Origin of the sequence: Hydrogenophaga sp. (assembly GCF_030656115.1) — a bacterium.
Lineage (GTDB): Bacteria > Pseudomonadota > Gammaproteobacteria > Burkholderiales > Burkholderiaceae_C > Hydrogenophaga.
The window spans coordinates 1-42,442 of the sequence record NZ_JAUSOO010000047.1 but is presented as its reverse complement, the minus strand read 5'-3'; the positions used below and the strand labels follow the sequence as shown (position 1 = coordinate 42,442).

General features: G+C 64.0%; 53 protein-coding genes. 22 read left to right on the top strand and 31 right to left on the bottom strand.

The annotated features are described in order from the left end of the window. On the top strand, nt 1–244 hold a 244-nt coding region (locus tag Q7J58_RS06745; protein WP_304825205.1), incomplete at its 5' end, for an SEC-C metal-binding domain-containing protein. Nucleotides 245–278: 34 nt separating this feature from the next. Here Q7J58_RS06745 and Q7J58_RS06740 read toward each other — a convergent pair. Genes Q7J58_RS06740 through Q7J58_RS06730 form a run of 3 tightly spaced genes read right to left on the bottom strand, consistent with a single transcriptional unit; the run spans nt 279 to nt 2,282 of the window. Beyond that, on the bottom strand, nt 279–1,310 hold the full coding sequence (locus tag Q7J58_RS06740) for an isocitrate/isopropylmalate family dehydrogenase (protein WP_304825202.1): 1,032 nt from the start codon (nt 1,308–1,310) through the stop codon (nt 279–281). A 47-nt stretch (nt 1,311–1,357) separates the two neighbouring features. Continuing rightward, complete coding sequence (locus tag Q7J58_RS06735; RefSeq protein ID WP_304825199.1) at nt 1,358–1,471, bottom strand: PhnA domain-containing protein; 114 nt, start codon at nt 1,469–1,471, stop codon at nt 1,358–1,360. Nucleotides 1,472–1,487: 16 nt separating this feature from the next. Further along, complete coding sequence (locus Q7J58_RS06730) at nt 1,488–2,282, bottom strand: fused MFS/spermidine synthase (RefSeq protein ID WP_304825195.1); 795 nt, start codon at nt 2,280–2,282, stop codon at nt 1,488–1,490. A 204-nt stretch (nt 2,283–2,486) separates the two neighbouring features. On the opposite strand from Q7J58_RS06730, the gene Q7J58_RS06725 reads away from it, so the two are divergent. Continuing rightward, nucleotides 2,487–2,837 (top strand): hypothetical protein, encoded by a 351-nt coding sequence (locus tag Q7J58_RS06725; protein WP_304825192.1) that lies wholly within the window; start codon nt 2,487–2,489, stop codon nt 2,835–2,837. 47 nt (nt 2,838–2,884) lie between these two features. After that, on the top strand, nt 2,885–3,091 hold the full coding sequence (locus Q7J58_RS06720) for a CopG family transcriptional regulator (RefSeq protein WP_304825190.1): 207 nt from the start codon (nt 2,885–2,887) through the stop codon (nt 3,089–3,091). A gap of 94 nt (nt 3,092–3,185) precedes the next feature. Here Q7J58_RS06720 and Q7J58_RS06715 read toward each other — a convergent pair whose 3' ends face one another. Together Q7J58_RS06715 and Q7J58_RS06710 are read right to left on the bottom strand one after the other, a co-directional pair. Beyond that, nucleotides 3,186–3,935: an Asp/Glu racemase gene (locus tag Q7J58_RS06715; protein WP_304825187.1), complete on the bottom strand. Its 750-nt coding sequence runs from the start codon at nt 3,933–3,935 to the stop codon at nt 3,186–3,188. 5 nt (nt 3,936–3,940) lie between these two features. Beyond that, nucleotides 3,941–4,870: a tripartite tricarboxylate transporter substrate binding protein gene (locus Q7J58_RS06710; protein WP_304825211.1), complete on the bottom strand. Its 930-nt coding sequence runs from the start codon at nt 4,868–4,870 to the stop codon at nt 3,941–3,943. 147 nt (nt 4,871–5,017) lie between these two features. On the opposite strand from Q7J58_RS06710, the gene Q7J58_RS06705 reads away from it, so the two are divergent. Continuing rightward, complete coding sequence (locus Q7J58_RS06705) at nt 5,018–5,938, top strand: LysR family transcriptional regulator (RefSeq protein ID WP_304825184.1); 921 nt, start codon at nt 5,018–5,020, stop codon at nt 5,936–5,938. An 11-nt stretch (nt 5,939–5,949) separates the two neighbouring features. Here Q7J58_RS06705 and Q7J58_RS06700 read toward each other — a convergent pair whose 3' ends face one another. From Q7J58_RS06700 to Q7J58_RS06685, 4 genes are all read right to left on the bottom strand, one after another. Continuing rightward, nucleotides 5,950–6,645: a dienelactone hydrolase family protein gene (locus Q7J58_RS06700; protein WP_304825182.1), complete on the bottom strand. Its 696-nt coding sequence runs from the start codon at nt 6,643–6,645 to the stop codon at nt 5,950–5,952. A gap of 29 nt (nt 6,646–6,674) precedes the next feature. Beyond that, a complete protein-coding gene (locus Q7J58_RS06695; RefSeq protein ID WP_304825179.1) occupies nt 6,675–7,235 on the bottom strand; it encodes a YbhB/YbcL family Raf kinase inhibitor-like protein in 561 nt (186 codons plus the stop codon). A gap of 123 nt (nt 7,236–7,358) precedes the next feature. Beyond that, entirely contained in the window at nt 7,359–8,069 is a 711-nt protein-coding gene (locus Q7J58_RS06690) for a helix-turn-helix transcriptional regulator (RefSeq protein ID WP_304825176.1), read from the bottom strand. 156 nt (nt 8,070–8,225) lie between these two features. Then, the gene (locus Q7J58_RS06685) at nt 8,226–9,092 is read right to left on the bottom strand and encodes a LysR family transcriptional regulator (protein WP_304825174.1); all 867 of its coding nucleotides are present in this window, start codon (nt 9,090–9,092) and stop codon (nt 8,226–8,228) included. Between the two features lie 97 nt (nt 9,093–9,189). On the opposite strand from Q7J58_RS06685, the gene Q7J58_RS06680 reads away from it, so the two are divergent. The 3 genes from Q7J58_RS06680 to Q7J58_RS06670 all read left to right on the top strand — a co-directional run bounded on the left by Q7J58_RS06680 (nt 9,190) and on the right by Q7J58_RS06670 (nt 12,243). Further along, complete coding sequence (locus tag Q7J58_RS06680; protein WP_304825171.1) at nt 9,190–10,113, top strand: DMT family transporter; 924 nt, start codon at nt 9,190–9,192, stop codon at nt 10,111–10,113. A 95-nt stretch (nt 10,114–10,208) separates the two neighbouring features. Continuing rightward, nucleotides 10,209–10,463 carry an SEC-C metal-binding domain-containing protein gene (locus tag Q7J58_RS06675; protein WP_304825168.1) on the top strand — a complete coding sequence of 85 codons (255 nt, stop codon included), beginning with the start codon at nt 10,209–10,211 and terminating at the stop codon, nt 10,461–10,463. 466 nt (nt 10,464–10,929) lie between these two features. Then, nucleotides 10,930–12,243, top strand: a complete 1,314-nt coding sequence (locus Q7J58_RS06670) for a hypothetical protein (protein WP_304825165.1) — start codon at nt 10,930–10,932, stop codon at nt 12,241–12,243. Between the two features lie 91 nt (nt 12,244–12,334). Here Q7J58_RS06670 and Q7J58_RS06665 read toward each other — a convergent pair whose 3' ends face one another. The 11 genes from Q7J58_RS06665 to Q7J58_RS06615 form a co-directional block, all read right to left on the bottom strand. Beyond that, nucleotides 12,335–13,060 (bottom strand): YkgJ family cysteine cluster protein, encoded by a 726-nt coding sequence (locus tag Q7J58_RS06665; RefSeq protein WP_304825162.1) that lies wholly within the window; start codon nt 13,058–13,060, stop codon nt 12,335–12,337. A gap of 23 nt (nt 13,061–13,083) precedes the next feature. Then, nucleotides 13,084–13,326: a hypothetical protein gene (locus Q7J58_RS06660; protein ID WP_304825159.1), complete on the bottom strand. Its 243-nt coding sequence runs from the start codon at nt 13,324–13,326 to the stop codon at nt 13,084–13,086. Between the two features lie 110 nt (nt 13,327–13,436). Further along, nucleotides 13,437–13,874 carry an Ohr family peroxiredoxin gene (locus Q7J58_RS06655; RefSeq protein ID WP_304825156.1) on the bottom strand — a complete coding sequence of 146 codons (438 nt, stop codon included), beginning with the start codon at nt 13,872–13,874 and terminating at the stop codon, nt 13,437–13,439. Between the two features lie 140 nt (nt 13,875–14,014). Further along, the gene (locus Q7J58_RS06650; protein WP_304825154.1) at nt 14,015–14,263 is read right to left on the bottom strand and encodes a zinc ribbon domain-containing protein; all 249 of its coding nucleotides are present in this window, start codon (nt 14,261–14,263) and stop codon (nt 14,015–14,017) included. Further along, nucleotides 14,250–14,699, bottom strand: a complete 450-nt coding sequence (locus Q7J58_RS06645; protein ID WP_304825151.1) for an ArsC/Spx/MgsR family protein — start codon at nt 14,697–14,699, stop codon at nt 14,250–14,252. Before Q7J58_RS06645 ends, Q7J58_RS06650 begins: the two co-directional genes overlap by 14 nt. Further along, nucleotides 14,696–15,523, bottom strand: coding sequence for an ankyrin repeat domain-containing protein (locus tag Q7J58_RS06640; RefSeq protein ID WP_304825148.1), 828 nt, complete (start codon nt 15,521–15,523; stop codon nt 14,696–14,698). The genes Q7J58_RS06645 and Q7J58_RS06640 overlap by 4 nt, the downstream gene beginning before the upstream one ends. Continuing rightward, nucleotides 15,520–17,178, bottom strand: coding sequence for a nitroreductase (locus Q7J58_RS06635; RefSeq protein WP_304825146.1), 1,659 nt, complete (start codon nt 17,176–17,178; stop codon nt 15,520–15,522). The genes Q7J58_RS06640 and Q7J58_RS06635 overlap by 4 nt, the downstream gene beginning before the upstream one ends. Next, nucleotides 17,171–18,103: an ADP-ribosyl-[dinitrogen reductase] hydrolase gene (gene draG / locus Q7J58_RS06630; RefSeq protein WP_304825144.1), complete on the bottom strand. Its 933-nt coding sequence runs from the start codon at nt 18,101–18,103 to the stop codon at nt 17,171–17,173. The genes Q7J58_RS06635 and draG overlap by 8 nt, the downstream gene beginning before the upstream one ends. Before the next feature lie 143 nt (nt 18,104–18,246). Beyond that, a complete protein-coding gene (locus Q7J58_RS06625; RefSeq protein ID WP_304825141.1) occupies nt 18,247–19,095 on the bottom strand; it encodes an NAD(+)--dinitrogen-reductase ADP-D-ribosyltransferase in 849 nt (282 codons plus the stop codon). A gap of 21 nt (nt 19,096–19,116) precedes the next feature. Then, nucleotides 19,117–19,725, bottom strand: a complete 609-nt coding sequence (locus Q7J58_RS06620) for a hypothetical protein (protein ID WP_304825139.1) — start codon at nt 19,723–19,725, stop codon at nt 19,117–19,119. After that, entirely contained in the window at nt 19,722–20,180 is a 459-nt protein-coding gene (locus Q7J58_RS06615) for a group II truncated hemoglobin (protein WP_304825137.1), read from the bottom strand. Before Q7J58_RS06615 ends, Q7J58_RS06620 begins: the two co-directional genes overlap by 4 nt. A gap of 386 nt (nt 20,181–20,566) precedes the next feature. Here Q7J58_RS06615 and nifH point away from each other — a divergent pair, with 386 nt between their 5' ends. From nifH to Q7J58_RS06540, 15 genes are all read left to right on the top strand, one after another. After that, a complete protein-coding gene (nifH, locus tag Q7J58_RS06610) occupies nt 20,567–21,466 on the top strand; it encodes a nitrogenase iron protein (RefSeq protein WP_304825135.1) in 900 nt (299 codons plus the stop codon). A gap of 99 nt (nt 21,467–21,565) precedes the next feature. Beyond that, nucleotides 21,566–23,023 carry a nitrogenase molybdenum-iron protein alpha chain gene (nifD, locus tag Q7J58_RS06605; protein WP_304825132.1) on the top strand — a complete coding sequence of 486 codons (1,458 nt, stop codon included), beginning with the start codon at nt 21,566–21,568 and terminating at the stop codon, nt 23,021–23,023. 149 nt (nt 23,024–23,172) lie between these two features. Beyond that, on the top strand, nt 23,173–24,732 hold the full coding sequence (nifK, locus tag Q7J58_RS06600; RefSeq protein ID WP_304825130.1) for a nitrogenase molybdenum-iron protein subunit beta: 1,560 nt from the start codon (nt 23,173–23,175) through the stop codon (nt 24,730–24,732). Nucleotides 24,733–24,943: 211 nt separating this feature from the next. After that, nucleotides 24,944–25,291 (top strand): 2Fe-2S iron-sulfur cluster-binding protein, encoded by a 348-nt coding sequence (locus Q7J58_RS06595; RefSeq protein ID WP_304825128.1) that lies wholly within the window; start codon nt 24,944–24,946, stop codon nt 25,289–25,291. A gap of 2 nt (nt 25,292–25,293) precedes the next feature. Further along, nucleotides 25,294–25,668 carry a hypothetical protein gene (locus Q7J58_RS06590; protein ID WP_304825126.1) on the top strand — a complete coding sequence of 125 codons (375 nt, stop codon included), beginning with the start codon at nt 25,294–25,296 and terminating at the stop codon, nt 25,666–25,668. A gap of 174 nt (nt 25,669–25,842) precedes the next feature. After that, nucleotides 25,843–26,328, top strand: coding sequence for a hypothetical protein (locus Q7J58_RS06585; RefSeq protein ID WP_304825123.1), 486 nt, complete (start codon nt 25,843–25,845; stop codon nt 26,326–26,328). Between the two features lie 91 nt (nt 26,329–26,419). Then, entirely contained in the window at nt 26,420–26,776 is a 357-nt protein-coding gene (locus Q7J58_RS06580; protein ID WP_304825121.1) for a hypothetical protein, read from the top strand. Between the two features lie 15 nt (nt 26,777–26,791). Beyond that, on the top strand, nt 26,792–27,271 hold the full coding sequence (locus Q7J58_RS06575; protein ID WP_304825119.1) for a ferritin family protein: 480 nt from the start codon (nt 26,792–26,794) through the stop codon (nt 27,269–27,271). Nucleotides 27,272–27,427: 156 nt separating this feature from the next. After that, nucleotides 27,428–28,930, top strand: a complete 1,503-nt coding sequence (nifE, locus tag Q7J58_RS06570) for a nitrogenase iron-molybdenum cofactor biosynthesis protein NifE (RefSeq protein ID WP_304825117.1) — start codon at nt 27,428–27,430, stop codon at nt 28,928–28,930. Between the two features lie 22 nt (nt 28,931–28,952). Beyond that, entirely contained in the window at nt 28,953–30,353 is a 1,401-nt protein-coding gene (gene nifN / locus Q7J58_RS06565) for a nitrogenase iron-molybdenum cofactor biosynthesis protein NifN (protein ID WP_304825114.1), read from the top strand. Nucleotides 30,354–30,367: 14 nt separating this feature from the next. Next, a complete protein-coding gene (gene nifX, locus Q7J58_RS06560) occupies nt 30,368–30,778 on the top strand; it encodes a nitrogen fixation protein NifX (protein WP_304825112.1) in 411 nt (136 codons plus the stop codon). Next, on the top strand, nt 30,775–31,263 hold the full coding sequence (locus Q7J58_RS06555) for a NifX-associated nitrogen fixation protein (RefSeq protein ID WP_304825110.1): 489 nt from the start codon (nt 30,775–30,777) through the stop codon (nt 31,261–31,263). Before nifX ends, Q7J58_RS06555 begins: the two co-directional genes overlap by 4 nt. Before the next feature lie 2 nt (nt 31,264–31,265). Next, nucleotides 31,266–31,469: a CCE_0567 family metalloprotein gene (locus Q7J58_RS06550; RefSeq protein WP_304825108.1), complete on the top strand. Its 204-nt coding sequence runs from the start codon at nt 31,266–31,268 to the stop codon at nt 31,467–31,469. Between the two features lie 11 nt (nt 31,470–31,480). Next, complete coding sequence (gene fdxB / locus Q7J58_RS06545; protein WP_304825106.1) at nt 31,481–31,795, top strand: ferredoxin III, nif-specific; 315 nt, start codon at nt 31,481–31,483, stop codon at nt 31,793–31,795. A 6-nt stretch (nt 31,796–31,801) separates the two neighbouring features. Further along, the gene (locus Q7J58_RS06540) at nt 31,802–32,230 is read left to right on the top strand and encodes a nitrogen fixation protein NifQ (protein WP_304825103.1); all 429 of its coding nucleotides are present in this window, start codon (nt 31,802–31,804) and stop codon (nt 32,228–32,230) included. A 633-nt stretch (nt 32,231–32,863) separates the two neighbouring features. On the opposite strand, the gene Q7J58_RS06535 is transcribed toward Q7J58_RS06540, so the two are convergent. From Q7J58_RS06535 to Q7J58_RS06485, 11 genes are all read right to left on the bottom strand, one after another. After that, on the bottom strand, nt 32,864–34,750 hold the full coding sequence (locus Q7J58_RS06535; protein ID WP_304825101.1) for a ClpP-like prohead protease/major capsid protein fusion protein: 1,887 nt from the start codon (nt 34,748–34,750) through the stop codon (nt 32,864–32,866). A 6-nt stretch (nt 34,751–34,756) separates the two neighbouring features. Then, nucleotides 34,757–35,266: a hypothetical protein gene (locus tag Q7J58_RS06530; RefSeq protein ID WP_304825100.1), complete on the bottom strand. Its 510-nt coding sequence runs from the start codon at nt 35,264–35,266 to the stop codon at nt 34,757–34,759. An 11-nt stretch (nt 35,267–35,277) separates the two neighbouring features. Beyond that, on the bottom strand, nt 35,278–35,568 hold the full coding sequence (locus Q7J58_RS06525) for a hypothetical protein (RefSeq protein WP_304825096.1): 291 nt from the start codon (nt 35,566–35,568) through the stop codon (nt 35,278–35,280). Between the two features lie 342 nt (nt 35,569–35,910). Next, the gene (locus tag Q7J58_RS06520; protein ID WP_304825094.1) at nt 35,911–37,539 is read right to left on the bottom strand and encodes a YfjI family protein; all 1,629 of its coding nucleotides are present in this window, start codon (nt 37,537–37,539) and stop codon (nt 35,911–35,913) included. Next, complete coding sequence (locus tag Q7J58_RS06515) at nt 37,532–38,359, bottom strand: toprim domain-containing protein (RefSeq protein WP_304825091.1); 828 nt, start codon at nt 38,357–38,359, stop codon at nt 37,532–37,534. The genes Q7J58_RS06520 and Q7J58_RS06515 overlap by 8 nt, the downstream gene beginning before the upstream one ends. After that, nucleotides 38,356–38,544, bottom strand: coding sequence for a hypothetical protein (locus Q7J58_RS06510; RefSeq protein ID WP_304825089.1), 189 nt, complete (start codon nt 38,542–38,544; stop codon nt 38,356–38,358). Before Q7J58_RS06510 ends, Q7J58_RS06515 begins: the two co-directional genes overlap by 4 nt. An 86-nt stretch (nt 38,545–38,630) precedes the next feature. Beyond that, the gene (locus Q7J58_RS06505) at nt 38,631–38,828 is read right to left on the bottom strand and encodes an AlpA family phage regulatory protein (protein ID WP_304825087.1); all 198 of its coding nucleotides are present in this window, start codon (nt 38,826–38,828) and stop codon (nt 38,631–38,633) included. Nucleotides 38,829–38,905: 77 nt separating this feature from the next. Beyond that, nucleotides 38,906–39,625: a hypothetical protein gene (locus Q7J58_RS06500; protein WP_304825085.1), complete on the bottom strand. Its 720-nt coding sequence runs from the start codon at nt 39,623–39,625 to the stop codon at nt 38,906–38,908. Nucleotides 39,626–39,866: 241 nt separating this feature from the next. Then, complete coding sequence (locus Q7J58_RS23190; protein WP_336623476.1) at nt 39,867–40,508, bottom strand: JAB domain-containing protein; 642 nt, start codon at nt 40,506–40,508, stop codon at nt 39,867–39,869. 205 nt (nt 40,509–40,713) lie between these two features. Beyond that, on the bottom strand, nt 40,714–41,019 hold the full coding sequence (locus Q7J58_RS06490; protein ID WP_336623475.1) for a hypothetical protein: 306 nt from the start codon (nt 41,017–41,019) through the stop codon (nt 40,714–40,716). Beyond that, nucleotides 41,016–42,251 carry an integrase arm-type DNA-binding domain-containing protein gene (locus Q7J58_RS06485; RefSeq protein WP_304825082.1) on the bottom strand — a complete coding sequence of 412 codons (1,236 nt, stop codon included), beginning with the start codon at nt 42,249–42,251 and terminating at the stop codon, nt 41,016–41,018. The genes Q7J58_RS06490 and Q7J58_RS06485 overlap by 4 nt, the downstream gene beginning before the upstream one ends. Nucleotides 42,252–42,442: the final 191 nt, after the last annotated feature.

The following is a 42,442-nucleotide window of genomic DNA, read 5'->3' as shown; positions in this document are numbered from 1 at the left end:
CACGCTGCCCGACACCGGCGCGCCCACCCTGCACGCCTACGAAGACCAGCAAGGCCCGCCCCGCGTGAGCGCGGCGCGCTTGAAGGCCGTGGGCGATGCGATCTGGGCCGTCTATAGCCTGCGCGAAACCTGGAAGAGCCTCGGCCCGCGTGTGGAGACGGTGAAACACGCTGCGGCTGCGCCGGGGCGCAACGACCCGTGTGCCTGTGGGAGCGGGAAGAAGTTCAAGAAGTGCTGCGGCTGAGTGCGGGGAAGGTTTTCACACAGCCGCGCCACGTTCAGCCGTTCGCGATGCGGCTGACCAACGCCTGGGTGAATGCCGCGGTGCTCGCCTTGCCGCCCAGATCGCCTGTGCGCACCTTGTCGATGTTCAGCGTCGCATCGAGCGCCTGACGCAGGTGGGTGGCCTTTTCCGTGAGCTTGACGTGGTCCAGCATCATCGCGGCGGCCAGCAGCAGGGCTGTGGGGTTGGCGATGCCTTTTCCAGCGATGTCCGGCGCTGAACCGTGGACCGCTTCAAAGATGGCTGCGTCGGCCCCGATGTTGGCACCCGGCGCCATGCCGAGCCCGCCCACCAGGCCTGCCACCAGATCAGACAGGATGTCGCCGAAAAGGTTGGTGGTGACCAGCATGTCGAACTGCCAAGGGTTGAGCACCAGCTTCATCGCGCAGGCATCGATGATCACGGTGTCCAGTTCGAACTTGCCCTTGTACTGGCGTTCGTACAGGTCCAGGCCGGTCTCCAGAAAGATGCCCGTGAGCGCCTTCATGATGTTGGCCTTGTGCACGATCGTGACCTTCTTGCGGCCGGTGGCAACGGCGTGTTCAAAGGCGTACTCCAGCAACCGGCGGCTGCCTGCGCGGGTGTTGATGCCGGTGGCCATGGCCACGGCATGCGGATCGTCATCGATCTGCACGAAATGTTCGTGTCCGATGTACAGGCCTTCCAGGTTTTCGCGCACCACGACGAGATCGATCTTGTCGAAGCGACCGCCGGGAATGATGGTCAGGGCAGGGCGCAGGTTGGCATACAGCTTGAATTCTTCGCGCAGTCGAACGTTCGATGAGCGATAGCCCCCGCCCGAAGGCGTTTCCAGCGGGCCCTTGAGCGCCAGGCGCGTGCGCCGGATGCTGTCCAGGGTGGCCTGTGGCAGGGGGTCTCCGGCCTGCTTGACGCCTTCGAGACCGGCGATCTGTCGGTCCCATTCAAAAGGGGCCTTGAGCGCATCAAGGGCCGCCAGCGTGGCGTCGACGATCTCCGGGCCAATGCCGTCGCCGGGGATCAGGGTGGCAGGAATCAATGTGGTCATGGAGGAGGTCCTCAAAAGAGTGTTGCTGGAAGAAAGCGGCAGGTGGCTCAGGCCTTGCGCACGAACCCGGACTTGGGTTGCATGGCCCCGATGCCATCGACCTTGAAGTCTATGTCGTGGCCGCCTTCAACGCAGCGGATGTTGCAGGCTTGGGTGCCCACCCTTCGAGGGCGGTGATCAACTGAACGTCCGCAAACTTCTGGCTTCCCGCAACACGTCGTGTACGTCGGTCTCAATGCCGGCCCAGGCCTGCTCTGACATGCCCGCCGGACGCTGCAGGCGGTTGGGCATGCGCGCGTTGATGGCCACATCCTTTCGGGCAAACACCACACTGTTGCCACAATCCCGAGTCGCCACGACCAGTGCATCGCCGTCGAAACTCAGGGCGATGCGTTCCAGGTAGGCACCGAAGTACAGATCGAGTTCGTGCAGGTTGCAGACCATGACACCACCCTTGGTGAGCAGCCGGGCGCACAGACCGTAGAAGTTCTGGGTGCCCAGCGACGGTGCCATGCTCTCGGCATCGAAGCCATCGACCATGATGATGTCGTAGCTCGCATCGTCCATGGCGGCAACGAAGTCCGCACCATCGGCCTGCACCACCCGGAAATCATTCTGATCAGGCGGCACCTCAAACTGGTCTCGCAGCGCAATGACCCGTGGGTCGATTTCCACCACCGTGATATCGGTGCCAGGAAAGTGCCGGTGGCAAAACTTGGGCAACGATCCTCCACCCAGCCCGATCATCAGGATGTTGCGCGGTTGAGGCGCAAACACCATGAACCCCATCATCAGGCGCGTGTAGTTCAACACCAGGCGGTCGGGGTGGCGCGGGTCCATCGCGCTTTGCACATCGGTCAAGCCGAAGCTGAGCGTTTGCTCAAACCGCTTGTGCCGAATGCGCACGTCCCGCAGGTTCAGGCCCGCATCGATGAGCGCGGTTTGCAGTGCCGATCCAAAGTTGAAGCTCATGCCGTTTTGCTTGTTGAGGTTGTGTTCTCGTGCATGGTGATGAACGATCAATGGGCTCTTTACACATCTTTGATGTGACTATAGTACGCTTTGAATTTAAATATCATTATCATATGATGATCATGTTTTCCAACGTGCACCTTGCAACACGCCCCGTGGCGCACGCCTGCACGTTCGCACTGTGTGTGAAAAGAGGTTGATCGCATGTCACTGTCCGCCCTGGAAAGAAGCGTGCGCGCCACGCGCCCCCGCTGTGTCCGCGTCAACCTGCGTCTCTGGTACGCGCTGAAGGCCGCCAACCTCATTGAGCAGCGCGAGGTTGCACCCAGCGCAACGGCGCTCGCCGGTGTGCTTTTCCCTCACTTTGGCGAGGTGCTGCTGGTGCTGGATCCCGACCTCGATGGGCATGCGTTCGAGATTGAGCAACCCGTCAAAGCGCCCGCTTCGGCGCCAGTTCAAAAGCGCATCGCGGCGCCACCGCCGGCCGCTTCGTCCGCGCCGAAAGACGGCGACACCGGGTCAGCATTCGACCGGCGCTGGATGGGGCGTTACTGAAAACAGCCCCCGGATGCATGGACATCCAAGTTACATAGAATGCGCACATGGAGCTCAAAACTGCCCGACTGACGGTCCTCATCGACCCCGCCAAAAAGAAGGCCTTTGAAGGCCTTTGTGCGCGCCAAGACGTGACGCCGTCACAGGTGGTGCGGCGTCTGATCCGCGATTACCTCGCCGCCCATGGCGAAGGCTTCATTCCCAGCGGCTCCGCCCCACAAATCGCCGAAGAAGACAGCGAAACACCTGTGTGATCGACAGGAGCGGTTGAAGACCATGGGCGGCGCAATCTGGGCGGTTTACAAGCAGCGCTGCCCATCGATGCACTGCCCGCTGGAGGTCACGCGGTCAGTATCGGCCGGACAACAGCTCTCCTGCGTTGGGTACGATCGTTTTCAGTCCGAGCGTCTGAAGCATCTGATACGTGGTGCAGACCGCAGCGGAAAGCACGGGCAGACCCATGCGGTCTTGTACTGGCTGGATGGACTCCAAAGAAGGCATTTGCACGCAAGCCGAGAGCACCACGGCGTCGCAATTGGCCGTGTTCAGACGCCTTGAGATTTCGATTGGCGCGCGTGGATCGCGCGCGCCAACGGCCAGGTTGTCGGCAATCTCCAGCGAAATCGCGTCCAGCACCTCAAACCCTTCGTGCTCGATGTAGTCCACCACCATGGCGGTGAGGGGTTTCATGTACGGTGTGAGGATGGCGATCTTCTTTGCGCCCAGGCGTTGCAGACCATGAATCAATGCGCCCGCGCTGGTCACGACCGGTGCGGCACCGCCGTTGGAAACGGTGCATTCATGAAGGCGCCGTTCTGACTGGCAGTGGTAGCCGCGGCCCATGTTCATGATGGCCACCAGGCAGGCGTAGCCAAGCACATCCACACGCGCGTCTGAGAGCTCCAGCGCGCAGCGGTCAGAGTCGGCGTCCATGCGCGCCAGTTCTTCTGGGTTGACCGTCATCATGCGCATCCGCGCAGAGTGGAAGGTAAAACGCTCAGGTTCCAGAGCCTCGCGGGCGCGCAACATGGCCGGAATCTCGGTCTCCATGGTGGTGTTGGAGCTGGGGACGATTTGTCCAATGCGATAGGTTTTCATGGGTTTCAGTCGGCGGTGATGTGGCGGGATTTGATGAGCTTTCCCCAGTATGCTGTGTCCTTCTCGACCAGCGCGCCAAGTTGTTGCGGGTTGAGGTATCGGGCTTCAATGCCTTGTTTGGCGACGTTTTCCTTGACCTCTTGTGTGTCCAGTGCGCGCTTGACGGCCTCGGTCAACTGAGCGATGACCGGCGCGGGTGTGCCGGCGGGCGCGAACAGACCGACCCATGCTTCCAGTTCAAACCCTGCCAGGCCAGCCTCGGCTGTGGTGGGTACGTTGGGCAGTCCGGGGTGACGGGTCTTGCCCGTGACGGCGTAGGCTTTGAGCTTGCCTGTATTGACGTGCTGCATCACCGATGGTGGCGTGGTGATGAACACCTGTACGTTGCCGCTCAACAAGTCGACAACGGCCGGGCCGGAACCCTTGTATGCAACATGGACCATGTCGGTCTCCGTCGCCTGCTCCCACAGCGCGGTGCCCACATGCGACAACGACCCGTTGCCCTGAGAGGCGTAATTCAGTTTGCCCGGGTTGGCCTTGAGGTGGGCGATGAACTCCGTGAGGGATTTGGCCGGCACCGATGGATGGGCGGCCACGACGTTGGTTGCTGTGGTCAGCAGGGCAACGGGCACCAGGTCTTTTTGGGCCCATGGCAGTTTGGAAAACATTGCAGGGTTGCCCACATGGTAGGCAGAGTAGCTGACCAGCAATGTGTTGCCGTCTTTTGGCGCGAGTGTCGCCTGCTGGTACGCAATGTTGCCGCTGGCACCACCCTTGTTCTCGACAACGACAGTCTGCTTGAGCACCTTGGTCAACGATGCGGCGACGATTCGAGCCGTGTTGTCGACCAGTCCACCTGGCGGGTTGGGTACGAGGAGCGTGATCGGCTTCTCGGTCCAAGTTTGGCTCCAGGCGGTCGGTGCCAGGGCCATCATCAGGCCCAAGGTCGATGACATTGCGAAGCGGCGGTTCAGCATGTGAGTCTCCAATGGTTGTTTTGAAGAGTTCATTGTGCGAATGGCACACACCCGTCGGTACGCATGTCGTTGACATATCCTTAGCTTTTAATTGAGGATATAAAAATGACCATCAATCTGACGCGCTTCGACCTGACCACCTTGCGACTGTTCCTGTTGGTGGTCGACGGTGGCAGTTTGACGGCCGGTGCTGCAAGCTTTGGAATCTCGGTGGCAGCGGCCAGCAAACGCGTGGCCGAGCTGGAGTCCCATGTGGGGCAATCGCTGCTGGAGCGCAGCAAGCGGGGCATCACGCCCACGGCTGCAGGTCGCACGCTGCAGCGGCACGCCATTGAACTGGTGGGGAGACTGGAGAAGCTCGCAGTGGCGATGGAGGATCACCAGCGCGGCGCAGGCGGACACTTGCGACTGTGGGCAAACACGTCAGCTTTTGGCGGCTTTCTTCCGAGTCTGCTCGCTGTCTATGTGAAGGCCTATCCCGATGTGGTGATTGACCTTGAAGATGTTCTCAGTGAAGACGCCGCCCGCGCGGTGTCCATCGGTTCTGCGGAGCTTGCCATCATTGGCGAAAACACCTTGACCGATGGTCTACAAAGTATCGTTTGTCACACCGATGACTTGATGTTGTTGGCGCCCGCCACACACGCGTTGGCGCGTCGCAAACGCGTTGCGCTGGCGCAGGCACTGGAACACAACCTTGTGGCGCTGGGCCATGCCACCTCACTGACGCGTCACATTGCCGCTGCGGCCGACGCGGCGGGCTGTCGCATGCGAATCCGCGTGCAAGTACGCAGCTTCGATGCCATGTCCAGGATGGTCGCCTCCGGACTGGGTGTTGCCATACTGCCTCGCGCCGGCGCGGCGCCTCATGCGATGGCCATGGGCCTGCGCCTCCTGCCGTTGGAGGGTCCTTGGGTGCAACGTCGCCTGTTGTTGGCCATGCGCGACCGCCAACAACTGTCCGGGCCCGCGCGGGCCTTTGTGGACCTGGCGGAGCGGCGCGCAGGCGCAGCCTCGCGGTCTTGACCTTGCGACTGTCAGCCCAGATGCGTTCCCAGGAAACGCATGGTCCGGTCCCAGGCCAGTTGCGCCCAGGCCGCGTCGTATTGCGTCACATCGATGCGTGTCGTGCCTTGAGCAGTCTCATTCGCAAAGGCGTGGCTCGCAAGATAGCGATGCGGCTCGTAACGGACACTCGCCTCCTTCATTTTCTGGTCAAGCGCGTCGACGTTGGTGATGTCGAACACCTTGTCTTGCGTGGCCCAGTGCGCCATCAACGGCATCTTGATCTTCGACGCATCCACATAGTCCAGGGGCGGCATCCCGTACCAGACGACCGCAGCATCGGCCTCCGGCACCAGGGTTGCGCTAAGAATGGTGAGAGCGCCACCCATGCAGAATCCGGTAATGCCGACCTTTCCGCTGCCGGTCTTGCGAGCCTTGAGGAACTGCACCGCTCCGTGAATATCTTGCGACGCAGCGTCACCAAAGTTCAGGCCCGTCATCAGGTGGTGCGCCTCTTCGGCTTCTACCGTTGACTTTCCACGGTACAGGTCAGGCACCAGCGCACTGAAGCCTGCGGCGGCAGCGCGATCGGCTACCCCCCGAATCTGATCGTTCAGACCCCACCACTCCTGAATCACGACCAACGAGGCCACCGGCTCAGTGGCCTCAGCCAAATATCCCTGCACGGACTGGCCGTCGCTACGTTTGAACTCGATCAATTGACCCATTGCTATCTCCAGTTGTCTATCGGTTTTCTTCACTTCGCTTTCGGGCGGCCGTACATGGCGGTGAAGGAGGCTTTGCCCAGCGCGTTGGCGTTGATCATGTAGCCGGCCAACGCGGCGGTGGCATCGGCAGGGATTTCCAGCTTGTCGTTCTTCAACGCGTGCACGGTGAAGATGTAGCGGTGCGGTTTGTCGCCTGGGGGAGGGCACATGCCACCCCAAGCGGCCACGCCGTAGTCGATGCGCACGTGGCTGGCGCCCTTGGGAAGGTTGGCGCCGCCCGCTGCACCGGCGTCTGCCTTGAGCGCGCTGACATCGGCGGGCAGGTTGATCACCGACCAGTGCCACCAGCCCGAGCCGGTAGGCGCGTCGGGGTCATACACGGTCACTGCGAAGCTCTTGGTTCCAGCGGGCGCGCCGCTCCATTGCAACGCCGGTGACTTGTTTTCGCCTGAGCACCCAAAGCCGTTGAACTCAAATTTTTGGTCGATCAAACTGCCGGCCTTGATGTCTTGGCTACTGAGCCGAAAATCGGCGGCATGAATGAGGGAGGATGCGCTGAGGAGCGCGTAGATCAGCAAGGTGCGTTTCATGGGAGCTTTCGAAGAAAGTTGAGGAACCCCATGATGTAGCGACCGGTGCAACCCCGTTAGCCCCGGCGTATCAATTGTTGTGCGCAACGGTGCAAGCGGTGCGGCGTTTGTGGGCCTGGCCCTTCAGGGGCGGAGATGCGATGGCGCATAGCCGAAGCGCTGACGAAACGCAGCGGAGAATCTGCTGTGCGAGTCGTACCCACAACGGGCCGCGATCTCCGAGACATGCAGGCTTGAGCCCTGGAGCAACGCCATGGCGGCCTCCAATCGAACTTCGCGCACACATCTGCTGGCCGATGTGCCTTCTTCGCTCAGCCGACGTTGCAGGGTACTGACGCTCAAATGGAAAGCGCGCGCCAAGTCTTCTACCGTCCACACGGCATGAGGCCGCTGGCCCACCAGGCGATGCACGCGGTCGGTCCAATCCAACTCGCGCATGGGTGCAAACACCAGACCACGCTCCGCCAGCAACAACAAGACTTCAAGTGCCCTGTGCTCGCGCACGGCATGAGACGCTTCGGGATCCAGCAGCGCCGCGGTCGCGTGGCCGAAGGTCGTCAAAAAAGCGTCGTCTGCTGCGCTGCTTGCACAACCCTGCACTGCGGGTGTGCCGACAAACTGGCCAAACCGGTCGTGGAACCGTTCCACGGTTTGCGGCGAGAAAGCCATCATTCGTGCCTCGTAGTGACCTCCCGGGACTGGTTCGTTGAGCATGTCCCACTGTGTCGCGCGCGGGATGACGAAGACTTGGCCGGTGTTGAACCGCGCTTCCCCGATGGGCTTGGACAACCGCTTGCGGCCAGACACCACCCAGCCCACCAGGTCGTCACGCACCGTGGCTGTGCGAACAAGATGCGAAACGCGGGTCCGAATGAGTTGGGCAGTGGCGCCGGCGAATGGGTTCATGGGCTAGACGGGTGGCAATCAGAATCGAATCGGCATTTTGGTTCAAGACGCCAACTCATCCAAGGCGGTCAGCGAGCGGGGTCCTCAGCTTCGCCGAAGTTCTTCAACAACATGGTCGTGGAGCGCCTGCGCGGCGGCATCCTGGCGGGCAGACGTTGCGATCACGGCCGCGACCTGCAGCCTGGCCAGCGGCGGCAACCCGTGTCGGGCATCGAGCTGCACCAGCTCGGGTGGGCATGAGCTGCGCTTGACGGCGGCCACCGCCAAGCCGCTTTGCACCACGGCAAGCAGGCCCACGGTGCTGGGGCTTTGGTAGGCGATGCGGTAGCGGCGGCCGGCGCGGCGCAATGCCTGCTCGGGCATCTTGCGCGCCATCGAACCCGGTTCGAACACCGCCAGCGGCAGCGGGTCGCGTTGCCACACCGGGCTGCTGGCCAGGCCCACCCAGACATACGCCTCATCGAACAAGCGGGTGCCTCGCGAAGGGCGATCCTGCGTGACCAGGGCCACATCCAGATCGCCGGCTGTCAGCGCCGGGATCAGCACCGTGGACTGGGCGCAGACCATCTCCACTTCGACCTCGGGGTGCGTCTGCGCAAAGCGCCGAAGCGCCGGCCCCAGGTGGGCTGCAGCGTAGTCCTCGGGAAACCCGAAACGCACATGGCCCGTCACGGGCACGGTCTCCAGCGCCGACTGCGCCGCAGCATGCGCCAACAGCACCTCGCGCGCCTTCGGTAGCAGCCGCTCGCCAGCGGGTGTGAGCGCAAAGCGCCGCGCATCGCGCAGCAACAGCGGCACCGCCGCAGCCTGCTCCAGCTTCTTGATCTGCATGCTCAGTGCCGCTGGCGAGCGGTGCACCACACGACAGGCCGCCGACAGCGAACCACCGTCAACCGCGGCGACGAAAGCACGCAGCCAGTCCAGCTGCAGGTCACGGGAACGGTTGGTCATATCGGGTCGGCTGCATCAAAGATGATTTCGTTTATCGAACGAACAGCGCCAGATTATCGCGCTTTACGAACTTCAGGAATGCGCCGAAATTCCTGCCATGACAGACACACAACGCTCTTCCGGTGCCGGGCTGATGGTGACCGGCGGCCTGCTGATGGGAACACTCGGACTGTTTCTTGAGCAGGCCGGCCAGCACCCACTGACGGCGGTGTTCTTCCGCTGCATCTTCGGCGGCGCGGCGTTGCTGGCCTTTGCGTGGGCAACCGGAAGGCTCGGGGAACTGCGTCCGACACGCCAAGGCATCGCTGTGGCAGTGCTGACGGGCAGCCTGATGGTGGTGATGTGGGCCAGCTTCTTTGCCGCCATCCAGTGGACCTCGATCGCGTTGGCGACGGTGACTTTTCACTTGCAGCCCTTGTGGTTGCTGCTGGTCGGAGTGTGTTTGTTCGGCGAGCGGCTGGGTGGCGCGCGGGCGCTGGGCGTCTTCGGTGCGTTCGCTGGTCTGACGATGGCCACCGGGCTGCTGCGCTCCGGCCTGCCGGGTGGGCAGCCGCTGTTCGCCTGGGGCCTGGCGTTGGCCGTGCTGGGGTCGGTGTGTTATGCGGCGGTGTCGCTGCTGGCCCAGCGGCAGCGCGCGCTCAGCTCGCTGGGTTTGACGTTCTGGCAGTGCGCCACCGGCACGCTGCTGCTGGCCTGGTGGCCCGCCTGGCATGGCCTGCCTGCGCAGTGGAGCGGTTGGCCCGCCGCCACCTGGGGCTGGCTGGTGGGCTTGGGTGTGCTGCACACCGGCTTGGCCTACGCGCTGATCTATGCCGGCATGCAGCGGCTGGAGGTCGGGCGGATTGCGCTGCTGCAGTTCGTCTACCCGATGGCCGCGATCGCGCTCGATGTGGCGATCTATGGCCGGGCGCTGGATGGCATGCAGTGGGCGGGCGTGCTGTTGATGGGCGCGGCGCTGTGGTGGGCCGGCCGAACCGATGCGGTCCGCCCTCTGGCGACCCGTGGTGTCCAAAGCAGCTGAAGCGACGGCACCCGTTCTTGATCTCGACGGTGTGGATGTGACGGGCGGCCCATGAGGTCCAGGCGCAGCAGTGGCGCGGGGCCGCGCTGAAGCTGTTGCGCGCGCTCACGCCGCTCGACACCGGCGCGCCCACGCTCCACGCCTACGAAGACCAGCAGGGCCCGCCCCGCGTGAGCGCCGCGCGCATGAAGGCCGTGGGCGACGGCATCTGGGCGGTCTACAACCTGCGCGAAACCTGGATGAGCCTGGGCCCACGCGTGGAGACGGTGAAGCAAGCTGTGCCCGCGCCGAGCCGCATCGATGCTTGCCCATGCGGCAGCGGGAAGAAGTTCAAGAAGTGCTGCGGCTGAGGTTGGGGAGCTTGCTGCACACCGGCAGCCAGCCCGAGGGCAGGAGGGCGTATGGTCAAAGGTGACTGGCTGGTGAACGCTGGCCTGGGTGCCCCGTCGCGCCCGGCAGCTCCCGGTGTGTTTCGGGGGCTTTTGGGCTGTTTTTTGTTCTTTTAAGAACAATTTCGCTCGACGCTGGGCTGAAAATTGTTCTTAGAAGAACAAAAATGGGTCTTTTGACCCCCCGGAAGCGGTTTCGGGGGGTTGCACTTGACTTTGACATCGGCGAATGTGCTCTGTCGCCATGATTGGACAATCGACGCGGTCCGCCTTTTTGGCACTTCACCCCCTCTCCGACCACTCTCCGCACCTCGCCTCACCCGGAGGCTTCATTTGGGCGCAAGCGCAAGAATTGGCGGAGTAAGGGCTAGTACTGCTGCCGAGTTTAGAAACACAATGTCATTGAACAATAGAGAGGTGAAATAAATTGACCTATCAAACAGACGAAAAGCTGAAGAACTACCTCGACGCGAACCAAATGCACCGAGAGCAGTTGTGCTTGGCAGTTGTTGCTTTGGATAAACGTTTTACAAATGTCAGACCACGTCACCCCAGGGGCGGCCCAGATGGCGGGAGAGACATCGAGGCCCAGTTTCGGGGGGCAGATCTAGCATATTGCGCTGTTGGCTTTGTAAATCAGGCAGCTGATATTGAGGAGAAGAAGAAGACGATTCGCACTAAGTTTTCTGACGATCTCGACAGCGCTTGGGAAGCTACGCCGCGACCATCTGTTTTTGTATTCCTTACCAACGTTAACTTCACAGCCGGAGAAAAGGACGATCTCATAGCCAAAGCGCGAACTAAGGGGTTCACTTTTTGCGATGTTCTTGATCGGGAGCGGCTCCGAGTTGCGCTTGATAGTCCGGATGGGTTCGCTGCTCGTTTTCAGTTTCTCAACATCTCCATGTCAGAGGCCGAACAAGCGAGTTTCTTTGCAAAGTGGGGCGATGAAATCCAAGCAGTCATTGCGACAGGATTTCAAGAGGTCCATTCAACACTCGCCCAGCTACTTTTCCTACAGGAAGCAACGCACCCCATCTCGGGATTACATGTTCAATTCAAGCTGGACAGGGAATACGACGCAAAAGAGATTGGGCATTTTCGTGCTTTTTGTTCAATCTATCTACGTGAGCCTAAGCTGGGCATCTTGGGTATATTGATCGGAAAAACAGATAAGGCTGACAGGTTTAGAACTGATATTCGTCATATGCGTGACGAACGTCCGGGTATAGCTATGGGAATCGCGAGCGGGCAATGGAAGGTTGCATGGGAAAATTCCCAAGAAAAGACGGATTCTTCCGAGTCAAAGGAGGACGATAGCACCGGTAGGTACCAGCCTATTGGATACGGCTCTGGCATAGGGATGAAAACTGTCGAACAACTTGTGGTTTCTTACAAAACTGATAGTTTCATCCGATTTTCGCCGGTGCTGTCATTGATCGATTTTGATGAGTGCATGTTAATGCCAATTTTAAACAAATCGCTGGCGGAAAGGCTTAATTGTGTTCGCGTCTTTGCCAATGGATATATGCTTCTTGACTTGAATAAAGACGACTTCCAAATTGACGACACTGAGTTTCGACTTGAGCTCGGCGAGGCATTTTCAGAGGATGAGTTGGCGGACTGTTGGGTGCGTATTCGTCCGAAAAAGTTTTCTTCCAATCTTGGATTATCATTTGCAGACAAGATTCCGGTTCGCATGTTTAAATCGAAAAAAGCAACGATGGAATCTCCTAAGTAAATAAGTTTTAATTCTATTTTTCGATTTTGCGCGACATAGATCTGTCGCAATCACTCAAATCAGCCCCCCAGTCGGCACCCGCGCCACCCACTCACCGCCGTATCTCGTTAAACCCCGCCGCCATGGTCTCGCGCTGGTCCAAGTCCACCGCCGCCTCGGCCAGCGGGTCGGCGCCCTGCAGCCAAGCGGCCTGCGCGTCCGGTGCGTCCAGCGCCAGCACCAGGGCGTGGTTCAGCTCGTAGGCGCCCCAGGCCAGGCCCTGCTGGCGCAGGGCGGCCTGCAGGGCCGACTGCAGCAGCATGCGCACCATCTGGTACGGCCCGGAAAACGGCACCTCGGTAGCCCGTCCGGCCGCGGCGTCCACGCAGGCGCGTCGGTCGTGTGAGGCGTGGCCCCGGCAGGCCAGCGGCCGCGCGCGGTGGATCAGGCACACACCTTTCACCACAAAGGCGCAGCGCTGGCGCATCGCCACGCGGGCTGTTTCGTCCTGCCCCCGGGTGGCGGCGTCGGCCTCGCGCACCTGGGCGATCAGGTGAATGCCATGGCTGGCCAGCGTGGGTGCGGTGGCGCGCAGGTAGTTGGCCAGCACGAACACCTCGGGTGCCAGCGCGGTCGCGCGCAGTTCGCAGCAGCTGGCGCAGCCTTTGGTGCAGGCGACCGGTGGCTGGCCTTCGCACTGGATGGCCACGTTGCCGTCGAAACTGTCCCAGGCCTGCAGCAGCGCGGCCTCGGGGCCGGCGGTGGCGAGCGTGTGTTCAAAGGCGCTGCGCTGCTGGCGGAAGAAGGCTTCGGCGCCGTGCTCGGCAGCGTGATTCATGGTCTCCGTCTCCGGGTGTTGTTTCAGGCGACGCCTTCTTGGCCCCAGGGGTGGCTGCCCGGGACCAGCGTGGCCTTGATGCCGGCTTTGTCGAGCGCGGCCTGGTCTTTGTAGAAGGTGGCTTCGTGCACCAGAGCGCCCGACTTGGAGAGCACACCGACGTAGCGCGCGCCGCGGTCGACATCGCAGCGGTAGCCGCCGCCCGGGTCGTCGGTGCGGCGGACGTTGCCGTCCCAGTCCATGAAGAAGCCTGCGTCCCCGCTCATGCGATCCGGCGCCGGGCCGCCCCAAGCCGGATCAGCCCCCTCGGGGGGCAGCGACCCGCGCAACGGCGGAGCCCCGGGTTCGTCCCGCAGGGACGAAAACGCTTGGGGGCTCATACAGTCACTGGCGTATCGAGCACCGCCTTGAGGTTGAGACTCATGTTGTTCTTGGTCGCGTCGGCATACGGGCAGATGCCCTTGGCGCGTTCCATCAGGCTGTCGGCCGTCACCTGGTCCAGCGGGCCGGCCAGGGTGGCGGTGAGGCTGAGCGCCATGCGGTAGGCGCCTTCGAAGTTGACGTACATCGACAGCGTGGCTTCAACGTAGCAGCCGCGCAGCGGCAGTTTGTCGGCCTTGGCGATGTGGCGGATGGAATGTTCGAAACAGGCCGCGAAGGCGGCTGCGAACAGCATCTCGGGGTTCGGCCCCTCGCCGCTGCCGCCCATCTCTTTGGGCACGGCGAGCTTGAGCTTGAAGCTGCCGTCTTCGCTCTGCACCTGACCGCCGCGACCGCCCTGGGTCAGCATCGTTGTTTTGTAGACAAGATCCATGTCAATAGCTCCAGAAAAATGAGAAGTGCATCGAGAGCAGCGGCTCCACCGGGAACACCGCGGAACCGGCTGTGCCGGGCCGCTGGTGTTGCCCCCTTGTGGGGGTGACGCGCTGCAAGCGCGGCGCGGGGTGGCCCTGCCTAAACGCTTTTTCCTTTGAGCAGCCGCGCCTGTTCGGACGGGCTGTAGTGGTTGAAGTGGCCCTGTGCCGCCGCGAGGCGGCGGTTGGACATGCGGATGGATTCGATCTTGCCGGCCGGGGCGATGCGCGAGACGCACTTCTCCAGCTCGGTGCTCGCGCAGTGCGGGCAGGTGGGCACGGTGCTGGCGCGCACCAGCAGCTCGAACTCGGCCTGGCAGGCCTTGCAGTGGTAGTCAAACAGGGGCATGTTGGCCTCCGGTGGGGGTGGAACAGGACTTGGTGGGCGAGCTGCAGCCTTCCAGCGAGCTCGGGCGCTGGGCCGAGGGCACGAGGCCGATCCAGTCCGTGACCGCGGCGGTGTCGAAGCCAACCATGCGGCTGTCGTCGGCGGGGTTCCACATCAGCGGGCGGCGGATCAGCAGCGGCTCGGCGAGCAGCAGGGCCAGGGCGGCCTCTGCCTGCAGCGCCTCGGGCACCAGCTCGCCGCTCTTGATGCGCGGGGCGGCGCGGTTGAACCAGTCGGGCACAGGCAGGGGGGCGAGGAAGGCGAGCAGGGCTTCGGACGTCCAGTGCGCGGTCAGCAGGTTGCGGCGCTCCAGGGTGTGGCCGGCGGCCTGGAGTGCGGCGCGCTGGCGCGCGTTGCCGCCGCAGCCGGGCTTTTCAAAAAAGACGAGGTGGCTCATGGGGGGCTTTCGCTGGGGGTGGTTTGGCGCGCCGGGCGCAGCAGGCGCAGGCATTCCACGCTGGCGGCCATGTCGAGCGCGCTGAAGTCGTCTTGCGTGCGCAGGCTGGCGTCGGCGCCGAGCGCGAGCAGCTGGCGCAGCACGGCGGCCTTGCCGCTGCTGGACGCGTACATCAGCGCGGTGGCGCCGGTGGTGTTGGTCTGGTCGATCGGCACGCCCGCGCGCACCAGGCGTTCAATGCCCGAGAGGTCGCCGTGCACGCAGGCCAGCCAGAGCGCGTTGTTACCGTCGCGGTTGACGGCGTCCAGCGTCACGCCGTGTTGAAGCAGGGCGCTCACGGTGGCAGCGTCGCCGCGCCAGGCCGCGAGCATCAGCGGCGTGTTGCCGTGTGGGCCGCGCGCGTCGGGGTGGTCGAAACCTTCGGTGCGCAGCCAGTTGGCGAGCGCCGGGGTGGGTGGTTTGCGGGGCGGCGCGGGCGGTGCCGGCGGTGGCGCTGCGGGGGGCGGTGCGTTCTGCGCCGCGACCCAGGCCGCCTGGCCGCCGATGAGGTCGCTGACCTCGGTGAAACCGAAGTCGGCAAACATCTGGGCCAAAGTCTGGCTGGCGTTGCCGTGGTAGCAGTAGATCAGCACCGGGCGCGTGCGCGCGGTGCGAAGCAGCAGGCTGTCCTGGTTGTCGCTGCACAGCCGCACGGCACCGGGCCAGCCGTCGCGCGCATGGCTGGCGGCGTCGCGCGCGTCGAGCAGCAGGGCGTTGGGGTGGGCCGCGCACCAGGGGCCGAGCTCGGCCACGGTGAGACGGCGGAAGACGCGTTGGCCTTTCATGGGCGGGGCTCCGGGTAAGGGGGTGTGCTGGTGATGCGCGCGTCTGTCACCGGCAGGCCGACGCTGAAGTGGTAGAGCACCTGCCAGGGCTCGGTGCCTGGGGCACCCAGGCCAAGCAGCTCGCGCACCGGTTCGTCGAAGAAGCAGCCGATGCCGGTGCCGCGCAGGCCGGCGGCTTCGGCTTCGAGGTAGAGCACCTGGCCGATCAGGCCGGCTTCGCGCAGGCGCTCGCGGTACAGCCAGGGTCTGCCGGCCAGCGAGGCCCCGCACTCGCCCAGCAGCGCCACCACGAACACCGCGTCGGCGGCGATGGCCTGGTGGCAGCTCAGGGTGCGCAGCGTGCCGGCCAGCGCGGGGTTGAGGGCCAACTCCAGCAGGGGCACCTCGGGCGGGCTGTCGGGCACCGGGCGCCAGCTCAGGTGGGGCAGGGCGGCCTGCAGCACGGGCCCGGCCGAGGCGTTGCGGGGCAACAGGTAGGCGCCGGGTGCCAGGCCGTCGACCCGGTGCGCGAAGACCACCGCGTGCACGGCCGGCCCATCTTCCGCGCCGCCCGTGCCACCCGTGTCCCAGGGGAGCTGGACAGCGCCGTCCCCGGCAGGCGCGGGCATCAGGGCGGCGAGCAGGGGCCAGAAGGCGTCGATGCCGAGCCGGGCCTGGCGGTCAAAACGCTGGGCGCTGCGGCGCCCGCGGATCAGCTCGGCCGCCGTGGCGCGGGTGTCGGGGAGGCGATGGCGCGCGCCCAGCGGCGGCACGGCGCTGACGGGCCGGCGCACGCTGCGGCGAGAGGCTTGCGCGACCGCGTCGATCACGGGCCAGCGGTACATGGGCCGCGGGTCCAGCCGGTTGGCCTGGCCAGTCCAGGCGGCACCGGCCAGCCAGTCCATGGGATCGGCCGGCGCTGCGTTGGTCGCGCCCGGCAGCAGTTCGAACAGGGCCTCGGCTTCTTCGTGTTCGGCGGGGGCGAAGTCGCCCGCGCGGTCCAGACCGAGCGCCGCCGCGGTGTCTGCGTGGCTCAGGCCGAGCTCGCGCATGCGCCAGCCGAGCACCGCGGCGGCATAACGCAGCGCGCCGATGGCGTGGCCCATGTCGAGCTGGCAGTAGCGGAAGGCGCGTTCACCGTATTTCCAGGCCTCGCGCCAGTGGATGGAACTGAAGCCGATCAGCAGCTGGGTCGGCTGGATGCCCGGCCGGGGTGCGAAGCGGGCGCGCTGCTCCAGCGCGTGCGCCTGCGGGGCGTAGTGGTACACGCCGTCGTCCAGGCCGGGCAGCCCGCGCACGATCAGGTAGACCTCGGTCGGGTGCAGGTTGCCGCTGGACGGGTTGATGCGCAGGGCCCAGCGGTCCGGGCCGAGTTCCTTCCAGGCGGACAGCGCGAAGGAGAGTTCGAACAGCAGGCCCAGGTGGTCGAGCGTGGCCGCACGGGGCGCGGGGCCGCCAGCGGCGAACAGCGAGGTCCAGGGCAAGGTTTCGCGGTGGGCCGGCAGCGGCAGGGGCATGAGCGCCGTGCCGGCAAAACGGCGAAACGGATCGGGCTGGGCGTCCCAGTCGAGGGTGTCGGGGCCGGCGGCGTAACCGCTCAGGTGGTGCCGGGTGCGCGCGTGGTAGCCCTGCACCACGGCGGCGTCGTGCGCAGCGGACAGGGGGGCTTCAGGCATGGGCCAGGTCCTCCCGGCTCTGCGCCAGGGCCAGCAGGCCGCTGGTCTGGTCGGTGATGGCGCGCACGGTGGCGGGCTGCAGCCGCCGCAGCCAGCGCTGGGGCAGCCGGGCCGCGCCGCAGCGGGCGCCGGCCAGCATGCCCACCAGGGCGCCGGTGGTGTCGGCGTCGTCGCCCTGATTCACGGTCGCGACCAGGGCGTCTTCAAAGTCTTCGTGTTCGCCCACGAAGTGCAGCACGGTCTGCACCGTGTCGACCACGTAGGCGGTGGCGCGACCGCGGTAGGGGGTGAAGCGGAAGACCGGTTCGGCCGCCACCCAGCGCGCCGACCTGGCCCGCAGTTCGGTCTGGTCGTCGCCCGCCAGCACACCGCGCAGCAGACGGCCGACACCGAGCACGGCCGCGTCGGAGAGGGCGTGGTGGTGGGTGATGCGCGACTGGGCGATGGCGAGGCGCTCAAAGGCCGCGTCGTCCCCGAGCGTGGCAAGCACGGCGGGCAGGTTGCGCATCAGGCCACCGTTGCCGCCGTCGCCGTCGTTGTAGGGGCCGGACAGGCTGCCGTCCAGCAGGAAGCGCAGGATGCCGCGGCGGCAGGTGTTGCCGCAGTCCACGGGCTTGCCGCGCCACCAGCCCACGTAGGCCTCAGCGATGCCGCGGACCAGGGTGTCGTCACCGTGGACGACAAAATTCTGCAGGCCCGCGGGGCCGGACTTCAGCAGGGCGTCGCCCAGGGCGAGGCTCATGGTGGTGTCGTCGGTGACCTGGCCGCGCGCGAGCTTGAGCCAGCCGCCGCCCACGATGTCGCGGTGCACGCCGTATTGCAGGGCAATCTCGCGCGGGCGCATGAACTCCACGGTGGCGCCGAGCGCGTCGCCAATGGCCAGGCCGAGGTAGGCGCCGAGCACCCGGTCGAACTGCTCAGTCATGGTATTCAGTTCTCATGTCGCCGGAGCGCCACCCGCGACGCATGAAACAACGCCAACCGGGGGCACCGCCGGGCTGGCTTCGCCAGACGGCCAGTGCCGCCCCCCTGGGGGGTGACGCGAAGCGGCGCGGGGGGTGTTTCACTTCAGTCATAGCGCGCCACCACGTCGTAGTCGCCACCGAGGGCAATCACCTCCTGCTCGCCCTGCAGCACCTGACCGGGCAGCAGGCCGGGGAACACCAGCAGCTTGCTGCGCGGCACCAGCAGCTCGAACACCCAGTCGCCAAAACACGAGGCTTCTTCGGCGCTGAGGCTGAAGGAGACGATGTTGTTGAGCCGCACGCGGCAACGGCGTTCGCGCAGCGTGCCTTGCAGCAGCTGCTCTTCCACGCGGTTGCTGCCGCGCCAGAGCCGCACGTGGGGGCCCTGCATCTGGGGCGCGGGCAGCGGGAAGCGGGCCAGCGCCCACTGGCAGAACTCGTACAGCAGGTCGAGCTGCTGGTGGATGTTGTTGCTGTGGTGGCGGCTGCTGGTCTTTTCTTCCAGGTAGGCCACCCAGGCGGGTGAGGGGAAGTGCGCCAGCGGCGCTTTGTGGAACGTGGGCACAAGGCCGAAACGGCTTTCGACCCAGCCCTTGAGCACCGCGCCCGCCACGCCATTGGCGTCCATGCCCCAGCCCTGCAGCAGGCGGCGCCAGTTGCCGCGCCAGCGCCGTGGCTCGGCCGATGCCGCGCTGCCGATGGCGGGCTTCTCGGGAGCTTGCAGGCCGAAGGCGATGGACAGGTAGTGCACAAAGACCTCGCGCGCTTGGGTCAGGTCGTCGCAGCGGTCCAGCAGCGCGAAGAGACCCGGCTGGGTCTCGCGCGTGCCGGCGATGTGCAGCTCGGGCGCGCGCTCATTGAAGCCCGCGCTGGCCAGCCAGGCCGTGGACACCCCCACCAGGTTGGTGCTGGTCCAGCGTTGGGGCTGATCAAGGCCTTCATCGCTTGCCACGGCCGGCTCGGGAGTGCGGAATCAGACCGGACGGTTTTCGTTGGGGTTCCGCACCGGCCCCATGAGGGTCAAGCCCTCTGCGTAGGTGATGGTGTCGAAGGTGACGTCGAACTTCAGCGCGGCGTCGGCGATGGCGTCGAGCTTGCCGGCGGTGTCCTTCTTCTTCAGGTCGCCCTTTTCCAGGTAGAACAGGTCGAGCAGTTCGTTGTAGACCGTGGCTTCGTCGATGGGCAGCACGTAGAACATCGCGCCCTTGTACGGCACCTGGTACTTCTTCGAGAGGTCGATGTTGTTGCAGAACAGGAAGTATTTGCCGCCCGCGCTCAGCGTGTCGCCCAGCACCTCGGCCACGTCCTTCAGGTACTCGAAGCTCAGCAGGTAGCCAGAGAAGAAGGACAGGGTTTTTTCACCCACGGTGCCCACCGCCATGGTCTGGCCGCAGAGCAGTTCGGGCGGGCGCGCTTCGTCGGCCAGCTTGGGCGCAAAACGCAGCGCGAGTTCGCCGCGAAAGCCGACCCGGCCGTATTTGTTGGTGCTGCCCTTGAGCAGCGGGTTGAGCAGGCGGCCCTCGCTGTCCAGGCGGGCAAACGCGGTGTCGTCGATCTCTTGGGTGGCCAGGGTGGCGGTCATGAAGCTTCCTTCGGGTTGGTGGCAGGGATTGCCGGGGGGTTTGGGGTGTTGCGCATCCAGTCGGCGGTCTTGAAGAAGGCCGCCATCAGCACGCGGTGCAGCTCGGGGGGAACGCCGGTCTGTTGCATGGCGGCAGCCATGCAGGCGAGCCAGGCGTCGCGCTCGGGCATGCCAATCGGAAAGGCCGCGTGGCGCATGCGCAGGCGCGGGTGGCCGCGCTGCGCCGTGTAGTCCTTGGGGCCGCCCAGCCACTCGGCCAGGTACAGGCGCAACACATCTTTCGTGTGGCCCAGGTCGGGCTCGTGCATGGCGCGGATGCCAATGGCATCGGGCCGGCTGTCCATCTGCGCATAGAAGGCGTTCACCAGGCGGTCCACCGCCGCCTGGCCACCGATCGCTTCAAAGTGCGAGGGCGGTGCGACCGGTTCGGTGGTGAGCGCGTGGGGCAGGTTCATGCCGCTCTATCAGCAATCAACGTACCAGGCAGATTTGCCGCACGGCGTCCACCAAATGCGACACAAAGCCGCCGCGGCGACCCGTCAGCGCGATTTGTTTGCGACGGATTTCGCCGTTTTGTCGGGAATAGAACAAAGTGCCAGCGGGCGTCGGACGGCCCCTTGAAAACGGGCGTTTTCCCTCTGTAGAGGTCCTGTTTCAGGAGCGACAAAACAGGGGTTCAAGGGCATGGCACGGAAGCTGCTGAGAGGAGGGTGCGCGGACACCAGTCCGGCCGACGTGAACCTAAAGCAATAAGACCAACAGGCACGAAAGGCTGACCAAAGTCGCGGCAACGCTCGCTTGGGTTTTCTTTTTCTCAATCTTTCCTGAATGGAGTACTGCAATGGCCAAACTTCGGCAAATCGCCTTCTACGGCAAAGGTGGCATCGGTAAATCGACCACGTCCCAAAACACCCTGGCCGCGCTCAGCGACCTGGGCCAGAAAATCCTGATCGTCGGCTGCGACCCCAAGGCCGACTCGACCCGCCTGATCCTGCACGCCAAGGCCCAGGACACCATCCTCTCGCTGGCCGCTGAAGCAGGCTCGGTGGAGGACCTGGAGCTCGAAGACGTGATGAAGATCGGCTACAAGGACATCCGCTGCGTCGAGTCCGGCGGCCCTGAGCCAGGCGTCGGCTGCGCTGGCCGCGGCGTGATCACCTCGATCAACTTCCTGGAAGAAAACGGCGCCTACGATGGCGTGGACTACGTGTCCTACGACGTGCTGGGTGACGTGGTGTGTGGCGGCTTCGCCATGCCCATCCGCGAGAACAAGGCGCAAGAGATCTACATCGTGATGTCGGGCGAGATGATGGCCATGTACGCGGCCAACAACATCTCCAAGGGCATTCTGAAGTACGCCAACTCGGGTGGCGTGCGTCTGGGTGGCCTGGTCTGCAACGAGCGCCAGACCGACAAGGAACTGGAACTGGCCGAAGCCCTCGCCGGCATGCTGGGCAGCAAGCTGATCCACTTCGTACCGCGCGACAACATCGTGCAACACGCCGAGCTGCGCCGCATGACGGTGATCGAGTACGCACCTGACTCCAAGCAGGCCGCCGAGTACCGCACGCTGGCTTCGAAGATCCACAACAACGCCGGCAATGGCACCATCCCCACCCCCATCACGATGGACCAGCTGGAAGACATGCTGATGGAGTTCGGGATCATGCAAGCGGTCGACGAGTCCGAAGTCGGCAAGGCCGCTGCGGCGGCCGCCGCTGCCGCCCTGGCCGCTGCGTAAAAGGCCCCTTCGCCGGACCCACAAGTCCGATCCGCCTGGCCTGTGCCGGCGGGTCGGCCTTGCATCAATAAGCAAATCAAATATCCATTGGAGTTACCCATGACTGCCACAGTTGAAGACCGCAAGGCCACGAACAAAGCCTTGATCGATGAAGTGCTGAAGGCCTATCCCGAAAAGATGGCCAAGCGCAGGGCGAAGCACCTGGGCTCGTTCGAAGAAGGCAAGCCGGACTGCGGCGTCAAATCCAACATCAAGTCCCTGCCGGGTGTCATGACCATCCGCGGTTGTGCCTACGCCGGTTCCAAGGGCGTGGTGTGGGGCCCCATCAAGGACATGATCCACATCAGCCACGGTCCCGTGGGTTGTGGCCAGTACTCCTGGGCCGCCCGCCGCAACTACTACATCGGCACCACCGGCATCGACACCTTTGTCACGATGCAGTTCACCAGCGATTTCCAGGAAAAGGACATCGTGTTCGGTGGTGACAAGAAACTCGACAAGATCATTGACGAGATTCAAGAGCTGTTCCCTCTGAACAAGGGCATCTCGATCCAGTCCGAGTGCCCGATCGGCCTGATCGGCGACGACATCGAAGCGGTGTCGAAGAAGAAGAGCAAGGAATACGAAGGCAAGACCATCGTGCCCGTGCGCTGCGAAGGTTTCCGTGGCGTGAGCCAGTCGCTCGGCCACCACCTGGCCAACGACGCGATCCGCGACTGGGTGTTCGACCGCACCGATCCGAACAAGCGCCCCGAGTTCGTCTCCACGCCGTACGACGTGGCCATCATCGGCGACTACAACATCGGTGGCGACGCCTGGTCCAGCCGCATCCTGCTCGAAGAGATGGGTCTGCGCGTGATCTCCCAGTGGTCTGGCGACGGCACCATCGCCGAGATCGAGAACACGCCCAAGGCCAAGCTCAACGTGCTGCACTGCTACCGCTCGATGAACTACATCAGCCGCCACATGGAAGAGAAGTACGGCATTCCATGGGTGGAATACAACTTCTTCGGCCCGACCATGATCGAGAAGAGCCTGCGCGAGATCGCCAGCCACTTCGACGACAGCATCAAGGCCAAGGCCGAAGAGGTCATCGCCAAGTACAAGCCGCTGATGCAGGCCGTGATCGACAAGTTCAAGCCGCGCCTGCAGGGCAAGAAGGTCATGCTGTTCGTGGGCGGTCTGCGTCCGCGCCACGTGATCGGCGCCTACGAGGACCTGGGCATGGACGTGGTCGGCACCGGCTACGAATTCGGCCACGGCGACGACTACCAGCGCACCACGCACTACGTGAAAGACGGCACGCTGATTTACGACGACGTGACCGGCTACGAGTTCGAGAAGTTCGTCGAACAGGTGCAACCCGACCTGGTCGGCTCCGGCATCAAGGAAAAGTACGTGTTCCAGAAGATGGGCGTGCCCTTCCGCCAGATGCACAGCTGGGACTACTCCGGCCCCTACCACGGCTACGACGGCTTTGCCATCTTCGCCCGTGACATGGACATGGCGATCTCCAGCCCGATCTGGGGTCTCACGAAAGCGCCTTGGAAGAACTGACCACCCCCTTTCTTGCTCGCTTCGCGTAGCCGAATCCCCCCTCAAGGGGGCGCACCTGGCGGCCCGGCAAAGCCGGTTCCGCGGGTGCCCTGGCCAACGCGGGCGCGCTGATCGGATTCGAACTTTCTCAACATCCTCTGGAGAGCACCATGCCCCAATCAGCCGACAAGATCCTCGACCACGAACTGCTGTTCCGTGAGCCCGAGTACCAGGACATCTTCCGCAACAAGAAAGCGGAGTTCGAGTTCAACCACAGCGACGAATCGATCAAGCAGATCGTCGAGTGGACCAAGACCGAAGACTACAAACAGAAGAACTTCGCCCGTGATTCCCTGTCGGTGAACCCGGCCAAGGCCTGCCAGCCGCTGGGCGCCGTGTACGTCGCCAACGGTTTCCAGAAGACGCTGAGCTTCGTGCACGGCAGCCAAGGCTGCGTGGCCTACTACCGCTCGCACTTCAGCCGCCACTTCAAGGAACCCACGTCCTGCGTGAGCTCTTCGATGACGGAAGACGCGGCCGTGTTCGGTGGCCTGAACAACATGGTCGACGGCCTGGCCAACGCCTACAGCCTGTACAAGCCCGACATGATCGCGGTGTCCACCACCTGCATGGCCGAAGTGATCGGTGACGACGTCGACGCCTTCATCAAGACCAGCAAGCAAAAAGGCAGCGTGCCCGACGAGTTCGACGTGCCGTTCGCCCACACCCCGGCCTTCGTCGGCAGCCACATCACCGGCTACGACAACGCGCTGCTGGGCATCCTGCGCCACTTCTGGGACGGCAAGGCCAAGACCACCGAACCCCTGGTGCGCGTGCCCAACGACAGCATCAACTTCATCGGTGGCTTCGACGGTTACGTCGTGGGCAACATGAAGGAAATCCGCCGCATCTTCGATCTGTTCGGGGTGCAGGTGAACATCATCTGCGACCCGAGCGGCAACTGGAACACGCCCACCGACGGTGAGTTCCGCATGTACGCCGGCGGCACCTCGAAAGAAGAGGTGGTCGCCGCCCTGCACGCCAAGGCCACCATCGTGTTCCAGGAATTCTGCTGCGAGAAGACCAGCAAGTTCATCGCCGAACACGGTCAGGAAGTGGTCACGCTGAACGCCCCCATCGGCGTCGCCGGCACCGACCAGTTCCTGATGGAAATCTCGCGTCTGACCGGCAAGCCGATCCCGGCCGCGCTGGAAAAAGAGCGCGGTGAACTGGTCGACGCCATGGCCGACAGCCAGGCCCACCTGCACGGCAAGCGCTACGCCCTCTACGGCGACCCGGACCAGATGCTCGGCTACGCCCAGTTCCTGCTCGAACTCGGTGCCGAACCGGCGCACGTGCTGGCCACCAACGGCACCGAAACCTGGGCCGCCAAGGTGCAGAAGCTGTTCGACTCGTCGCCTTACGGCGCGGGCTGCAAGGTCTACCCCAAGCGCGATCTGTGGCACCTGCGTTCGCTGCTGTTCACCGAGCCGGTGGACTTCCTGATCGGCAACACCTACGGCAAGTACCTGGAACGCGACACCAAGACCCCGTTGGTGCGCATGGTGTTCCCGATCTTCGACCGCCACCACTACCACCGTTTCCCCACCTGGGGTTACGACGGCGGCATGCGCGTGCTGGTCACCCTGCTCGACGAGTTCTTCGAGACGCTGGATGCGAACACGATTGTTCCGGGCAAGACGGACTACTCGTACGACATCATCAGATAAGGCTCCCCCCGCGCCGCTTCGCGTCACCCCCCAGGGGGCGCCGCAGGCGGCCCGGCGAAGCCGGTTCCGCGGCGGCAAGGATGTGAACCCCCCCCGCGCCGCGCTGTGCGCGTCACCCCCCAGGGGGCGCCGCTGGCAGCCCGGCAAAGCCGGTTCTGCGGCGGCCTTGGTGGGGTGAGAGATTGCTTCTATCCATTTCTAGAGGTGCCCTATGGCCAACGTGACATTCAGTTCTCCGCGCATGAAGAAGGACCTCACGGTCTATGCCATCGCGGGTGACACCAAGACCCTGCTGGCGGTGGCGAAGGCCAACAACATTCCGCTGGATTTCGAGTGCGAGAACGGTGAGTGCGGCTCCTGCCAGCTGCAGGTGACCGTGCTCTCGGGCAACACGCCGCATGGTGTGGCGTTGACCGAAAAAGAGAAAACCGTGTTGAGGCTGGCCGGCAAGATCACGGCGCAGCAGATCGCCGACGCCGAAACCAAGGACCTGCCGCCGCCGTGGCGCCTGGCCTGCCAGTTCATCGTGCGCAACGAAGACATCGTCGTGAAGTTCTGACCATGAACACGCCCGCCACCACCGCAGCTCCGGCGCCCGAAGGATCGGGAAGCACGGCCCTTGAGGCGGTCTACATCAAGACCACGCAGGACGGCCGCAAGGTCGAGGTGATCGACGGCTGGGTGTGCCTGGGTGGTGTGCGCGAGGCGGACAACCTGATCGCCATGGACGAACACCCGAACCGCCAGGCCATTGCCAAGGCGGTGCCCGGCGCCACCCATGTGGCCGGTCGTTTGCCCCTGACGCTGCCCGAGGCCGCTGTGGCCCAGGGCGCCCTGTCGATTGCGCAGCGGCAGTTTGACGCCAGTCCGGCCGGCATCACGCAGCGCCTGCGCAAGGCGGTCTGGGCGAAGACGGCTGCTGAGGGTGTGGAGTGATGGCCCACCCCCGCCGCGCTTCGCGCGACCCCCTCAAGGGGGCGGCACTGGCCGTCCGGCAAAGCCGGCCCGGCGGTGCCCTGGGGCGCTCCCCCTCAGTCGTCTGGGCCGCGCTTCGGTGACTGACCGTGGTGAATTGGCGTTGAAAACCGGCTGCGGCCATCGGAGAAAACCATGATCTATGTGGTGGAAGTGCCCGAACAAGCCACGCCGCGCGCCTGGTTCGCCTACGACGAGGCCGACTTCGCCCGCAAGGTCGAGGCCGGCGATGCGCGACAGCCCTGGGAAATCTTCGACAGCCTGAGCCCGCGCGAATTGCTCGACGACCTCGGCCACGCCGACATCGACGCCGCAGCGCGCGAGCGCTACCCGGCCATCTGCGCGCTGGGCGACAGCCACGGCTGGGACACCGCCTTGTACCGGGCGGACCACCTGCTCGGCGCCGGCGTGCTGAGCCCCGAGCCGGTGAGCGAGCGTGCTGCGCTGGAAGCCGCACTGGCTGCGCGCGGCGGCGTCACCTGCGTCTACTACGGTGACCGCGATGCCATTGGCGCCTTTGAAGGCGCCGATCCGCGCATCGCCGGCAAAGACCACTGGCATGCGCGGCGTGCGCTCTACGAGCAGCTGGTGGCGCTCGAAGTGCTGGCCGACGACAACTGACCCCCAACCGATCCATGGCCATGACACTGCGCACCGAACGCACCCAGGCCCAGACGCTGTCCGGTCGGCCCGTCTTGACTTTGAGCACACCATGATCGCCCGCATGCAATACCTCATCCTGCAGAACAGTGGCGAGGTCATGAAGCGCCTGCTCGCCGAGCTGCAGGGGGAAGACGAACTGTTCGCCAGCGCCAACACCCTGGCCTGTGTGGAGATGCATTTGCTGCGCATGGCGCAGACCCTGGCGCACTGGCCCGAGCCGCTGCGCCTGCGCCTGGTGCAACTCGACTGGCACGGCTGGACGCGTCTGCAAAACCTGCTGGAAAGCAACAGCCAGCCACGGCGCGAAGCCGTCTGGTACGGCATCCACGCCCTGGTGCCGGCCACGCTGGAACTGATCGCCCAGCTGCGCCAGAAAGAGCCGGCCTGGTTCGACCTGGATTTTTGACCGAAGGAACACATCATGGACTCCGTAGAAGAATTTCTGGCCCACACCATCCAGCTGGAAAACGAAGCCGCGCTGCGCTTCGGCCAGCTCGCCGACGCGATGCGAACGGCCGGCAACACCGAGGTGGCCCAGCTGTTCCGCCAACTGGCCGACTACTCGCTGCTGCACCTGGGCGACGCGCGCGAACGCGCCGGCTACCGCAACCTACCCACGCTGGGCGAGGCCGACTACCAGTGGCCCGACATCGAAAGCCCCGAGGCCGCCGCGATCTGGGCCGCCGATCCGTTCATTGGTATCGAGCAGGCGCTGCAGGTGGCGCTCGACGCCGAAAGCGCCGGCCTGGCGTTTTACGACAACGTGCTGCAGACCACAACCGACCCCGAGATCAAGGTGCTGGCGAAAGAGTTCGTGGAAGAAGAGGCGCAGCACGTGGCCGAACTTGAGCGCTGGATTGAGCTGCACCGCAGCGGCGCCAAGCTCCCGATGCAGAAGTAGTCCGTGGTCGGGAGGTCTGTCGCAAAGCCACTGTGACATTCCCTTCAAAACCGCCACTGGTCGGTGTGAAACAGGCGAAAGCAGAACGAAAAACAGCGGTTTGGGCCTGGCACCCAACTTGCAAAGGGACTCACAACCCACCGTCTGGAGTCCGCCATGTCTGTATCGCTCAAAGCCAAGATCGCTGAAGTGTTCGAAGAGCCCGGCTGTGACATCAACCAGGGCAAGAGCGAGAAGGAACGCAAGAAGGGCTGCACCAAGCAGCTCTCGCCCGGCGCCGCGGCCGGCGGTTGCGCCTTCGACGGCGCCAAGATCGCGCTGCAGCCGGTGGTCGACGTGGCCCACCTGGTGCACGGCCCCATCGCCTGCGAAGGCAACTCCTGGGACAACCGCCACAGCGCCTCGTCGGGTTCCACCATCTACCGCAGCGGCTTCACCACCGACATCAACGAACTCGACGTGATCTACGGCGGTGAAAAACGCCTCTTCAAGTCCATCCGCGAGATCATCGAAAAATACGACCCACCCGCGGTGTTCGTCTACCAGACCTGCGTCACGGCCCTGACCGGCGACGACATCGAAGCCGTGTGCAAACGCGCCGCCGAAAAGTTTGGCAAACCGGTGATCCCGGTCAACGCACCCGGCTTCGCCGGTCCCAAGAACCTGGGCAACAAGCTCGGCGCCGAAGCCCTGCTGGACTACGTGATCGGCACCGTCGAACCCGAGTTCACCACCGCCTACGACATCAACATCATTGGCGAATACAACCTCGTCGGCGAGCTCTGGCAGGTCAAACCCTTGCTCGACGCGCTGGGCATCCGCATCCTCTCGTGCATCTCGGGCGACGGCCGCTACAACGAGATCGCCAGCGCCCACCGCGCCAAGGTCAACATGATGGTCTGCTCCAAGTCGATGATCAACATCGCGACCAAGATGGAGCAGCGCTACGGCATTCCCTATTTCGAAGGGTCGTTCTACGGCATCAGCGACATGAGCGAGACCCTGCGCCAGATCGCCAGCCTGCTGGTGAAGCAGGGCGCCGACGCCGAGCTGATCGAACGCACCGAGCGCCTGATCGAGGTCGAAGAAGCGCGCGCCTACAAGCGCATCGCCGAATACAAGAAGCGCCTGCAGGGCAAGCGCGTGCTGCTGATCACGGGCGGCGTGAAGTCCTGGTCGGTGGTGGCGGCGCTGCAGGAAGGCGGCATGGAAATCGTCGGCACCAGCGTCAAGAAGAGCACCAAGGAAGACAAGGAAAAGATCAAAGAGATCATGGGCGAGGGCGCCGACGCCCACATGATCGACGACATGACGCCGCGCGAGATGTACGCGATGCTGAAAGAAGCGCGCGCCGACATCATGCTCAGCGGCGGTCGCTCACAGTTCGTGGCGTTGAAGGCGCGCATGCCCTGGCTCGACATCAACCAGGAACGCCACCACCCCTACGGGGGCTACGAGGGCATGGTCGAGCTGGTGCATGAAATCGACCGCGCCATCTTCAACCCGGTGTGGCAGCAGGTGCGCATCCCCGCGCCCTGGGGCGACGACGGCGAAACCCTGGGCGCGGTCACGCCCACCGTGACGGGCACCTCAACCGACCACCTCAGCGCGGTGGCCGCAAACGCCATGGGTCTCGAACCCGAAGAAATCCCCGTCTGACGCAACCCTCAGGAACACAGCCATGGCCCGCGTCGTCGAATCCAAAAAAGCCTGCACCGTCAACCCGCTCAAGATGAGCCAGCCGCTGGGCGCGAGCTTCGCCTTCCTGGGGCTGGACGCCTGCATGCCGGTGATGCACGGTTCGCAGGGCTGCACCTCGTTCGGCCTGGTGCTGCTGGTGCGCCACTTCAAGGAAGCGATCCCGCTGCAGACCACGGCCATGAACGAGGTGACCACCATCATGGGTGGCTTTGAGAACATCGAGGCGGCGCTGCTCAACATCCGCAAGCGCGCAGCGCCCAGGGTGATCGCGATCTGCTCCACCGGCCTCACCGAAACCAAGGGTGACGACGTCGATGGCTACCTCGTGACCGCACGCCAGCGCCACCCCGAGCTGGCCGATACCGAGATCATTTACGTCTCCACGCCCGACTACGTGGGCGCGTTCGAAGACGGCTTCAAACACGCCATCACCGCCATCGTGAAGGCGCTGGTGAAACCGCTGCCGGTGGTGGCCGACCAGGTGACGCTGCTGCCCGGCAGCCACCTCACGCCCAGCGACATCGACGAGCTGCGCGAGATCATCCAGGCCTTTGGCCTGAACCCCATCGTGTTGCCCGACATCTCGGGCTCGCTCGACGGCCACATCGCGCCCGACTGGCGCGGCACCACGCTCGGCGGCACCACACTCGAGCAGATCCGCGCCGCGGGCGCCTCGGCCTTCACGCTGGGCATTGGCGAGCAGACGAGGGAAGGCGCCGAGGCGCTGCAAACCATCGCCGGCACGCCGCTGGAGATCTTCGAGCGCCTGACCGGCCTGGCCTGCAACGACCGCTTCCTGCAGCGACTCGCGCAAATCTCTGGCAAGCCGGTGCCGGCCAAGTACCGGCGCCAGCGCAGCCAGCTGCTCGACGCCATGCTCGACGGCCACTTCTACACCGGTGGCATGAAAGTGGCCATCGCCGCCGAGCCCGACCTGATGCTGGCCCTGGGCGGCCTGCTGCACGAGATGGGCGCCGAGCTCAAGTGCTGCATCAGCACCACGCAGTCCAAAGCGCACGAGCACCTGCCTGCCGAGCAGGTGCTGCTCGGCGATCTGGAAGACCTGGAGACCGCCGGTGCCGACTGCGACCTGCTGGTCACGCACTCGCACGGCCGCCAGGCCGCCGAGCGCCTGAACAAACCGCTGCTGCGCGTGGGCTTTCCAGTGTTCGACCGCATTGGCAACGCGCACAAGGTGTCGGTCGGCTACCGCGGCACCATGAACCTGATCTTCGAGATCTCGAACCTGATGATTCAACGCATCGCCCACCACCACGCGGGCGACTGGCCGCTCACACCCGAAGCGCAGCTTGCCACGCGCCGGCTCGACGGGCAGGGCGACCCCATCCCTTCCAACCAGCTGGCCGCGGCCAGCGCCTGAACCAGGAGCAACCCATGAAGATCGCCTTCGCCACCCAGGACAAGGAGCGCGTGGACGCGCACTTCGGCTGGGCCAAGAGCATCGTCGTTTACGAGATCGGGGCCGAAGGCCACCACTTCGTCGAGAGCTTCGAGTTCGGCGACAAGCTCGAAGAAGACGGCGACGAGGACAAGCTCGCGCCCAAGCTCGAAGCCATCAAGGACTGCGCCATCGTCTACGTGGCGGCCATCGGTGGCTCGGGCGCTGCGCGCGTCGTGGCCATGAAGATCCACCCGATCAAGGTGCCGCAACCCGAAAACATCGCCGAGATCCTGGACAAGCTGCAGGTCGTGTTGCAAGGCACGCCGCCACCCTGGCTGCGCAAGGCCCTGGCCAAGGACAGCGAACGCGCATTCGATTTTGAAGACGACGAGGTCACACCATGAACGCCACCGCCACCCCCGAACTCGCGCCCGAGAGCGACGAGGCCTTTCTCACCACGCCTTTTGTGCAGCAACTGATCAAACAGATGCGCGCGCAGGACACGCACGGCAGCTGGGAAGGCAAGACCGACCTGCAACTGCTCAAGCCCTTCATCCACACCGCCGAAGAGCGCCGCGCCCTGCCCATCCTCGGCGACCCGGACCCCGAGACCCTGTGGCACCTGGAGATCTTCTACAACGCCATCGCGGTGGCGATCGAGCGCGAGACCGGCCAGATGGTGTCGCCCATGATGAAGATGAGCCACGAAGGTTTTGGCCGCATGGTGCTGATCGCCGGCCGCCTGGTGGTGGTCAACAAGCAGCTGCGCGACGTGCACCGCTTCGGTTTCCCTTCGCTGGCCAAACTGTCCGCGGCGGGCAGCAAGTTCCTGACCGAAGCCGTCGCGATGATCCGCGAGTACCCCGCCGTGGCGCAATACGGAGCCTGACCATGAGCACCGAAGCCGACGAACTCAAGGCGCGCCTGAAGAAGGCCAACGCCCAGGCCACGCAGGCCAAGATGGACCTGCACGATCTGTCCGAGGACCTGCCCACGGGCTGGGAAAACATCCTCGCGGTGGCGCAGCGTTGCCACGACACCCACGCCACGCTGATGGACCTGCGCAAAGCCGTCGCTGCAGCGGCTGACAGCTGAAGGAGCACGGCATGAGCGACACATTCACCATCACCATGCCCAGCGGCGCCACCTGGACGCCGACCTTTGTGGCCTCGCTGGACGAAGAAAAATGCATTGGCTGCGGACGCTGTTTCAAGGTCTGCCCGCGCGGCGTGCTCGAACTCGTGGGCCTGACCGATGAAGGCGAACGCATTTCGGTGAATCTCGACGACGATGACGACGACGAGGAATACGAAAAAAAGGTCATGACCATCGCGCACCAGGAACTCTGCATCGGCTGCACCGCCTGCTCGAAGATCTGCCCCAAGAAGTGCTACACGCACGCGGCTGCACCGGCGGTGTGAACGGTCATGGCCACGCCGCTGGTGAAACCCGCCCCCGACTGGACCGCCCTGGAGCCGCTGATTCGTGTGCGGCGCGACGAGGTAGACGAGGTGCAGAGCCTGCTGCTGGAACATGCCGACCTGTCGGCCACCACCTTGACCGAGCGCCTGGAACTGTCGTGGACGCTGGCCTGCGCCACCCTGGGTGACCGCCACCTGTGGCAGGACCTGGGCTTGCCCTCGCGTGAGGCTTTGTCGGCGCTGATCGCCCACGCCTTCCCGTCGCTGGCCGCGCGCAACACGCAGAACATGAAGTGGAAGAAGTTCTTTTACCGCCAGCTCTGCGAGCGCGAAGAGATCCTGATCTGCAAGTCACCCACCTGCGGCGACTGCAGCGACCATGGGCTGTGTTTCGGTCCGGAGCTTGCAACGGCCGCACCGCTCACCACCGCGTGACGCGGTATGGGGTGCCGTTGCCGGGACCATGCCGCATCCGCTCTCACACCGCAGTTCTGTTGGAACAGGCGGGCAATTGCCATGCGGTCTTCAGGCTGGATTCGTGGGTCGCGTGGCGGGTTTTTGCATCTGCTGACCTTGCACGGTGGCAGGTGCTGCGCTTCACTTTGGAATCTGCCGAAAGTTAACCGCTTGCAGGTACCTGATTTCGCGCGGTGCTTTGGCCCGGAGGGGTTCGAAAAAATCAATCAGACAATTGATTTAAAAGGGTTTTTTGTTTTCGTTTTTTGCTCCGTTCCCCTATGCGTTCCCCTTGATTTGAACGTTAACGTTGTGACCAACAAAAAAGCCGCACGAAGCGGCTTTTTGTGGGGCAAGCGGTCATCGCGTACTCACAGCCGTAGAAGTAGCTGCCGCTTGCACGCCGTGCGCCCAACCTAGCGCACCAGAGCAAAAAAGCCTATGGCTCGAACACAGCCCGGGGGGTCTGACCTGAGCGTAGGTGAAAGGTGCTGGCCTCGTTGCGCTTTCCCGAGCGCATCCCTTTACCAGCGGTCACAAGGTCGGCTGCCCTTGTGAAAGGGAAACCGTCAGGCCCGGAGAGGGGGTCTGGCGGTCTGAGCGTTGCGCGAATCAGGCGCCCGGGTTCATGTGCAAGGCGCGATGGTCGATCACACCCACACCGAAGTCGTGCCGCACCTTGTAGCCGTACACATCGCGCTTGAACTCGGCGTTCTCGATGATGGTCGGCTGGCGTTGACCGTCGAGGTACACGCGCAGGATGCCGTCAATCTGGTTCGGACTGGCGGCCAGGTACCACGCCTTGTCACTCACGGCATCCAGGCGCGGATCGGACACCAGCGTCAAGTTTCGGATGAACTGAAGGTTTGGCGTGTCGTTCCCCTTGGACGGGTCCACGATGCTGGCGATCAGCTGCTCGGCCAGGGTTTCCAGGGCCACCGGCACGATAAGGAATCGCGGCTGAGGGTCCAGATACCCGAGACCGTTGATGCCCTTCTGTTTACGCATAGCGGCCCGAGCCAGCGCAAGCGATTGGAGGCTCAGGGCCGCGACCGCGCTCAGGTTGCCATGGTCGGCATGGAACAGCGGCACACCATCGCGCATGTTCGGGTTGGCGGTCAGCATGGCGAACACTTTGTCGGCTTCCATGCGGCGGGCGGCCATGCCCATGGCAGCCGGAACCGAGGTCAGTGCCCCGAGGTCGTCATTGATGAGGGCCTGGCGCGAGATTTCGAGGATCTTGCCGCTGGTGGACAGCTGGAACGTCGTGGCGCTGTCCCGCATCGTGCCTGACTTGTATTCGCCCAGCTCGGGCACATCGTCCAGGTCCGGCGCCTCGCTCAGGTTGATGAGGGTCTGAGGCTTGAAATCGCGCACATCGCGCTCACCCGTGAACAGAGTGTGACCGACCGGCGCGGTTTCATAGCCCAGCGCCAGGGCCTTGTTGGCCGTGTTGCCCAGCAGGGCCGGGAAGTCATCGGTTGCAAAGGCCGCCTGAATGACACCAGCCGAAGAGCGGTCACGCAGGTCTGCACCGCTCATGCTCAGGATGCTTTCAGCCATGGCCACGATGCCCATGCGCTGCAGGTCTCGGGTGGCTGGGTGCGGATCGGCAACCTTGATGCCCGCGCGCATCAGCAACACGTCGGTGGCTGCGGCCTTGAACTCGGTCAGGCGGTTCTCACCAGGCAGATACGGGCGTGCACCGCCAGCAATGGGTTCAGCGCCCCGACCCAACTGGGCGAGGATACGCTGGCCAGCCTGAGCGGCTGTCACGGTGGTGTCGGTCTCCAGGGCTGCCACGAAAGAAGACATGCCCTCATAGGCCATGAAAGGCTGACCCATGAAGCGGATATCGGCGCGGCGCTGGGCCTCGGCTTGCACGGCGGCGGCCTCAATGGCGGCGCGAGTGGGAACGGTGGGGGTGGTCATGGCATTGATCCTTGAAACGATGTGGAGGGGGATGCGGATGGCGCTGGCCATTGCGTTGGCGAACTCGGTGGCGGTCTCTTCGGCGGTAGCCACCTCAGTGACAAGGCCAGCCGAAAGGGCTTCATCGGCTGTAAACCAATGGTCGGAGCCATCCAGCCAGCCAGCGATCACAGCCTCGCTCTGGCCGGTGCGGCGGTAAGCTGCCTTGAGCGTTTCAGCCACGCGATCCAAAAGGTCGGCGGCATTGCGCAGGGTCTTGGCGTTGCCAGAGGCGCCCCCTGTCCACGGGGCGTGGACCATGACCAGCCCGGTGGCGTGAACCCGGCGGACGCTGCCCGCCATGAGGATGACGCTGGCAACCGACAAAGCCCAGCCGCTCACCTCGGTGGTGAGGCCGGCAGGCCAGCCCAGCAGGGCCGAAAAGATGGCCACACCAGCCTGAACGCTGCCGCCGTCCGAGTTGATCTGAACGGTCAGCGGCTGGTTGCGGTCAAGAGTTGCCAGGTCGGCCAGCACCTGGGTGGATGTGGCCTCGCTGATGGGTCCGAAAATGGTGAGTGTTTGCATGGCGCCTCAAAGGAAGTTCGCCAGCAATGTCTCCCAGTCCGAATCCTTGCAACAGGCCCCACTTGATTTGAAAACCGCATACAAGCCCTTGGCTGTACCAGGAAGACCTGCATCACAGCGGAGTGCCAGCCACACCAGTGTGCGAGCCTCGGGCCAGTGCGGCGGCGGGCTATCCCTGTATCGGTAGATGGCCCACTCCGAGCGCTGAAAACGCTCGATCTCCTCAGCCAGGCGCACGCAGCGCGGCCAGAGGCCCGCGTTGTCATCCAGCGCCACAACCTGAAGGGCGCGAGCCAGAAAGGCGTTTCGCTTTTTCATGCGCAGTCGGCGCGAGACCGAGCCGCCATTCCCTCCTTCCGGGCTCACCAGTCTCAGCCCTTGCTCCAGCGGCTCATCTCGGCGCAACGCGCTCAGCAGGCCCGCGGTGAACCACTCGCGCGTGGTCACGGCGCATGGGCGCTCGTCGTGAAGCGCCTCGAACAGGTCCGCCAGCATTTCGACCGGAGTCGTCGGCACATGGCGCTCCATCAGTGCAGCCCCCCAGGACCCGAGGCCAGGTCAGGCGCCTGGGTCAGCGTGACGTTGAAGATGGGCGTGCGAGCACCGTGCGAGTCGTACACCCCCTCAAAAGTCACCGCATCGCCGTGGAAGCGCACCAGGCAAAGCACTTCGCCCTTGCCGCTGCGGACGTTGCCCAGCAGCGCCAACGCAGCGCCCGCGCCCTCAGTCTGGTTCAGCGCGTTCAGTGCCAACCCCCACAACCCAGCCTCTGCGGCTGTGGTCAGGGTCTTTACTTTGTCGATCATCTGTTCATCCATCGTTCACTCCTTAAAACACAAAACAACCCCCCTAGCAGCCCACGACAACTAGGGGTCTAACGCCGCCGAATCCACCCTCGGGCTGGCACCCCCGGGAGTACCTTTCAGGCGGTGATCTTGAGTAGGGCGGCCCGCTTTTCCAGTGCGGTGCGTGCAACCCCATTACCCCCACGACACAGCGACAACCTCGACAACCCCGCAGCAGGTTCGGTATCTATGACATGCACGCCGTTCGATGGTTGTCGAGGTTGTCGCGGTGTCGCAGGGGTTAAGGGTGTTTGGATGCAAGTCATTGAAATAGAAAGAAAAAAGGTTTGAAATTGTTTCAAGCGACAACCCCGATCAACTCGACAGCAACCCTGGGTTGACGCGGTACGCCTTGGACGGCCTCATGCCTGGCCGGATCAGCTTGAACTCGCGCAGGGACTCACCATCCACCAGCCGATCCAGCGCCTTGTCGAGACGCTCGCCCGACCTGAACCGGCCCTCTTGCGCCTTCTGTGCCTCGCGTCTGGTGAACTGTTCGCGGCCCTCTGCCTTGATCCAGCGCACCAGCGCCACAGCGTCGGTATCCACGGCATCGGTACCCAGCAGTGAGAACGCGGCGCGGGCGTGCTCAATCAGCAGGCGCCCCAGCTGCAGCGCGTTGCGCATGGCGACCTCTGACACTTCATCAGCGGTCAGGCCCATCTCGGCCAGCTCGAACACAGCCGCTACACGCGCCAGCTGGCCAGGCAGCTTGCTGGTCCAGTCGCTGATGGCCTCGTACTGCCCGCCCTCGCCCTGGTTGTCTTCGATGTGCTGAGCAAAGGTGAACCACAGCTCGCGCGCCGGGTCGGTGAACTGCAGCACGCGTGGCTTGCCGACCGGTTCACCCCAGCCCTCCAGCAGCCCGAAGATGCCGCGCTCGTAGGCTTCCTTGACGTGGGGCGGTATGGGCGCGTGGCGCCGCACGTCTCGCGTGCCCACGGTGGAATCAGGGACGCACCACAAAAACCGCGCCAGCAGCCCGCTATCACGGAATCGCTTGGACCCTGCCACATCTGCCAGCGTGCCGGGCTGCACCATCAGGCCAAAAGACAGGGCGGGCCTGTCAAGGTGAACTGATCGTGTCGCACGATCAACCCGCATCGGGGAACCTGCGTGCCCCATGAGATACACGTCGAGGTTCGCCTGTCCTCCTGAGTACAGGCCCGCCATGATCTGGAACGAACCGGATTCGTCGCTGTGTGTGGCCATGCGTTCGCCATGCTCAGCCAGCAGCGCCTGAAGTCTCTCGGGTGTGCTGTCGCTGGTGAACAGGCGCGGCGCCCGCAGTTCTTCCGGCGTGTTCAGTTCCTCGTGCTGAATTTCATTCTGAATGGATTCGCGCTCGTTGGAATCTTTGGCCTTTGCAGCGTCCTGTAGCAGCCGCTCAATCCGCCTCTTTGCCACAGCCCGCTGAGCATTGACCTTGGCAATGTCGCGGCGCATACGATCAGCGTGCAGTTTTTCCCAGCGCAACAGCGGTCCCAGCGTCGCACCCAGCACCGCGCTCTTGCGCGTACCTGGTGGGCTGGCGCTCACGGTCCACAGGCACAGCGGCTCGGTGTAGTCGCACCCCAGCGGTGCGACCTCGTAGCGCCGTTGCAGCACGGTTGCCAGCACGGCCAGCGTGCTCATCACCGCCAGGGCGGGCGGCGTCTGCGTGCTGTCTGCAACGGCCTCAACCATGGCGCCCGCCCAACTGGGCAAGATGCTTGCGGGAATGGGCGGTGTGGTGCGCGTGCCAGGCAGCACCGGGTCGGGCCATTCCTCGGGCGCTGGTGTGTCGGCATGCGCCTGGGCATTGCTGGGCACCACGTCCTCAAACTCAGGCCAGCCGCGCGCAGCAGGCGGTTTCACGGGCTGCGCTGCGTCTACCAGGGCGCGCACCGCTTCGGGGCCAGCCACGCGGGCCAGGTCGTTTGCATCAGTGAGTTCGTCAGCCATGTGTCACCCCATCGAAACGGGGCACGGCCACCAGGCCACCCACGGCACGCGCTGCCTGGGTGGCACGCGTCACGCCAGGGTTGCCCGGTGTCATCAGATCGTTGTCGGCCACGATGATCAGGCTCAGTTCGGGGAACTTGGCGCGCAGTGCGCAGGCCACGGGCTGCAGGCCCCCGGCGTTGAAGGCCACAGCAACGGCGCGGCCCGTTGCCGCGTACAGCGTCGCACCTGTCGCGTAGCCCTCACAGATCAGCAGCGATTTCAGCGGTCTACCAATGGGGCAGTAGCACCCCGCAATCTTTCCACCGCTCAGAAAGCGCTTGGCGCCGTCAGGCCCAATGAATTGCAGGGTGTGTAGAACACCTTGCGCGTCACGCGCCGGGATCAACAGCAGCTCACGCAACTGGCGCACCCCGTAGGCGCCTACGCTCTTGCGTTGCAGGTAGGGGTGTGCGTTTGTCGCTGGTCGCGCACGCTCCCACAGCTTCGCAGCACGGGCGCGGGCCTCGGCTTGCACCTTGTCGCGCTCGGCATCGCGGGCGGCGCGCATGGCGGCCAGCTGCCGCTGCAGCTCGGCATGTTCTGCCGGTGTCTGCGGCTTGTGGCTGGCTTCGCGCCATGTGTGCGTGGCGCCGGTTTTCCACGATCCAAACGATCCGCATGGCACCGGGCTTTCGTGCAGCACGTAGAACCCATTGGTGCTGCCCGGCTTGTCGCCTCGCACGCGGTAGCGGTGAATGCGGCCATCGGGGATCAGCTCGATTTCCTTGTGCGGCGCCAGGCCAGCGGCACGCATGGCATCCAACATTGTGTTGCTCATACCGGCAAGCCCTCCACCACAGCCAGGAAGCTGCCCAGATCGTGCGGGTGGCTGAACACACGGGTTTGCGTGTTGCGGGTGACGTGGTACGTGACCCGGCTATTGTCAGCGCGGTGCACGCGCTGCAGCACGTAGCGGCGGCGGGCGAAACGGGCGCGCAAGGTATCGAACTCCTTGCGGTCCATGGTGTGCGGTCCTAAAATGGCTTTGCGTTTTGATTCCTGAGCCGTCGCGGGTGTGTCCAGCACCCCGGCGGCTTTTTCATGCACTGTCATTGCTGCGCCGCTTTTCCCTGGGCGTCGCGCCAAGCGATCAGCTCGGCGGCGTCGAAGACGGTGCAGCGTGGCGACAGCTTGCGCGGCTTTGGGAAGTCGGGCCGCTCCTTGTTCCAACGCCAGAAAGTGGCAATGCCGATGCCCAGCAGGGCGGCCCCTTGCTTGGGGCGTACAGATTGATTTTCAGAGGCCATAAATCACCTTCAGTTGACCCCGCGTTGTCTTGCGACTGCGGTACGGGGTGAAGTGTGAAATTTGGTCAGCGTTGCGTCTAGGACGATTGGGCGTGCTTTTTGAGCTTGAATCGTCCGGACTGGTACGGTTGCCGTTTCATCCGTATCAGCAGCTTCTTGGTTTGGTCTTCGCTGAAAGCCCCTGCAGGGGCGTCGAACGTGACCTCCGCAAGCATTGCAATCTGGCTGAAGTCAAGGCACTTCACGAGAAATCCTTCAGGGAACCCGAGCCAGGTTGCAAGGCCCTCGACCAGTTGACGCTGCAAGACAGACCACTCGGTGCTCTTGGTCTTTGTCGCTTGAAGCTCAACCAGGTCAGGAATCCGGCGCGCAATAGCGGGTCGTGGTGACCGCGATGACACCACGTCAAGAACATCGGCGAGAGTTGACCTTTGCCGATAGTTGGACCTCAGCGCCTGATACAGCACCTCCAGACCATCGCGGTGACGAAAGCTCGCGGAACCAAACCGTTGCTGCTCAAGGGTCCGCTTCAGTGCGCCATCCAGCTCGAAAGCGTCCGGCCACGGTTCATCGTCTTCCCCATGCAGGTCGCCCAGGTGATAGGTCCGCATCAGCGTTTCTCGGGCGCGGAAAAGGTCGGCAAGTTCTCCAGCTGCATGCGAGATTTCATCGTTCAGCCGTCCAAGCTTGTTGACGGCCTGCGTGATGGCGGGCGGTGCTTTTTTCCCGGTCTTCTTCGTCGGCGCTTGCCTCGGGCGCGCCTCATTTTCCAGGGCGCATTCGAAGGCCACCTCCAAGATGCATTGCCTCAGATGCTCACTTACAGGCCCCGACAACCCTCCTAGAAAACGTGCATAGAACGGGGCATCAGCCGGGACGTGCCATGAGTCTGGCGCGAGGTCACGCCATCGGTCTTCGAAGCGTGTGCGAATCGTCCCCCACTTGCTCGTGTAGTCACTCTCTGATCCGGCGTACTCATCGCCGGGCGTCGGCTTGAATTCATCAAGGGCGCGAACGGCCCACGGTGGGAGTGACACGCTACACCAACCCAATTTCAGCCATCGATACGCACGCAGTGCCCGCCACGATGATGTGATCCAGTACGCGTACATCCAGCATCGATAGAGCCGCCTTGAGGCTTTGCGTCACAGCCTCATCGGCCTCGCTTGGTCGCGCATCTCCGCTCGGGTGGTTGTGTGTCAAAACCACAGATCTTGCTTTGTGTGCAAGTGCTCTCAGGGCTACTTCGCGTGGATAGACAGAGACTTGTGTGAGTGTTCCTCGGAAGATCGATTCAAAGGTGATCAGCCTGTTCTGTGAGTCGAGAAACAGTATCCCAAATTCTTCGTGCGGCAGCGCTCCCAAGCGCAGCGAAAGATAGCATCTGACTGCGGCTGGTGAATCGAACAGTGGCCCTTTGCTGCGCAGCTTCCCCTCCAGCATCGTGAGTGCGTGACCAAGTAAGCGCCGTTCCGCCGGATCAAACTCCCAGGATGCAATGGCATCGGAAACTTCATCGCGCAGCCCTGATTCGACACAATCTGACAGCTTGATTTGCTGATCAATTCGTTTGAATCGTGCCTCTTGCAATCTGCCAATGGAGCGGGGAAGACGCCCTCGGGTGCGCGTCTGTTTGACTGGCTCACTCAAGGCGGTCGGGAAATGTACAACTTCAGCCATGACGCGACCTCCGGACCATGCAGATCAAGGTAACAGTGTCTTTCAGTGCGTGCGTCGTTTTGTACCCGGTTCGAGCTGGGGTAGAGTTCACAGCAATCATTGTCGAAGCTCCGTTCTTCGGTGGTGACCAGGGGTCGGACGGTGTTACAGCACCTTCCGACCCCGCCTTTTTACCCAGCTCGCGCCGCCGCTGGGCGTGGCGGATTCATCGTGATCCGGGAGATATTGGGGCGCTCAGTACGCGAAGGTGCCCGTTCCCCTTCCAAAATTCGCGGTACAGGTTCACCGCCACGGCCTGGGCTTCGTAGGCCACGTCGCGACCGGCGGCCACTATGGTTCCGTCATCCAGCACCACAGCCAAACGGGCTGGGTGGCCGTCCACAGTGACCGTCAGTCCCTCATGCGCAACCGCGCTGATAACAATACCCGGCAGCCGCCCGGTGGGTTGTGTTCCGATCATTTGATGTCCATTTTGGCCCTGGTTAAAACGCGCCAGGGTTACGCGGTTCATGCCCTCAACGGGATGATCTTCGCGCCCTCGCGCAACTGGTCCAGGTAGTCGGCCCACGCAGTCATCATGTTCCGGCGTTGCTCTATGAACTCGGCGCGGTCGTAGGCTGCCCCAAGCGGGCCGGACTTGCCGTGCGCAAGCTGCGCCTCGATCACGTCGGGGTGCATGTTCAGTTTCTCCACCATGATCGTACGGGCCATGGCGCGGAAGCCGTGCGGCGTCATGTCGTCATTGGTATAGCCCAATCGGCGCAGCGCCACGCGCAGCGTGTTCTCCGACATGGGGCGCTTGGTGCTGATCAGGCTGGGGAATACGTACGGGCTGTGCCCGGTCAGTGTTTGTATCTCGCGAAGCAGGTCAAGGGCTTGTTTCGGTAGGGGGACCAGGTGCGGGCGCCCGTTCATCTTGCCGTACACGGTGCGCTTCATCTTCGCGGCCGGGATGGTCCACAACCCGGTATCCATGTCGATCTCTGCCCATTCCATATGCCGCATGTTGCCTGGCCGCTGGAACAGCAGGGCGGACAGCAGCAGGGCGGCGCGTGTCACCGGCTGGCCGGGATAGTCGTGCATGGCCCGCATCAGCTCGCCAGCCTTGGCCGGTTCCAGAATGGCGGCCATGTGCTTGACGTTCAGCGGCTGCAGGGCTCCGTGAAGGTCCGGGGCTGGGTTGCGCTCACACCGGCCGGTGGCGATGCCATAGCGGAACACTTGGCCCGCGGTCTGGCGCAGCGTGTGGGCGGTTTCCCGGGCGCCACGCTTTTCGATGCGGCGCAGCGTGTTCAGCAGCATAGGCGCCGTGATCTCAGGTAGGGGAACAGACCCCAACCAGGGAAAGAGGTCTTTTTCCATTCGTTCCAGCCAGCGGGCGGCGTACTGGGCACTCCAGCCGCTGGCCTTGGTGGTGTGCAGCTCGCGCGCCACCGCCTCGAAGGTGTTGATGGTGTGCATCTTCGCCTCCAGGCGCTCTATCTGGCGGCGCTTCGCGGGGTCGGAGCCGCTGGCCAGCACCTTGCGGGCATCGTCGCGGTCTGCCCTGGCTTGCTTGAGAGGGACGGCAGGGTAGGAGCCGATGGCGAGGCGGCGCTCCTTGACGGCGAAGTAGTACTTCCAGAACCAGCGCTTGGAGCCGCTGGGGGAGACTTCCAGGTAAAGGCCACCAGAATCGGCGAAGCGCGCGCGCTTCTTGTCGGGCGGGCAGTTGGCGGCGCGGCAGGCAATGTCGGTAAGCATAGGGGAACAACCTCCAAAAAGCAGCCGAAAGAGCTGCCTCGTTCCCCTTATGTGCGCCCAGCATGGGCGCACTCCTGCGGGTGCAAGTCCCGCCGCAAGTTGACCAAGACGAGCGAAGCGAAGCGCAACCGCATGAGGGCGACCGAGTGTGGGAAGGAAGCGTGGAGCGCAAATCATGAGCCGATGGACAA

What these genes read in the sequence shown, in the direction of transcription:
- Q7J58_RS06685 (WP_304825174.1), bottom strand. Translation starts at nt 9,092, where the DNA reads ATGACCAACCGTTCCCGTGACCTGCAGCTGGACTGGCTGCGTGCTTTC.
- Q7J58_RS06645 (WP_304825151.1), bottom strand. Translation starts at nt 14,699, where the DNA reads ATGAGCCACCTCGTCTTTTTTGAAAAGCCCGGCTGCGGCGGCAACGCG.
- Q7J58_RS06710 (WP_304825211.1), bottom strand. Translation starts at nt 4,870, where the DNA reads ATGATGGCCCTGGCACCGACCGCCTGGAGCCAAACTTGGACCGAGAAG.
- Q7J58_RS06680 (WP_304825171.1), top strand. Translation starts at nt 9,190, where the DNA reads ATGACAGACACACAACGCTCTTCCGGTGCCGGGCTGATGGTGACCGGC.
- Q7J58_RS06730 (WP_304825195.1), bottom strand. Translation starts at nt 2,282, where the DNA reads ATGAGCTTCAACTTTGGATCGGCACTGCAAACCGCGCTCATCGATGCG.
- Q7J58_RS06580 (WP_304825121.1), top strand. Translation starts at nt 26,420, where the DNA reads ATGATCGCCCGCATGCAATACCTCATCCTGCAGAACAGTGGCGAGGTC.
- Q7J58_RS06585 (WP_304825123.1), top strand. Translation starts at nt 25,843, where the DNA reads ATGATCTATGTGGTGGAAGTGCCCGAACAAGCCACGCCGCGCGCCTGG.
- Q7J58_RS06485 (WP_304825082.1), bottom strand. Translation starts at nt 42,251, where the DNA reads ATGCTTACCGACATTGCCTGCCGCGCCGCCAACTGCCCGCCCGACAAG.
- Q7J58_RS06640 (WP_304825148.1), bottom strand. Translation starts at nt 15,523, where the DNA reads ATGAAAGGCCAACGCGTCTTCCGCCGTCTCACCGTGGCCGAGCTCGGC.
- Q7J58_RS06615 (WP_304825137.1), bottom strand. Translation starts at nt 20,180, where the DNA reads ATGAACCTGCCCCACGCGCTCACCACCGAACCGGTCGCACCGCCCTCG.
- Q7J58_RS06620 (WP_304825139.1), bottom strand. Translation starts at nt 19,725, where the DNA reads ATGACCGCCACCCTGGCCACCCAAGAGATCGACGACACCGCGTTTGCC.
- Q7J58_RS06635 (WP_304825146.1), bottom strand. Translation starts at nt 17,178, where the DNA reads ATGCCTGAAGCCCCCCTGTCCGCTGCGCACGACGCCGCCGTGGTGCAG.
- Q7J58_RS06655 (WP_304825156.1), bottom strand. Translation starts at nt 13,874, where the DNA reads ATGGATCTTGTCTACAAAACAACGATGCTGACCCAGGGCGGTCGCGGC.
- Q7J58_RS06665 (WP_304825162.1), bottom strand. Translation starts at nt 13,060, where the DNA reads ATGAATCACGCTGCCGAGCACGGCGCCGAAGCCTTCTTCCGCCAGCAG.
- Q7J58_RS06660 (WP_304825159.1), bottom strand. Translation starts at nt 13,326, where the DNA reads ATGAGCGGGGACGCAGGCTTCTTCATGGACTGGGACGGCAACGTCCGC.
- Q7J58_RS06550 (WP_304825108.1), top strand. Translation starts at nt 31,266, where the DNA reads ATGAGCACCGAAGCCGACGAACTCAAGGCGCGCCTGAAGAAGGCCAAC.
- Q7J58_RS23190 (WP_336623476.1), bottom strand. Translation starts at nt 40,508, where the DNA reads ATGGCTGAAGTTGTACATTTCCCGACCGCCTTGAGTGAGCCAGTCAAA.
- Q7J58_RS06490 (WP_336623475.1), bottom strand. Translation starts at nt 41,019, where the DNA reads ATGAACCGCGTAACCCTGGCGCGTTTTAACCAGGGCCAAAATGGACAT.
- Q7J58_RS06555 (WP_304825110.1), top strand. Translation starts at nt 30,775, where the DNA reads ATGAACGCCACCGCCACCCCCGAACTCGCGCCCGAGAGCGACGAGGCC.
- Q7J58_RS06590 (WP_304825126.1), top strand. Translation starts at nt 25,294, where the DNA reads ATGAACACGCCCGCCACCACCGCAGCTCCGGCGCCCGAAGGATCGGGA.
- Q7J58_RS06515 (WP_304825091.1), bottom strand. Translation starts at nt 38,359, where the DNA reads ATGAGCAACACAATGTTGGATGCCATGCGTGCCGCTGGCCTGGCGCCG.
- nifX (WP_304825112.1), top strand. Translation starts at nt 30,368, where the DNA reads ATGAAGATCGCCTTCGCCACCCAGGACAAGGAGCGCGTGGACGCGCAC.
- draG (WP_304825144.1), bottom strand. Translation starts at nt 18,103, where the DNA reads ATGACTGAGCAGTTCGACCGGGTGCTCGGCGCCTACCTCGGCCTGGCC.
- Q7J58_RS06705 (WP_304825184.1), top strand. Translation starts at nt 5,018, where the DNA reads ATGACCATCAATCTGACGCGCTTCGACCTGACCACCTTGCGACTGTTC.
- Q7J58_RS06650 (WP_304825154.1), bottom strand. Translation starts at nt 14,263, where the DNA reads ATGCCCCTGTTTGACTACCACTGCAAGGCCTGCCAGGCCGAGTTCGAG.
- Q7J58_RS06715 (WP_304825187.1), bottom strand. Translation starts at nt 3,935, where the DNA reads ATGAAAACCTATCGCATTGGACAAATCGTCCCCAGCTCCAACACCACC.
- Q7J58_RS06540 (WP_304825103.1), top strand. Translation starts at nt 31,802, where the DNA reads ATGGCCACGCCGCTGGTGAAACCCGCCCCCGACTGGACCGCCCTGGAG.
- nifD (WP_304825132.1), top strand. Translation starts at nt 21,566, where the DNA reads ATGACTGCCACAGTTGAAGACCGCAAGGCCACGAACAAAGCCTTGATC.
- Q7J58_RS06700 (WP_304825182.1), bottom strand. Translation starts at nt 6,645, where the DNA reads ATGGGTCAATTGATCGAGTTCAAACGTAGCGACGGCCAGTCCGTGCAG.
- nifN (WP_304825114.1), top strand. Translation starts at nt 28,953, where the DNA reads ATGGCCCGCGTCGTCGAATCCAAAAAAGCCTGCACCGTCAACCCGCTC.
- Q7J58_RS06740 (WP_304825202.1), bottom strand. Translation starts at nt 1,310, where the DNA reads ATGACCACATTGATTCCTGCCACCCTGATCCCCGGCGACGGCATTGGC.
- nifK (WP_304825130.1), top strand. Translation starts at nt 23,173, where the DNA reads ATGCCCCAATCAGCCGACAAGATCCTCGACCACGAACTGCTGTTCCGT.
- Q7J58_RS06575 (WP_304825119.1), top strand. Translation starts at nt 26,792, where the DNA reads ATGGACTCCGTAGAAGAATTTCTGGCCCACACCATCCAGCTGGAAAAC.
- Q7J58_RS06720 (WP_304825190.1), top strand. Translation starts at nt 2,885, where the DNA reads ATGGAGCTCAAAACTGCCCGACTGACGGTCCTCATCGACCCCGCCAAA.
- nifE (WP_304825117.1), top strand. Translation starts at nt 27,428, where the DNA reads ATGTCTGTATCGCTCAAAGCCAAGATCGCTGAAGTGTTCGAAGAGCCC.
- Q7J58_RS06520 (WP_304825094.1), bottom strand. Translation starts at nt 37,539, where the DNA reads ATGGCTGACGAACTCACTGATGCAAACGACCTGGCCCGCGTGGCTGGC.
- fdxB (WP_304825106.1), top strand. Translation starts at nt 31,481, where the DNA reads ATGAGCGACACATTCACCATCACCATGCCCAGCGGCGCCACCTGGACG.
- Q7J58_RS06505 (WP_304825087.1), bottom strand. Translation starts at nt 38,828, where the DNA reads ATGGCCTCTGAAAATCAATCTGTACGCCCCAAGCAAGGGGCCGCCCTG.
- Q7J58_RS06595 (WP_304825128.1), top strand. Translation starts at nt 24,944, where the DNA reads ATGGCCAACGTGACATTCAGTTCTCCGCGCATGAAGAAGGACCTCACG.
- Q7J58_RS06725 (WP_304825192.1), top strand. Translation starts at nt 2,487, where the DNA reads ATGTCACTGTCCGCCCTGGAAAGAAGCGTGCGCGCCACGCGCCCCCGC.
- Q7J58_RS06525 (WP_304825096.1), bottom strand. Translation starts at nt 35,568, where the DNA reads ATGGATGAACAGATGATCGACAAAGTAAAGACCCTGACCACAGCCGCA.
- Q7J58_RS06535 (WP_304825101.1), bottom strand. Translation starts at nt 34,750, where the DNA reads ATGCAAACACTCACCATTTTCGGACCCATCAGCGAGGCCACATCCACC.
- Q7J58_RS06510 (WP_304825089.1), bottom strand. Translation starts at nt 38,544, where the DNA reads ATGGACCGCAAGGAGTTCGATACCTTGCGCGCCCGTTTCGCCCGCCGC.
- nifH (WP_304825135.1), top strand. Translation starts at nt 20,567, where the DNA reads ATGGCCAAACTTCGGCAAATCGCCTTCTACGGCAAAGGTGGCATCGGT.
- Q7J58_RS06695 (WP_304825179.1), bottom strand. Translation starts at nt 7,235, where the DNA reads ATGAAACGCACCTTGCTGATCTACGCGCTCCTCAGCGCATCCTCCCTC.